Here is a 57,671-nt window from a genome sequence, read left to right on the forward strand (position 1 = left end):
CGGTGGCTGTGTGGCCTCCCAAGAAGGCGATAACATTCAAAAACGCGCGCCTTATGTTGACATGGTATTTGGCCCGCAAACCTTGCATCGCCTGCCAGAGCTGTACGATCAATCAAACGAACAGCGTGAAATCGCGCCTAAGAATCGTATCGGTACGATTGATGTGTCGTTCCCTAGCATTGAGAAGTTTGACTTTTTGCCTGAGCCAAGAGTAGAAGGCTATAAAGCCTTTGTCTCTATCATGGAAGGCTGCTCAAAATATTGCTCATTCTGCGTGGTACCTTATACCCGCGGCGAAGAGTTATCCCGTCCACTTGATGACGTATTGGCAGAGATTGACAGCCTTGCCGCTCAAGGTATCCGTGAAATCAACCTGTTGGGTCAAAACGTCAACGGCTATCGTGGCGAAAAAGACGATGGCAGCATTTGCCGTTTCGCTGAGCTATTGCATTATGTCTCGCATGTCGACGGTGTCGAGCGTATTCGCTATACGACCAGCCATCCGCTAGAGTTCACTGATGACATCATTGATGCCTATGCACAATTGCCAGAGTTGGTTTCACACTTACATTTACCGGTTCAGAGTGGCTCAAACGCTATCTTGGCAGCGATGAAGCGTAACCATACAATTGATGTTTATATCAATCAGATTAATAAGCTAAAAGCCATTCGCCCAGATATTCACTTGTCGAGCGACTTTATCATTGGCTTCCCTGGTGAAACTGATCAAGACTTCCAAGATACCTTGAACTTGGCGAAAGAGTTGAACTTCGATCACTCTTACAGCTTTATCTACTCTAAGCGTCCAGGCACGCCAGCCGCTGAGTTACCAGATGATGTAAGCTTCACCACTAAAAAAGCTCGCTTGGCCGAATTTCAGAAAGTCATCATTGACTCAACACTTGCCAAAACGCATGAGATGGTCGGTACCACGACTCGCGTCTTGGTTGAACAAGTCGCCAATCGTCATCCCGATTGCTTAATTGGTACGGCAGATAATACCCGTACGGTCATGTTCCCTCATGATGTTGAGAAAATGGATGAGATGTTGGGTAAACTCGTGAGCGTACGTATTACTGATTTCGTCAGTCCGCACATGGTGAAAGGTGAGCTAATCGAAGTATTGGCATAGTGGTTAAGGTAACAATGGTTAAGTTATAAGCTTGAATAAAAAAGCCGTTCACTAGGGCGTGTCCTCATTTTAAAAATGGTAATAAAAGTGAGATAAATTGCAGTCAAACAAGGAAAATAGCGCAGATAATATCGAGATATTAGTCAGCTATTTGACACCGTTTGGCAAGATTTAGCCATTTTTAACCCATTTAGATAACTATCGATTGAATTGAGGACGCGCCCTAGTATAGCGAACGGCTTTTTTGTTTTTTAAATTTAAGATTGAGATGAACGGTTGCTACTCCGATAGCCAATCTGTCTTCCGTAGCTGCTGCTTAGTCTCACGGCGGCGTTTTTTTCGGACGATATCAATATCCTCTTTTTCGTGAATACCACCTTTTCTTAACAGTGGATCAAGCGCTAGATAATTACGCGGCTTTACTGTACCTAACGATTGTTGCACACCTGTCTCAGCTTGCTGCTCTAACTGCCGTTCAATTTGTTTGGCCTTTTTTAAGGTTTGTTTTAAGCTCATATTGTTACCTGTTCTTTGATTTTCTTGAGATACCAATGCCGAAAATCATCTTAGTGAAGGAATCGAGCGCAAATAGTACACTTAGTACATTTAGCTCGATTGACACCGTCGTGACTCGCTATGGTTTTACTCATTAGCCTTTAATACACATGACCTGCTTCAGCGTATGCACCACTTCGACCAAATCTGTTTGATTGGCCATCACTTCATCGATGTTTTTATAAGCGCCTGGTATCTCATCGATGACGCCTTTGTCTTTGCGACATTCGACACCATCCGTCTGCGCTTTTAGCTCATCGATAGTGAACGCTCGCATGGCTTTGCCTCGGCTCATCTGTCGCCCTGCCCCATGTGAACATGAGCAAAACGATTCAGCTTCGCCCAGACCACGTACGATAAAGGACTTTGCGCCCATAGAGCCTGGGATAATCCCAAGCTCACCTGCATAAGCACTGATTGCACCTTTACGCGTCACATAAACTTGCTCGCCGAAATGTACCTCTTCATTGACATAGTTATGATGACAATTGATGGCTTCTTTGGTCAGCTGAAATCGTGGCAACCCCGCTTGTGGCGACTGTAATGACTTAATGACGAGACGCATCATCTCGCGGCGGTTCTCAAGCGCGTAATCCTGTGCCCAGCCTACTGCTTCAACATAATCAGCAAAGCTATCAGACCCTTCGGCAAAGTAAGACAAATCACGATCTGGCACATGACCGAAGCGCGATTGACGTTCTTTTTTGGCAAGGTTAATAAAGTACTGGCCGATACAGTTACCAATGCCGCGGCTGCCAGAATGCAGCATGACCCAGACATCATTTTTCTCATCCAAGCACAGCTCAATGAAATGATTGCCACCGCCGAGTGTTCCCAACTGCTTCGCCCAAGTACGCTCAAAACCTTTCAGCATTTTAAGCAAACCCGGATGTTTATCAGTAATCGGTTTTAGGCGTTTGCCTAGTGGATCAAGCGTTGAATTTTTGGCTTGGATTTGCTTATGCATATTGAAGCCGACTGGCACTTGTTGCTCAACGATCGATCGTAACGACCGTAAGCTATCAGGCAAATCACTTGCCGTCAGGGACAAACGTACTGCGTTCATACCGCAGCCAATATCTACCCCAACTGCGGCAGGAATGATGGCGGACTTGGTCGGAATCACGCTGCCGACTGTTGCGCCTTTGCCAACGTGCGCATCGGGCATCACTGCAATGTGTGAATGCACAAACTCTAGCTGAGCTAGATTACGTAACTGCTGCATCGCACCTTGCTCAACATCCGAGGTATAAATCTTGACGGGTACACCGTGTCTTCGATTTTCATTTATTACTAGTTGAATGCTCATAATTTATTATTTCCATTTTATTATTTTAATAACCATACATTTTTTATCATTACCAGTTTTTACAATTTTTAGATATTACTTATCTATCTCAATTAAACGAAACGTTTAATAAGAAATGAAATTAATAAATTATAAAATATAGGCAATGAAAAACCGTATTCTTATTAATTAAAAAATTAATAAGAATTCATGGTTAATTTATTATAGACATTTTAAAGAAAGATAATATAGATCAGAACCGTCGGCCACAGCGTAAATATTATACGCATAGAAAAGCTTTAGCTAAATCATAGCCTGAGTCGCTTTATTAGCAATAACGGTAAAGAAAAATGTTAGGCAAACAGATAACAGCATGCGCAATATGGCTTAGCGCAATCGCAGAGCAAATTTGGCACAGTACACTTAGAAAAGAGATAGCGCAAGTAGATACAGAAAGCTATTCGTTGATATCGATAGATGGGATATCACTCAATAGCTTATATAAAAATTTAGCCAAACCTTTTCGAAGGTGTCATTTCTGTCAGGTGGTTTACACATTTAATCTTTAAAAACGTCTTGGTAGTTATATAGGACACGATGATTCCTCCATAGGTTGTGGCTAATGTCAGGGCGACAATAGCAGATTAATTGAAACGATTTATCGCTTATGAAAAACAAGCCATATAAATCAATGAGCCAATAATAACGATTTAAAAATTAAAGTCAATAATTAATTTGGCCTGTATAGAAAATAATTTAATAAACGTGTGTTTAATTGATCACTTTAATTTTAAATCTTATCGGTAGTTTTTAAGCTATAAAACTATTTAACACTTCAGCCAATAAAGCGGTAGCGATAATTATAAATATTACCCCACATCCACGATTAAGCCAGGCTAAGCGATTACCAACATCAAGCCAGCTTGCTAGCTTTTTGCCACCTAGCGTATATACGATTTGCCAAATCGTTTCACTCAAAAACAAGCCGATGGTCAATAGAACATATTGCGGCCATAGTGGCGCGCTAAAATTGATAAATTTAGGAAAAAATGCCGCAAAGAACAAGATAGCTTTCGGATTAGATAACGATACCCAAACACCAGTACGAAACAAGGTCATGTTGCTCGGCGCTATTTTAGTAGCAGCACTAGAGAGCGAACGCGGCTGCGGTGTACTGGGTACGCCGTCAGTGGCAGCATAGTCTGCTGCTACCTCTGCACTCAACTCTTTAGCATCACTCATCAAGCTACTGTCACCAGCATCGCGCCAAGAGCTGATACCCAAATAGATTAAGTATACTGCACCCACGGCTTTAATGATTGTCAGTAGCCACGGTGACTGGCGACTGATTACGTCTAATCCAAGCAGTGTCGATAGCAGTAATACAAACAAGCCGAGGCTCAGACCTGCCAGCGTCCATAAGGTTCTTTTGACGCCATAGTTCATGCCATACTGAAATGCCAGCAGCATATTAGGACCAGGGGTCGCTGAGATAAAAAACGTACTTGCGAAAAACACTGCAAACAGATGCCAAGACATCAACCCACCCCTACTTTGTCATGTGTAAATGGTTCTAATACGAAAGGCTATACGACTTAAATACGCGACTAAAAAATAAACACCGCCTTTAAGACGGTGTCATTTATACCTATATATCAAAAAGTCTCGCAGAAATTATTAAAGGAACGTCACGCCTTCTACTGAATAATTATGATTGCATAGACGGCTGAGTCGTACAACTATCTAACAACTTCTTTAAGAATGCATCACAGCGTTCAATTTCGCTAAGCTCCACATATTCATCCGCTTTATGCGCCTGTTCAATACTACCAGGGCCACAGATAATCGTTGGAATACCTGCATTGGTAAACTGACCGCCTTCAGTCGCGTAAGCCACTTTATGACGCTCATCATCTCCTGTCAGCGCAGCGATTAACGATTGCAACTCAGCACTATCATTATCAGTCATTGCTGGGACGCTTTCTTCTTGCATCAGCTCAATGCCAGTCTCTGGCGCGCGCGCTTGCATTTGCGCGTTTAGTTCAGCGACTTTTGCCTGAATGGGCGCTAGTATATCGTCTTGCGTCATATGCGGCAGGTTACGATAGTCAAAAGTAAACTCGCATAGGTTGGGCACGATATTGGTCGCTGTACCACCATGTATGGTACCTACTGACAACGTCGAATATGGCACCGTAAACAACGCATCGTTATCATCACGAGCGCTCAGCTCTTCAGCAAGCGTATCTACATAGCCAACCAATCTGCTAGCGTAGCTAATCGCATTGACACCTTGTGCAATCAATGACGAATGCGCCGACTTGCCATGTACACGGCAACGATAAACCGCGATGCCTTTGTGTGCGACTACCATAGCCATGTTAGTTGGCTCACCGACGATACAATAATCAGGCGTGATACCACGTGCTTTTAGGTCTGCCAAAATCAATGGCGCACCCAAACAACCAACCTCTTCATCGAACGACAATGCCAAATGCAACGGACGACGTAGCTGACCGCTATTCGATAACTGCACGGCTTGTGGCAATACCGTTAGTGCACAAGCGATAAAGCCCTTCATATCACATGCACCGCGTCCGTATAGCTTATCACCACGTATCGTCGCGGTAAACGGCTCTGAAGACCACGCTTGTCCATCAACTGGCACAACGTCGGTATGACCTGATAAGACCAGACCGTTATTGATAATATCAGCATTCTCGCCAGCCGGTACAGTCACAAACAAATTGGCTTTGGTTTTAGCCTCGTTAAAGGTCAAATCTACCGTCAAACCCAACTGCTCACAGTACGACTTTACATCGTTAATCAAAGCCAAATTAGAATGGCGACTGACCGTATCAAAGGAGATGAGACGTGTTAGCCAATCGAGACTCTGAGTAGGATGCTCAGCATTTTTCAGCTGGACATCGCTGCTACTATCAACGTTATCGCTATTACTGACATTGTCGCTATTACTACTGTTATTTTGGATCATAAAATATCCTTACTACAATTTTCAGAACTATGATGTGTCAGAGCTGCCTTATGATGGATTGTTATGATTCATCACATCAACCACTGGCGGCATTGGTTTTGGTAACTTACCTTCTGCCTGTAGCTCTTTAGTTGTTTTGGCATCGATAGACAAACCAGCGATGAGCGCGATATCTTTGACAGCCTTACGCTTACGCGTCGCAAAGCTTACGGGTACCATACGAGCAAATTCATAAATATAAAGATAAGACTCTTCCCCACCTTCAAAATCTTCATCATCTTCGAGACGAATTGCGCCAATCTTAGCCAAATCAGATAGCATCTCGTTTTCTTCACTGGTCAAACCACAATCAGTAATACCAAAACCGGTCATAAAACCGTTTGCCCACTGTTTCAACGCCATCACGCGCTCGTATAAATCATGTTCATCATCTGGGATGAGCGGCATATACGCGTAGGCATCATCTTTGTCTTTTAGCTGAAAAACGATGTCTTCCGCTTCTTCTGTCAGCAAGGTCAATGCAGGCTCTGGTAATGGAGCAAAGCTAAGCTCTTCAAACACCTTAGCCCAAGTTGCTTCGTCAGGTGCATTACAAGCCGTCATAAGCCCTGTCATCATGCCATGCACTTCGCTGATAGACACGTCAGTCCAATCATCAAACGCGGTTAGCCAAGTATTCCAGCCAGAGATATTATCATTCATAATAGATGTCCTAGTAATTGATTACTGCTCATAAAATAAAAATAGTCGCGATAAAATGTCATGAACAAATCATCGATAAATAAAAGTGAAAAGACAAAGCCTGATGCTTGTAATTACTTTGTTGATATAGATATTATGCGGTCACCTATGGCATTATTAAATACAGCGAACAAAATTCATTCACGCTTACTTGTTAAGGATAAAAACTGACTATGTATGATCAACTTAGAATATTAGAAAAAATGGTACTCGACATCAAAAAACAGTATCAGCTTGTCAGTGCTGAACTTAGCAGCTTAAAACAACACCCTGTTACTGATTCAAAAGAATTTGCCGCCCTAAAAACCAAATTAGATAACAGTCATAACGAACGTGACGGTGCCAAAAAACAACTGAACGATCTCGATAAACGCTATCAAAGTCTTGCAGAAGCGCACCATATGATCGGTGAAGAACAAGACAAACTGCAAAAACAGATCAGTCAATTACAACAACAAAACAGCGAGCTGCAACAACACAATAACGAGCTAAAGCAGCAGTATAGCGATATCAAACAACAAAACAGTGAGCTGCAAAAGAAGAACCAATTGGCAGCCGAGCGTACGCAAGTCGTATTACAGCGCCTAACTCGTATCGATCAAGCAGAAGGCTAACGTTTACTTGTAACAGATAGCAAAGACGTACTACTTATTAAACTGCCAAATGCTATTTGTAAAATCTGATATCACTCATTTCACTGACCAGACATTGTAGGATTTATCATGACCGATGACCAAAGCAAATCGATAGAAAAACAACTAAAAAATACTCAAGCGCCAAGTGTGCCAGTAACAAGCGCGCCAGTACCAGCGCAAAAAACGACACCAGCAGCATCAAATATATCAAGCGCCATGGCACAATCTAATACCAAAACACCTAAAGCGCCAGAACCACAAATTAAAAAAGTTGATATTGCGATTGCTGGGGTTACTTATCCAATCTTTTGTCCAGTACATGAGCAAGAAGAGCTACTGTCAGCGGTTTCGTATATTAACAACTATGCGCTCGATCTAAAAAGAGATGCGCCAAGCCTTAGTCAAGAAAGCATACTGGTACTGTGCTGCTTAAACCTATATGAGAAAATCCATGCCAATCAAAGAAGTGATGAAGATCGCTTGCAGAAAGACAAGCAGTCTGAGGCATTGCTGAATAAAATCATGAAAGATGCTCATTCTATTCTGTAGATGCATCGTACTGTATTAAACATATAAGCGCCTAGCCAATAAAGTTAGGCGCTTTTTTATGGTCAATCATTTATCTATTTATGCATAAGGCGTGTAGGTCTTGCCTGCATGAAAGTCTGCCTGATGCTCATAATTGCAAAAGAATAACTCTTGGTTCGCTTCAACATTGCCATCGATAGCAGTATTTGATTTGGTTTCAAGTACACCGCGATATTCAGCCAAGCTGTTGCCACAGAAATTACACTGACGCGGTGTGGTCACATCACCTTCTTTTGGCATCATGCTTTTAGGTGCACGCGGGTACATAAACTTATAAAAAGCCCACATTGAAGCCCAAATAATAAGGATGACGATAATAACAGCAAACACGGCAGTGCTCCTTCGATTACGGGTAAACGCAAGAAATAACGAAATCTACTAAATAAGATTATTTAATACGTTTTGATAGCATAAATTTTACCGTCAATAATAGCGATAATACAATGCCTTTACCGTTTAATTACTGATTGCGCTAACTAACTGGTTATATCCACTAGATAAACCTACTAACAAATCAGTCAACTGTACAACAAAAAAACCTGGCCATGATAAGCCAGGTTTTTTATCAAAAGTAACCGTCAAGTTAAAGCAACAATCAGGTTAAAGTAACTATCAGATTTTAGCAGAGTTACAGCTGTAGCTCACTAATATCAGCTACCGTCAAGAACAAGGCGCGAACCTGCTTTAGCAATGCCAAGCGATTGTTTTTAAGCGCAGCATCTTCACTGTTGACCATTACTTGATCAAAGAACTGGGTCAACGGCTCATCTAGGCTAGCCAGCGTTTGCAATACTTGCGTATAGTCCGCTTGCTCTAGCAATGGTTGTACCACTGTCTGTGCTTGCTTCACATTTGCATATAAGTTTTGCTCAGCAGATTCAGACAGTAGCGCTTCGTCGACTGTATCAGCCACGCTTACTTCTGACTTGGCCAATATATTAGCAACACGCTTGTTTGAGTCAGCCAACATCGACGCTTGTGATAGCTCGCTAAATGCTTGAACTGCACGGATACGCTGATCAAAATCAAGCGGCATATGTGGGTTAATCGCTTGCACTGCTTGAATCGTATCGACGCTAACACCCTGCTCTGTATACATCGCACGGTAGCGCGAGTTTAGGAATGCCATGACTTGGGTAAAAGTATCACCCATTTTGGCGATCTTGCTACCTTCAGCATCGCTATAGCCTTTAATCACTTGCTCAACGAGCGCTACCAGGTTAATCGGCAACTGCTTTTCGATCAAAATACGTAGAATACCAATAGCAGAACGACGTAAGCTAAACGGATCCTTTGAACCTGTTGGTGCTTGGTCAATCGCAAAAATACCAACCAATGTATCCAAACGATCAGCTAACGCTAAGCAAATGCCAATCGGTGTTTGTGGTAATACATCGCCACTGAACTTAGGTAGATACTGCTCTTCCAAACTGGCAGCGACCGCTTCTGGCTCGTCATTTAGGCGCGCATAATAAGTACCTGCGATACCTTGCAATTCAGGGTATTCGCCGACAAGCGAGCTGGCCAAATCTGCTTTAGACAAAATGCCCGCACGTACGGTTTCATCGACATTGATATCGTGACCCTGCTGCTGCATCAACGTGGCGATAAACGCAGCAAGCTTAGCAATACGCTCAGACTTCTCCCAAATCGTACCCAATTTATCTTGGAATACGCGATTTTTTAGGCTTTCTGTGAGTGCAAACAACGGCTGCTTTTGATCTTGTAAAAAGAAAAACTCTGCATCAGCCAAACGTGGACGCACGACTTTTTCATTACCTTCAATGATTTGGTTAGGATCTTTTGATTCAATATTGGTAATAAAAATGAAATACGGCTGCAATTTGCCAGTTTTATCAGTTAAGCAGAAATACTTTTGATCCGCTTGCATGGTCGAGATAAGCGCTTCTTGCGGTACTTGTAAAAAGCGCGCTTCAAAGCTTGCTCGTAGCGCAATTGGGAAATCGACCAATGCGGTGACTTCGTCCAACAAATCCTGCGGTACGATGGCATCAGAATTAACTTCATCTGCCAATGCTTTTACTTGGTTTTTGATCAGCATTTGACGCTTATCAAAATCTGCCACCACTTTTAAACCACTTAGTAATTCTTCATAATCATTGGCATGAGCAATATTATGGTAGTCAGGGCTGTGGAAGCGATGACCACGTGTTTGTGTACCAGTCTGATGACCTTGGATAGTGGCATCAATGACAGTATCATCCTGCATCAATACCGCCCACTGTACTGGACGCACAAACTCGTTACGGCTATCGCCTGAACGCATACGTTTGGCTATCGGCAAATTATCTAGCGCGGTCTGAAAAATAGCAGGCAGTAACTCAGTGGTCGCTTGGCCACGGATAGTCTGCTCAAAACCGACATAGTCACCTTTGTCGGTTTTGATGGTCGTTAGCTCGCTAGCTTCAATACCCAAACCTTTGGCAAAACCCATGGCCGCACGTGTTGGATTGCCCTCTGCATCGAACGCTGCTTTAATCGCTGGACCGCGTTTTTGCTCGCTGCGATCTGGCTGCTTATCACCAATACCCTGAATTTGTAGCGCTAAACGGCGCGGTGCAGCAAAAGCTTTGATACTATCGAAGCTGATTTCTGCTTCGTTCAATTGCTCAATAACGCTTGTTTGTAATGCGTCACGTAGTGGTTTTAAGCTTTTTGGAGGTAGTTCTTCACACCCCAGTTCAAATAAAATAGTGGTCATGATGTTCTCTGCTTTTATAAGAGGTTATAAATTTTATCAAATAAATAAATCCACATGGATTTGAATAGATCAAGAAAGTAGAAAAATTATATTCTCAATGCTCTATTACACTGAGATCAATTACCTAATTTAGGGAAGCACAAGTAGAGCTAATATCCGAAAAATCGTCACTATTTATATTTCTTGCATGGAAAGTTGCAACTTTTTTATTATGACTGAAAACATCAATTTTTTTAGCTGCCGATATACCATTAATAAACTTTCTCCAAGAATTTGAACCCTCTCTACTTTTACTTTCAGATGTAGGCATCGCCGAAACCTTATCATCAAACAGAAAACTTAGCTTATCATGTCTCCAGTCGTCCCAAGTGGATAAAATATCTGAATCACTTTCAACCATCTCTGCGTAAGCGACTTTATAAAATTCAACAGAATTGTCACCAGTTAACTCATCCTCTGTCGCACAATTAACTACTAATAAATTATTACTTTCATTTTGTAAGTGGTACTGCCCTGCGCCTAACATAACACTATGATATGACCAATATCCTGGCACTGCGTATGCATTAAAACTTAGTCCTAATAATGGCAGAAGAGCTATTTTTCTAAATATATTTTTTAAGACCATATTTTTATCCCTATATAGCTGCTTTAATCATCTTCTTTTGGCAAGTACTTATCAAGCGCTGCCTGACGATGGGCTTCATCAGCCAATGGGAAGCCCAATTTGGCACGAGCTTCGACATAACCAAAGGCAACCTTACGAGCAAGCGTACGCACACGTAGGATAAAACGCTGACGCTCAGTCACTGAAATAGCGCCGCGTGCATCAAGCAAGTTAAACGCATGAGATGCTTTTAATACCATCTCATAAGCTGGCAATGGCAATCCTGCATCGACCAATTTGTCTGCTTGTTGCTCGTAAAAATCAAACATCTCACCCATCATCGGCACATCAGCGTGCTCAAAGTTATAGGTAGACTGCTCGACCTCGTTTTGATGAAAGACATCGCCATACGTGACGCGACCAAACTCACCGTCTGCCCAGACCAAATCATAAACGCTATCGACGCCCTGTACGTACATGGCCAAACGCTCAAGCCCGTAAGTGATTTCGCCAGTGACTGGGAAACATTCAATACCGCCGACTTGCTGGAAGTACGTGAACTGCGTGACTTCCATACCGTTTAGCCAAATCTCCCAACCAAGTCCCCACGCACCAAGCGTTGGCGACTCCCAGTTGTCTTCTACAAAACGCACATCATGCACCAATGGATCAATACCAATGGCTCGTAGTGAGTCCAAATACAACTCTTGAATGTTCGGTGGGTTCGGCTTTAATACAACTTGGAACTGATAATAATGCTGCAGGCGGTTCGGGTTATCACCATAGCGCCCGTCAGTAGGACGACGTGATGGCTGTACATACGCTGCATTCCAACGCTCAGGACCTAACGAGCGCAAAAACGTCGCGGTATGAAAAGTACCTGCACCGACTTCCATGTCGTAGGGCTGCAATACAACGCAGCCTTTATCGGCCCAATAATTTTGCAAAGTTAAGATTAAATCTTGAAAAGTCATCGGTTGAGAGTCTTTATCTTGTGTCATCGGGGTTATCGCTTGGGATGTCATAGTTTCGGTTTTCATAGTAAAGCCACTGTGAAATGAGTATTATTAAATAAATCTCTGATAGCGCTCGCGCGACCTACTCGGCAACGACTCTATCTGCCTGCTCACCTTACTAAAAATTGACTATTTTATCCATATTTACATCAACTAAATTTGCATAGCGAGCACAAAACCTCAGTTGTATAGCATATTTTCAGGCAAATCATCATAGAAGTCGCACTAATACAATAAATAAAAAAATACCCAAATGCGCTAGCATTCGGGCAGGAGGAAAATTGTATCTTGGGCATCCTGATTGATCAGGCTTTTTATTTTTTGGAGGTCTACTGTTTTTAGCACTACGTCTAACTTAAATCTCGCTCTTTAACTGGTTCAGAAAACCTAATTTTAAAAAAGCTAATTTTAAAAATAACTATCAAGCTCCTATTATTGATAAGACTGACTATTTGCTTTTGGCATAATTATCCATAGGATGATATAAATCAAAATGCCCGGTACAGCTGCGCTCAACGATGAGATAATTACGAATAATACTCTCACCCATGTTGGCGACCAACCAGCATATTCTGCAATGCCACCCATCACACCTGCTATCATGCGATTGTTTGGTGAGCGATGTAATTTTGCTAACTTAGCCAAATCAAATACCTCTCTATTTTCTATTCTTGTTTATTTTTTTATTCTATTTTTCTGATTGTCTTACGTATTTAGCTAAAACATTAGCTTGCTTTGCTAACTTACGAATCAGTATATCAATAATTCAGGATTTATCTGTTGAAGGTATAGCTGTACTTTGTGAGTTTATGCTACTCAAGCTTACCCTAATCTGTCATAGCACCATGCAAGCCCCTGATTTTAAATAGTTATTTCAAAATGTTTCAAAATCATCTTTGTTGCTATAACCTTGCAATCTGGCTTCACATATCTTGTTATTTTTAATTTAATCAAAGAGATAAGCTCACTTGATAACGCCAAAATCGAGTCAAAATTTTGATAGTCCGGATAAATTTTTAGCTAACCAACTTTGCTCTGTTAGAAAATCCTCAATTAAAAAACGTGCGATTCCGTGTACATGCGATATACCGTATTTTTACAATAACCCACCTGCAAATCCTCCAAAAGCTTTATACCATGCTGATAAGCAACTCATATTTCAGATATTCTATGATGAAAGCTAGGACAGTGCTCAACTATTAGATAAGAATACCTTTATGAAGAATAGTAGAAGTAAAGAACATGGTTAGTATTACGATTCTTAATAGATTTCTGATTTGGATCTTGATAGACGTCTAGTTTGGATCATTCAACTTAGACAGCATCGACCGTATTTTTTGGAATAGACATAGAACACTGAGATTAGAATAAAAAAATAAGGGGCTGTAGTAGATAAGGATTAAATATCACACCATTTTCTCAAGGTTTTCAGCTGATTAGATGGTGAGCCATAGTTGAATCTAAACTCGCACTCTTTTAAAAACAAATGGAAGTTCTTCTTATTAATCCCATTATACTTTCTGAGTGTTCGTTTGGACTGATTCCAGAAGTTCTCAATGCCATTGATGTGATTGTTCTTACCGCAAATGAACTCTATAGAGTGATTGACTCTGAAATGTTTAAACTCACTCACATCTAATGCATTGTAACTTCGATAGCTATCCGTATAAACAAAGCTGTCAGGCTTGATTTTACGCTTAATAACAGGCATTAGGGTAGTCTGTTTGGTGTCTGCTACGACAATGGTATAAACCTTACCGTTTCGTTTTAGAATACCAAATACAGCGGTTTTACCAGCTGCCCCGCGACCTCTTTTGCCTTTGCGTACACCGCCAAAGTAACTTTCATCTAATTCGACCTCACCATCAAAAAGCTCATCAGCTTCTAATGAGAGATGGTAATCTATCACAAGTCTTATTTTATGATAAAAAAGTGCAGCAGTATTAGGCTGAATATCAAGCAAATCTGCGGCTGTTCTAGCAGTCACTTCAGCCGTAAAAAACTCTAACAGCCTTCGCTGTGCTTTTTTACTTAGTTTACAACGGGTTATCTTCATAAAAGTAGTCTAGCATAGTGCTTATCTACTACAGCCCCAAAAATAATAAGGATAACTATGTACGACACTGGATTGATGATTGGACATTTCGAGCCGCTGCATTTAGGGCAGATGCGTAGTATATTGGATGCAGCAGGACAAGCCAAAACCTTACATATCGTTATTATGGCGCATCCATCGCCTCATCCAGATTTTACTATCACCTTACAAGACAAAGCGCGTTGGCTACAGATGGCCTGTGCCGACTTGCCATTTATTCATATCCATACTACTCATGAGATCGAGCTACCGCTGCACGAACATCTGTATAACATTAGCGATGATGTCAGTATCGATGTCGCTGCTAGTAATGCCAAATTGCAACGTTTGATAGACGCCTTATCACTATCAGCAGAGACTGTATTGTTTACGGCAGACAACCATCCGCTCACTCGCAATGACATACAAGAGCAGCTGCTTTTGCCAGTCGTTACTACGCCGCTACAGTCTGAGTTTGACTCTTATGCGATTGCGCGTGATCCCGTTGCCCATTGGTCAGCACTTCACCCACAAGCCCGCGTCGACTATACCAAGACTGTCGCTATCGTCGGCGGTGAAAGCTCAGGCAAGACAACGCTGGTACATAAGCTGGCCAATTATTATGGTGCCAGCTTTGCCTTAGAGATGGGTCGTCTGTATGTCGGTACGGATTTGGGCGGTAGCGAGGTTGGATTACAGTACAGTGATTATGGCCCTATTTGTCTTGATCATGCTGAGGCAATCCGAGAAGCCAAAGCCCGTGCGACTGCCCCTATCACCATCGTTGATACTGACTTTGTCACTACGCAAGCATTTTGTGAAGAGTATGAGGGTCGCACGCATCCCTTTGTGGCTGCTTGTATTGATGAGTTTCGTTTAGACCACACCATCATGCTCGATAACAATACGCCATGGGTTGATGACGGCATGCGCTCTTTAGGTACGCCTGAAGCACGTGGACGGTTCGAGCAGCGCTTGCTAGATATTTTTGCTCATCACGATATCGCGCCGCATATGATTGACCAGCCCGATTACGATGCTCGTTATCAGCAAGCACTGCAATTTATCGATCAGCATATCTATGGCAAAACATTATAAGAGGCATCAAAGAGTGCCCTATTTATCATCATTTATTCAGCTAGCGCGTTGCAGTTAACATTATGTTGTCGTTAGCACTATATTGAAATCAGTATCAATTTTAGAGGAAAAATTTATGCGTATTCAGCTACTGGATAACATCACCGGAAAATGGTCGATGCAATGGATCATCGTTTGGTTTATTTGCGGTGTGTTTGCCTTATCCGCAGGTTTTTGGCTCACCACCGACCATACCACGCTCGATTGGTTTTATTTAGCGGTCTCGTTCATTGGTTTGGTTTGCGTGGTCTCGCTGTCATTTCGCAAAAATGTCATGGGCAATGGCTTTGGTATGGGGGCAACCGCAGGGGAGGTTATCGTACAGGCAACGTCTGGTGCAGTAGGCTTAATGCTTGCTCCACTATTTAACTTTTTTACCCATGTTTACGGTATTTTTTATTGGTCGAAGCACACCGACCCTGATGGCGACATGATACCCAAGTCAGCGAGTAAAGCTGTTTGGTTAATCACCGCTGCATTTATCGTCATTGGCCTTGCCCTTTTTCCTACGATAAATGATTTATTAGCGAGCTACGGCTATGCGGTCGTAGAGGATGATAGTAGTCTGTTTTTGGGATTTATCTCTTTCTTTTGGATTAATGTGATTGCCTTTGTGCTGTCTATTACCGCTCAGGCAGCGATGATTCTGCGTTATTCGTTTAACTGGTGGTTATGGATCATCGTCAACTTTGTCTGGCTCATCGTGAACCTCATGTCTGGCAACTATATCTTTGCTATTCAGACTATGGTGTATCAAGTAAACGCCTTTATCGGCCTTTATGAATGGCATCGCAGCGAGCAAGGATAATGTGTTTCTTGTAGAAAAGAACCCTTGGGAGTTTGAATAAAATTTCGCTGATATAGCATCAATAGTACGAGCGAAATTGACTGTGCCGTCTATCAGATAACATGGCAGACACGCGCAATTAGTGCTACAACTGGTACTAATTGCGCATGTTAATATTTAAATTGATAGCGCATGTCAGCGTCTTATTTCATTTACTAACAAGGAGGTTAGTATGTCTCGTCAACCCAAAATGTCCAAACGCACGCTTGAGCAGTGGCTCAGTGAGTATGCGGTCAGTCACCAAAACCTGATTAATAAGAAAATCCATTGGCTATGTGTGCCGACGATTTTTGTGAGTTTGTTGGGGATGGGAATGTCGCTGTCTGTATGGTTTACTCTCGTACTGAGCGCATTAGTCTTATTATTTTATATACGCTTATCGACGCCGCTATTTTTGGCAATGGGGCTGTTTATTCTGATTTGTCTGTCGGTCATGGCGGCAATGCCATGGGGATTCAAAGCGTGGGCGGCAGTATTTGTCGTTGCTTGGATTGGTCAGTTTATTGGTCATAAAATCGAAGGCAAAAAACCCTCGTTTTTTGAAGATTTACAGTTTTTATTAATCGGTCCAGCATGGGTCGCCAACAGTTTGATGCAACGTAAATAATCATTAAATTGTCGCATCAGTTCTGCAAACATCCAGTGTAGCTGTACTGTCTTTAATATTTATTATTCATAAAAAAACGCCACCCGATGATTGGGTGACGTTTTTTACGTGCTCTGTAGTTTATTTAGCAAACTTCCTAAGCAAGGCCATAGGTTGTCTATTCTCAAACAACAACATTAAGCACCAAATACTTTCATACGCTCATCAAGTGGCTTGAATTCTTTGTCGCCTGCTGGCTGCTCAATCTTACCAAATACCATTTGCGCTTTTAGTTCCCAATCTGCATCGATGTTCCAAGTGCTCGCGACTTTCTGGTCGATTACTGGGTTATAGTGCTGCAAGTTCGCACCGACATCAATGCTTGCTAGCGCCGTCCAGATGACGTATTGATGCATTGCGTTGGTCTGAGTTGCCCAAATTGGGAAATTATCAGCATATAAAGGCGCCGCTTCTTGCATGCCTCTCACCACTGCTTTATCTTCAAAGAACAATACCGTACCAGCACCCGCTCTAAAGCCAGCAATTTTGTCTTTAGTAGATTTAAACGCTTCTTCATCACCGACGATTGCACGTAGTACATCTTCAGTCATATCCCATAGTTTGTGATGATCATCGCCGAATAACACAACGACACGCGTTGATTGCGAGTTAAATGATGATGGTGTATGCAAGACAGCATGCTCAACTACTTTTACGACTTCATCGTTAGATACTGGCAACTGGTCGCTGAGTGCATAGATAGAACGGCGCTTTTCTGCTAATTGCTGTAAGTCTTTTAGTTCTGACATCGTACTTCTCCATATTATTGTAGGAATGATTTGCTCTGGGTTGATAGACCTTGTCGATCTTGTGATCAACAAGTCGTTATAAAACAGTTTATTTATGTGGGCTATTATCGGAACAATTTACCTGAAACCCCATGTATTTTTTGTAAAAAAACTTAACGATGATGATTACCTTTGAAAAATAGATTAATAAATTTTTCGTGTTGATAATTAGCCTTTGAAGCCTTTGGGTAGTTCTGGTGCCACCAGACGCTGCATATTAGAATCCACTTCACCAAAACGCTCATGACCATTGTTCCAATCAATGACCGATTGCTTGAGCTCCTCTTTGTTGTCAGCGACAAAATTCCACCACAGTAATACTTGGTTGCTTAGAGGCTCCCCACCAATGAACATCAAACGTGTGCCCTTGTTTGCTACCAGCTTTATAGAAGTCTTGTCGATCATGTCATCATGATCAAAGCGCAATAACTGGTCTTTCTTGTATACTTGACCTTCAGACTCTAGCGTACCGACAACCACTAAAATACCGTACTCAAAGCTCGCCTCCAAATTCAGCGTGACGTCTCCATCTTCTAAAAAATGTACATCGATACCAACTATCTTTGAGTACTGCAACGTTGGCGCTTGATGGTGCTCACCAGATGCTGATTTGTAACTGCCCGTGGTCAGAATCAGCTCGACGTTGCCCTCAGTCCATGCTGGCAGCTCTGGGTAATGATGAAAACTGCGTTCAATCTGCTGGTCAGTGGGTAAAGCAATCCACAGCTGTATCATATTGATACTACGTGCAGTGACGCTTGAGTGAGCAACATCTGAGTCAGCACTGTCCAAAAAAACGCTTTGCTCTGTATGGCTAATACCTTGATTCAATCCTGTACCAGCTGTCATGAGGTTGACTTGGTTTTTGGCAATGACTTGCTCGCTACCTAAGCTGTCTTTGTGTAAAATCTCACCATCAATCATCCAGCTAAACGTCTGTAGATTGGTATGCGGATGGCGCCCAACTTGGACACCTAAATCATCTTGAGCAAACTCAGCTGGCCCTGCATGATCCAAAAAGCACCATGCGCCAATCGGTTGTTTGCCTTTATTGGGTAATAACCGTGCGATAGGAACACCACCAACCTCCGTTGATCGTGGCTCTAGAGTTCTAATCGTCATGTGGCACCTCTTGATCTGTATGCGGTTAGTCGAGCGAACGAACGATGCTACGGTGCTCATCCGTGATCTACATAGAAAGCGGCACTTCCATCAGCAATACTTTTGCCGCCTCTTTCACTTCCATAGTGAAGTGCTTAGTATCCCAAACCCCAAGGCCATCTCGAGTAAACAAAATGTTACCGTCTATCACGACTGTTCCTGCAATCACAAAAATATAAACACCATTATTAGGATTGTTTAGTTGGTAGGTCTGCGTCACGCCTTCATCAAACTCTCCCATACTGAACCAAGCATCTTGATGAATCCAAACCCCTGCATCATCTGCATTTGGTGATAGCACCTGATTGAATTCATTGGGCGTCATGATGGTCCCCATGTGCACTTGCTGATAGCGAGGAGCAACACTCATTTTATTTGGCATGACCCAGATCTGTAAAAATCTCACAGCTTCTTCACGACTGCCATTCATTTCACTATGAGTGATGCCTGTGCCCGCTGACATGACTTGGATCTCACCCGTCTCAATCATGCCCTCATTACCGATGCTATCGCCATGCGCAAGTTTGCCAGCTAGAGGAATGCTGATAATTTCCATATCACGGTGTGAGTGCTTGCCAAACCCTTGACCACCAATGACAAAATCATCATTGATGACACGTAAAACACCAAAGCCCATACGCTCAGGATTATAGTAATTGGCAAAACTAAAGGTATGACGGCTTTTTAGCCAGCCATGATTGGCATTACCGCGTGAGTCTGCTGCATGATAGATCGTTTTCATTATTTATCCTTAACTGTCCATACGTTTATTATCTATATATTTGTTATTAATTCACGTGATTGAACAATGTATCTATTATAATTGTTGACTATATAGAGATAAACAGACATAAATGCAAATAACTATTCTTTTTATTAGAACAATCATGAGGCATCGATAATGGGTCAATTAGAAGACATGGCGATGTTTGTACGCATTGTTGAGGCAGGTAGTATTACCAAAGCGGCTGAGCAGTTAAATATTGCAAAATCAGCCGTCAGTCGCCGACTCAAAGAATTGGAAGAACGTTTAGGCAGTCAATTAATCAGCCGTACTACCCGCCAATCTAAGTTGACGCAAGCTGGTGAGCAATATTATCAGCAAGTGAACAATATCTTGCGTGCAGTTGACGCTGTCAATGAGCATGCTACTGACGCTCCCATGCGTATTGAAGGCACATTGAAGATGACAGCGCCGTTGTCCTTTGGACTCATGCATCTGAACGATGTGATTGATAAATACGCCAATAAACATCCCAATCTGAGATTCGATCTGGATTTTTCTGACCGACGTATCGATTTGATTGAAGAAGGCTATGAGTTGGCCATTCGAATCGGAGAGCTACAAGATTCTAGCTATCAAGCAAAAAAGTTGGCATTGATTCGTTGTGTGATTTGCGCCAGTCCTGATTATTTGGCAAGAATGGGCATGCCTGAGACGCTAGACGATTTAGACAACCATGCGCTGTTGCAATACAGTCTCGGTCAAACCAATAGTATAAACTTGGTGGATACTGAAGGCAGAAGTCATCATCGTACGATAGATGCCAAAATCAAAGCCACCAATGGTGAGTTTTTAGTGGACTTAGCAGTTAAAGGTCATGGGATTACCTTTGTACCGACTTTTATTGCTTATAAACAACTGGCGCTGGGCGAGCTTGTACCTGTCTTCCAACACTATCAATTGCCAACCCTAACGGCTTATGCTGTTTATCCAAAGAATCGTTTTTTGTCGCAGCGTTGTCGTTACTTGATTGATTTTATTGCCGAGCAATTCGGTGATAATCCGTACTGGGATCAGTATTAATCAACACTCTTATTATTCCTAACGATATCAATTGCTATTGATTTTGGGTCACCTTCCCCTCTTTAACCCGACTAATCGTCAGCCCTGTAAACCCGAACAGTAGCGTCAATAGCAGTGACAAATAACAGAAGAACGCATAAGGTAAGTAATCCAATACTGGCACCCCTAATGCCTGACTGATAAACACCCCGCAGACACTCCAAGGCACCAGCGGATTAATCACCGTTCCTGCATCCTCAATCGTCCGAGATAAATTCTTAGGATGTAGGTGCAGACGCTCAAACGTCGAACGAAAGGCCGTACCAGACAATAGAATACTCAAATACTGCTCACCAATCAGCACGTTAATGCTTAGTGCCGACATCGCTGCCGCGAATATCGCTCGTCCTGATGTCGTCAGTGTGTCCTTAATACCAGATAACAGTGCTGGCAGAATACCTAGTGCCGTCAACAGACCACCTAAGCTTAATGCCAGTATCACAATCGCCTGAGTAAAGAACATACTCTGTACACCGCCGCGCGACAGCATACCACCTACCTCACCTAACTCTAATGACTCAGCAGGGGCATAGCCTGCAAACAGATAGCCGCCCAACTGTCCAAAGCTTGGTGAGCTATGTACATAAGTAATGATAAGTGCCGCAGCAATAGTACAGATAATCGTATAAATCGCATTAACCCGAAACAGTGCCAATCCAACCAATATCACAAATGGCAGTACTGAATACCCATGTACCAGACCGCTGTCTATCAATTGTCCTTGTAGCATGGTCACTTGACTCAGATCAGAACTGGTCGTCTGTCCTGAAAACATCCAAAACAATATCACCGTCAGTATCCATGCAGGTACGGTTGTATACATCATATTGCGAATGTGCTCAAACAGATCAATACCAACGACTGAGGACGCAATCGTACAAGTATCCGACAAGGGTGACATCTTATCACCAAAGAACGCACCTGATACTACTGCCCCTGCCGCTATCGCCACATTGGCATCAAAGGCATTACTCATACCAATAAAGGCTACGCCCAAGGTAGCTGCAGTCGTCAAACTACTACCCAATGCAATACCAATAATAGAGGTTAAGATAAAGGCAGAGATATAGTAGTACTCAGGTGAGATCAGCTGAAAGCCTACATACATAAGCGTTGGAATCGCTCCTGACATCATCAGAGCCGCAACCATCAGTCCAATAAAGAAGAACAAATAGATGGCACCGATACCACGCATGACACCTGAGGCCATTTGCGCTTGCATGTCATCAAAGCTCAAACCTTTGTACATACCGATAGCCAGTAGTACACAGATAGCCAAGATAAGAGACAGATGAGGCACCCAGCCAAAGCCGATCATGGTGATACCCATGATACCGATGACGATGGTGGATATGATAAAGGCGAGCTTGGCACTGATTAATGTGAGGGGTTTTGGTGGCATTGGATGCCCTTATGTTGCTATAGGTTTAATTTGCTCAAATATTTAAGTTATGCGTCAATTCTTCAGTATTTATTATGGCTAGACTCTGTCTTGCTGATAATTAGCTCTAGTTTTTGCTTTCTATATTTCCACTATCAGCTGACTTAGGACAGATTTTACACATAAAAAAAAGCCTCACTGTGAAGTGAGGCTTTTTGCGCTTTTTCAAGCCATATTTGGAGCGGGAAAAGAGATTCGAACTCTCGACCCCAACCTTGGCAAGGTTATGCTCTACCACTGAGCTATTCCCGCTTAGTATCAATCCGTAGCGTTGTTAACAACTACTCCGTCTCGATAGGCTGGCTATTCTAGCAAATATTCTGTGGGTGTCAACACCTTTTTTAGAATTTATTTCTAATATTTTTAACTAAACACCCTTTTTACAGGGAAAATCCACATAAGCAATTGATTTAAAAACAGGAATTAATTTTGGTAATATAAAAAATATTTCACATTAATTATAGAGATTTAAGTCTGAGATCTACTTCCCTTAGCTTTATAACGGTCATAAGACAATCGATAAAAGAAAAACGCACTATTTTCACTCTAATAAAAACATATCGCACTTACAATCATACGCTTTATTGTTACTTTTCCTATCTTGGTTTTAAGTGGTTAACATTATTATACTTATGTCCAATGGCAGTTAAGGTAAACTTTTACTGTTTAAGCGGATGAATGAGCACTACTAAAAGATTAATAAACACGGCTCCAATATCTGCTGCACTATTTTTTAACTTGTTTGACTTTACGTTTTTCCATCTTATAGAGAGGATATTTTTATGAAGAAGTTATTAACCACGACGGTGATGGCCGCTTCGTTGTCAGCACTAACTTTAACTGGTTGTACCAGCACTACCAATTCTGGCGCAGTTGGTGTTGATCGTCAGCAGTTGCTATTAGTGTCTAGTGAGCAAGTACTAGCACTATCTGCCCAAAGCTATGCCAAAACAATACAAGACGCAAAATCAAAAGGTGTGCTAGATACCAATACTGCTCAGCTAAACCGCTTAAAAAATATTGCGAATCGCTTGGTTGGTCAAGTTGGCGTCTACCGCGCAGATGCAGCCAAATGGCAATGGGAAGTACACACCATCAAGTCTAACGATCTAAACGCCTTTGTGGTACCGGGTGGTAAGATTATGTTTTATTCAGGCATCATCGATCGTCTGAACCTCACTGATGATGAGATTGCTGCCATTATGGGTCATGAAATATCTCATGCATTACGTGAGCATTCACGTGAGCGTCTATCACGCGAGTATGCAACCCAAACTGGTATCGGTCTGGCTGCTAGTATATTTGGCTTATCACAAGGACAGGCTGAGCTAGCAGGTACTGCGGGTAATTTGGGCTTGAGCCTACCCCACAGTCGCACTCAAGAAAGTGAAGCCGATCAGATTGGTCTTGAGCTGATGGCACGTGCAGGTTATAACCCTCAGGCAGCTATTACCTTGTGGCAAAAAATGCAAAAAGCAAGCCAGGGTGAGCCACCACAATTCCTCAGCACTCACCCAACGAGTAGCAGCCGTATCGCAGAGTTACAGTCATTAATGCCAAAAGTTACGCCTCTATATCAACAGTCGCGCCGCTAATGAGTAGCTAATTAGCTACCTTTATGCTTTAGCAGTGCGAGTTTAGATATCATAGAAGCAAAGTACAGCCAAAGCGTTGTGCTTTGCTTTTTTAGTTATAGCCAGACATTGCAGGTTTTATAATTGACAAGCATTGTAGTTGATAAGCATTTTAATCGGCAGGGTTTGCAATTGGTCAATTTGGCAATCGCATGCTATCCCGCTTATCGTGTCTGTTATAATGCCGATAAATATTATTTGCAGATTGCCCAATCAAATTGCACAAAATACATTGAAGGATTGTTATGAGTACCACACCTACTGCCGACGCACTTCATGCCGAATTACAGGCGCTAGAGCCGCAGCATATCGAACTGATCAATGAGTCGATGTCGCATGCCGGTTACTTTGAAGGTAAAGAAAGCCACTTTAAGCTCACTATCGTTAGCGATGCATTTGAAGGCAAAAGACTGGTCGGGCGTCATCAGCTGATATACGGCTTAGTCACGCCTTTGCTTACTTCACAAGGCGGCCAAGTACATGCCCTCGCTATCCATGCCTATACTCCGACAGAATGGCAAGGTCAAAGCCCTGCGAGTCCATTATGTGCTGGTCAAAACAAATAGATGATTATGTTTGCATCGCAACTAACCATTCTAACTTAGCCTATATACTGCAGTTTTAGAGGGAGCAATATTCAATGAAACATCTACATATGCTGATGGCAGCGCTGACTGTTGCGCTATTTTTATATCAAAGCTACTTGGTACTCAGCGCAGACCGCCGCGCACCACGTGTGGTCAAAATAGCCACTCATATTATCTATGCCCTGCTTATCCTGTCAGGTGCGATGATGCTAATGCAATTGATGGGTGCCAACGCTCCTGTACAGTGGGTGTTTGCCAAAATCATCTTACTTATCGCGGCTATTAGCTCAAGTATTAAAGCGTTTAAAGTTGATGCGACACCAGTGCAAAGAAAAACAGGTATTCTTATCGCTGCCGTTGCTTATATCGGGATCGTGATACTTGCCTTTGCTAAGCCCGCAAACTTATTTTAATAAGCGATTTGCTTTATTAATAAGCAACCGTTTTAGAAAGCTGTCGGTGTGTTGATGATATGATGCGAAAATTTTTCATCATCGATGGATTTTCGGTGGTGTTCTAAAAAGTATGCTGGCATCATACGTAGCCATAATTGACATAAAAGAACACCAGATCAAACACTTTTAAGTGATTATCGAGCTTCTTCGAGAAACAACAGGTTCTTCTAACGGCTCGTTTTAGTCGGTGTCTAAGACGGCAGTTATTGCCTTCTATGCCTACCGTATGCTGTTTGCCAATTCGTTTGTTATCTGGTTTAAATGCCGTTATGAAGCTGTCCCAGTTGTCCATACTAATAGAATCATAGCTGACTGTAAGCTGCTTTAAACGTGCTCTTAACTTCTTAGCCGTTTTTAGGTCACGTTTGCCCCAGACATAAGCGACAATCTCATTAGTAGCACGGTCATAAGCGTAGATGAGCCAGACTTTACGCTTCTTGCGATACACGTAAGTCCAGAACTCATCAACCTCTAAGCGTTCATAATAGCGCTTCTTAGGCGCGATCTTATAAACAGATGAGCCTATGGTGCCAAGTACTTTACCAATACTCACCGAGGTAATGATGGCTATGTCTCTAACACCACAACCTCGGACAGTCATCAGTCGTATGAGATCTTCTATTCTAGAGTGACAGCCGTTATAGGTTACTGCATGATCGCCAATAAACTGACGTTTGCAGTCCTTACATTGGTAGTTCTGCTTGCCATAGCTTTTTATGCCATTTTTCTTTAGACTAAGACTGTGACAGTCGGGGCAATTGATCTGTATTTGTGTCTTCATAACCTCAAATATATCATCTTGCTTTGACTGTCACCCTTCCTTTATTACCCCAGCATACTTTTTGATACACCACCGGATTTTCAATATCTTAATTGCGCTATTTTTGCTATCTTAAATAGATATAAATACAATCACTTAGCCACTGGAGCCATTATGAAAACGTTTACGACAGCGACACTACTAGCTGGCATTTTTGCGCTCTCAGGCTGTGCCTCTACTGGTAACATCACCCCGCAATATGTACCGCCAGGTACTTATCAAAATTATAATTGCCAAGCACTTGGCCAAGAGTACACTCGCGTCAACCGCTATGTCGAAGCGGCTCGCAACGAGCAATCTACCCTATCGGCATCAGGCGTCGGTGTTGGTGTCTCTGCAGGACGCTGGGGTATCTCGCCGAATATCAGTTTTGGTCTAGGCAAGAGCAACAATACCAAAGCACGTGATGCAAAATTATCACGTCTCTACGGTGAGCGTGATGCAATTGTCCAGTCAGCACGCATTCAGCGTTGTAGCTTTGCCAATGGTATCAAGATTTATGGTGAGTAATTTCTTAAACATATTGGATAGTATTAATTTAATAAGATCATATAACTATGAATAGCTTTCCTACCCACTATGATATCTTGATGGTATCTAAGAATGCTTCTCCAGAGGTGATACGAGCCGCTTTTAAATCACTATCTCAAAAATATCATCCAGATAAGAGTAACCATCCAGATGCAGACCGTATCATGCAACAGTTTAATGAATCATATGCTGTATTGTCTGATCCTGTAGAGCGTAGTAAGTATGATGAGTTACTTTGTCGATACGAGCATATGTATAATGATAATATCGAACGAGATTACTCTAACAAAGCAGATAATAATTCAAAAAATCGGGAGAGACGAAATAAAGTAGTTGTAATCAATATTCCAGATTCCTTATCTATTAGTAATGCGAAAATATATCTAAGTAATTTTTTAGCTCAAACTATACCTATAGTTATAAAAATTCTTAAATATTTATTCTATATCGCTATATTACTGTTCTTAATGAGTATGTTATTCACATATATTTATGATTCTGACTCCTATAATGCAGCAGACGATTTAGCTGAAGCACAAAGAGAAATTGGGGACGCTGCAAGAGAGCTAAGTGAGGCTGCTGCGGAATCTGATGATTATGAAAACTATCCTCCCATATCTGATTCTTCAGAAAGTCTTCCTGTTTATAATAATTTGAGCCAAGAACCAAGTACAAGTTACAAAACCCATGCCCCGAATGGTGAACTTTATCCATCTTCAGCTGGCTATGTAGCTGGTTACCCGCAATTGAACAACGATGGTGCATCTGTTCTCACTATCGATAATAGTCAAAATTCTGAGGCTGTCTTTGGCAAACTTTACTATCTAGATAGCTTGTAACCTCAAGCTGTACGTTACTTCTATATTCAGGGAGGTGGTGGACTTAATATTCGTAATATTAGTGCTGGGAATTATGACGTACGTTATAAAGATCTTGAGCAAGGATATATATCTAAATCCGAGCCTATGCTGGTACAAGAATATGATGATGCTTATGGTTCTAGGTTCAGTGAAATAACAATGACTTTGTACAAAGTTTCAAATGGTAATATGCAAACATATTCTATCCCAGAGAGTGAGTTCTAGTTTTATCTATACTTGATAAAGACGTAAATAGCCAATATGCAGATCGCATATTGGCTTTTTTATTGCTACGGTTTTTATAAGAAAACATAATCGCTTGGATAAATAGCTTGGATGATAAGCAATCTATCCTGACTAATACTAAGACTGTAAGCTTTGCACCCATTGGATGATTTGATGACTTGGTAGCGCGCCCGACTGTCGCGCGACTTCCTTACCATTTCTAAAAGCAACCATCGTTGGCAAGCTGCGAATATTGTAAGGAGCGGCTGCCTGTTCGTATTTATCCGTTTGTACCTTAGCAAAGACCACTTGTGGCAATTGACTAGCAGCGCTCTTGAACTCTGGCGCCATCATAATACAAGGCTGACACCAACTCGCCCAAAAATCCACGATAGTCAGTACATCATTTTTTTGGATAACCTTATTGGCTGTTTGCGCATTTAGCTCATGCGGACTGGCAGTCAATAATGGCTGACCACATTTACCGCATTTTGGCGCAGCGCTTAATCGTGCAGCAGGTACACGGTTGGTTGCTTGGCAATGTGGGCATACTAGATGAAAACTTTGCTCACTCATTATTTAATTCCTATTCTAATTATTTTGTTATTTCAAATACTGTTTATGAACGCTTTTATATAAAAGCTAGTTGCGTTGCTTGCTGTAGTTATAGTCATCGTCGCGTTGATTGGTAAATAATTTTAGCATAGTTAATTGGGCTTATCCTTTATGTCAGTTGCTGTGCCACACCGCTATACACATAGCTCATCGGTCGTGGACCGGGCAAATACGCTTCGCTCAACTCATCAATAGCAAAACCACCTTCTCTGATAAGCGCCGGAATATCGCGATCTAAATGACATCCTCCCGCTATAGGTTTCCAAAAAGGCGTCAATCGATGCTGCCAACGTTCAACAGAAGAGTCTGGTGCCAGTCCATGCTCACAAAATAGTAAGCGACCGTTAGGTTTTAGCACGCGCGCCATTTCTCGAAGCGCCGCTACTGGATCATCAATACTACACAAGGTAAAAGTCATCACAATCGTATCAAATTGATCTGTATCGGCATGGATACCTTGTACATCGACGGCTATCACTTCAACCTGAATGCCAATGTCAGCCGCACGCTCACGAGCCAGCGACTGCATCTGAGCCGCTGGATCCACACCGATAATAGAAGAGACTTTGTTAGCATCATAAAACTGCAAATTCAAACCGCTGCCAATGCCAATCTCCAACACCTTACCGAGCGCTTGCGGAACAATTTTGGAACGCGCTTTCATCACGTTGCCCGTACTACAGGCAACATCTATCATCTTTGGCAACACATAGCGCTCGTAAGGGTTCATTGCTCTCTCCAGTTATTGCCGCACTTAGCGCTTGCAGGTGGTCATACATAGCATCTAAAAATGGACAGTCTATAGGTTAGCATTCTTATAGATATCAATCATACGATACTTACGTAGAGCTGCATCGGGTAATGATTTTCATCTATTAAACTGTTTAACTTATCCACCAAGGACGTTGATCGGGACTTTTAGATAACGCGTACCGTTGTCCTCTGGCGCAGGGAAATGTCCGGCATCGATATTGATTTGTACAGCAGGAATGATAAGGCGGGGCATATCTAAAGTCGCATCACGGCGCTCACGCATCTGCACAAACTCTGCTTCGTTTATACTGTCTTTGACGTGGATATTCTCTAGTTTTTGCGCGGCTACTGTCGTCGTTGGGCAGTGCTGACGACCTTTGCTTGGATAATCATGACACAGATACATGACGGTATCTTCAGGAAGTGCTAGCAGCTTCTGAATAGACTGATAAAGCGTTTTGGCATCGCCGCCTGGGAAATCACAACGCGCTGTACCGACATCAGGCGCAAACAACGTATCGCCAACGAATACCACTGTTTTTTCATCATCAGCGGCTAGATAGGCCATATCGGCACGCGTATGACCGGGTACATACATCGCAGTGATAGTAATGTTGCCAAGCTCTAAGGTCTCGCCTTCATCTGTCAAAATATCAAACTGGCTGGCATCAGTGCGGAAACTAGTGTCAAAGTTGAAAATTTGCTTAAAGATTTTTTGTACTTCGGTGATATGCTGACCGATGACTAACTGTCCGCCAAGACTTTCTTTTACATGGATGGCCGCTGATAAATGATCTGCATGCGCATGGGTCTCGATAATATACTTGAGCGCCCAATCTTGCTCACGTATAAACTCAATCACTTCATCGACACTGCTAGTATTGGTTCGGCCTGACTTAGCATCGAAGTTCAATACAGGATCGACAATGGCGCATAGTTTTTGCTCAGTATCAGCAAGGACGTGGGTATAGGTTTCTGTATCGCTATCTAAAAAAGAATGAACTTGCATGGTGGCCTCTTTGATTATTTATACATAAGTTATTTATACATATTTTGGTCATAGGGATTTTTATCTTTAATTAACCCTTAAGTATGATATTCAGTCGTATATAATGCGTTCCTACGACTTATATGATGCCACCAATATAACAACCAACATACAATTTATCAATTTATATAATGTAATTAATGATAACTTGCTATGTGGCGTGATATCATTGATAATCAACTATATATTGCTCAAAAAATCATGGCATTTGTTACCCTCTAATGTAAGGAATTTGTTCTGACTACTTCTATTTCAGCCGAAGGTACACCTACTCGCAGTACTACTGACGATGGGTCATCTGATACTGCAGATTTAGTACCTGCCGATCTTGCCAAGCAAATGCAGCAAGCATCGCTACAAGCCAGCCAACTACTAAAGTCGCTATCGCACCCTGATCGCCTACTTCTTCTCTGTCAATTGACCCAAGGTGAATATTGCGTCGGTGAGCTGGAGGATTTGGTCGGGGTTGGACAGCCGAGCTTATCGCAGCAATTGGGTATATTGCGCAAAGACGAGCTGGTCGCCACACGCCGCGAAGGTAAGCAAATTTACTATAGTATCGCAAGCGAGGATGCGCTAGCTGTACTCGATCTGCTGTATCAACGTTTTTGTGCCAAAGCAGAATAACGCCGCCCTCGCTTAATTATTTGTACTATCTACTGTGGTGATTGATATGTCCTCTATCGTCGCTCGTCTGATTCCAGCTTGGCTGCGTCAATACCAGCTCTCAGCGTTGCCGACTGATCTCGTCGCAGGCATAGTGGTGGGCGTGTTGGTCATACCGCAGAGCCTAGGTTACGCGGTGCTTGCAGGACTGCCGCCTGTCTATGGCCTATATGCAGCGATCGTACCTGTCCTCGTTTATGCGTGGCTCGGCTCTAGCAACGTGCAAGCCGTAGGACCTGTTGCCATTACCGCCATCATGACAGCCAGTGGCTTACTGCCTTATGCTGAGCAAGGCACTGAACAGTACGCACTGATGGCTAGCCTATTGGCACTGATGGTAGGTGCACTGCTGTGGATAGCAGGACGGTTAAAACTTGGCTGGATAATGCAGTTTATCAGTCGCGGCGTGTCCGCAGGGTTTGTAAGCGGTGCAGCGGTCCTTATATTTGTCAGTCAGCTCAAATATCTGACCGACATTCCAGTCACTGGCAATAGTCTGATTGGGTATCTATCTACCATGCAACGCTATGCCAGCCAGCTGCATCCATTAACCTTAGCTATCGGTATTACCGCATTTGCGCTATTGGTTGCCAATCGCTATGCAAGTGAGTGGATATGGCAGACGTGGCTATCATCGTCGTATGCCAAATGGGCAGAGCGCTTATTTCCGCTTATACTACTCGGTATCGCTATCGTACTCAGTATGGCACTGCATTGGAGCACACATGGTGTCGCGACCATCGGTCGTATTCCACAGGGGCTGCCGAGCTTTACGTTACCGCATATCTCAGACCTACAAGAGGCGCTAAAGCTATTGCCAACAGCAGGACTGATGGCACTGATCGTATTTGTGTCGAGCAGCTCAGTTGCCAGCACCTATGCTCGCTTGCGTGGTGAGAGTTTTGATGCCAATCGTGAACTGACTGGACTTGGGCTGGCCAACCTGTCTGGTGGACTGTTCCAAAGTTTTGCGGTTGCTGGTGGTTTTTCGCGTACGGCTATCAATGCCGACTCCGGCGCGAAGACTCCACTAGCCAGTCTCGTCACCGTACTGGTGATGATTGCCGCGCTTATAGCCTTCAGCAATGCGCTTGCTCCACTACCCTATGCACTACTGGGCGCAACTATCATGGCCTCCATCATTGGCCTGATAGATATTGCGACGTTGAAATCTGCATGGCAGCGCGATCGCTTAGATGGTGCTAGCTTTTTGGCAGCGTTCGTCGGTGTCCTGATATTTGGTCTAAACACGGGACTGGTCATTGGTCTAATGGTGTCATTCGCCAGTCTCATCTGGCAGTCGAGTAAGCCACATGTGGCTGTCGTTGGACAGTTGGGCGGTACAGGACATTTTCGTAATATCAACCGCCATGACGTCGTAACTTTTAGCAATTTATTGATGTTGCGTATCGATGAGAGTTTGTTCTTTGGTAATAGTGAATCTGTACATCGACGCATCCTCAATGCCATGCAGCAATATCCCGATGCCAATGAAATCATCTTGATTATGGCCGCCGTCAATCATATAGATCTGACTGCTCAAGAAATGCTTTGCACTTTAAATTACGAGTTAGCGCTACAGAACAAGCGCTTACATTTTAGCTTTATCAAGGGTCCTGTGATGGACATCATCGGTCATACACCATTGATTAGCGAGCTATCAGGGCAGGTCTATCTAAGTACCTTAGATGCTGTTGATGCGTTAAAATAATCTATAGTGTAACCACAATAAAATAGCTGCGACATTAATTTCACTCAACCTCAATTACTATTCTCGCCTACAACATAATATCGCTATGATAGCGCCTGTGTTATGCTAGACGCACTAAATAGGGAATCAATTAACCTAGAAATCAGCCTAAAGAATGCTGGTTTATAGCCCTTTGATATTCTTAGCCCAACCCTCAATAATAAATATACTTTAACAAATATAACTGAACCTACTTTATGACCGATGATTTAACGATTTATAAGCAAATATACCCAAGCCAATGCGTTAAGATTGCTGAGCTTGGTTATCGCTCAGTGCTTAATATTCGCCCAGATGCCGAGATTGAGACACAGCCTAATAGCTGCGATTTGGCAACGGCTACCGAACAGGCAAACCTAGCGTATCAGCATCTGCCGTTTGATGATGAGCGCTTAAGTATGCTGACGGTCGAGCAGTTTGCCGATTTCTATCACTCAATGCCCAAACCTATATTAATGTTTTGCGGTACTGGGGCACGCGCCAAGCTACTGTACCAAAGCGCGTTGATGCAAGGTCTGTTATAACAACAACCGTCGCTCGAACTCACACGTTTTATAAACCCAACAACACCAATAAAAAAAAGGAGCTCTTATGAGCCATGAAGTTAGCTTTACCGGACAAATCACGCCTGACCAAGTGCCTATGATTGCCGAAAATGGTTTCAAAACCATTATCAATAACCGTCCTGATGGTGAAGAGCCAAATCAGCCAACCAGTGCCGAAATCGAAGCAGCAGCCAAAGAAGCTGGTCTTGCTTATAAAGAGATTTCTTTTGCAGGTAATGAGCTGAACCAAACTCATGTCGAAACGTTTGCAGATTTCTTTAATCAAGCTGAGCAGCCAATGCTGATTTTTTGCCGCACGGGTAACCGCTCAAACGGTATCTATGAAGCCGCTAAGCAAATGGATTTACTAGACGACTAGTGCAGCATGAACAGACTAGAAAGTTAGCGTATTTAGCCCACAGAATCTTGTGGGCTTTTTACTACGATTATCATTATGCTCAAAGCGTCATTAGCCACAAACAACCCAATCACTACCTAGTCACTGCCTAATCATTTCCCGATAGCTACCAACAACCTCGACCAACCTCAATAGTCACGACAAGTGGGTTACTATACGAGCGTAATACCGCTATTATCATTTGATAGGCTTGATCTAGCTTGGTGGTTGAGACACCTAAATAGCTAGACGATTAAATACCTAAACACATGGAATGTGAGCAGCTGTATGGTGACAAGGTCACCTCGCTGCTATTTACTTTCAAAACGCCATCTTGATATGGCATTTTAGTTTTACAAGGAATGTTTGATGAATAATACCGCGCTAGCATTACTGCCACTAGCACTTGCCTACATTATGTTCACTCTAGGAGCAGGGCTAAAACTGAGTGATTTTAAGGTCATTGCCAAATATCCAAAAGCGTTCTTTGTCGGCTTAATCAATCAAGTTGTGTTGGTACCGTTGGTTGCGCTAGCAGTCGTGTTAGTAACGGCTCCGCCACCAGCGATTGCTTTTGGGATTATGCTGATTAGTTTTTGTCCCGGCGGCGTCACTAGCAACATGCTGACCTACTATGCCAAAGGAAATGTCGCGCTCTCTATCGCGTTGACTGGTGTGGTCAGTATACTATCGGTCATTACATTGCCCATTTTAATCACCCTGGCTTTTGATCACTTTATGAAAGATCAGGCAAACTCTATTAGCGCGATAAAGATTGGCCTAGTCATGTTCTTATTGACCACATTGCCCGTATCTCTTGGTATGCTTGCTCGCCACAAATTTACGGACTTTATGGTACGTCGTAGCAGCCTTCTAAACGGCTTGGCCAGCGTATTTTTTGTACTAATTGTCTTCGCTGCTATTGCCTCTAACTGGCAACTACTACAAACACAGTTCACTCAAATTGGTTTAGAGCTGGTCTTTATCATTGCTATTTTATTTGCTATTAGCATCTCAATCTCTAGAGTCCTAAAGCTTAGCTGGTTTGATACCAAAACCATCTCGATAGAAACCAGTATTCAAAATAGTACGACGGCTATCACCTTAGCCCCTATCATCATGGGCGTGAGCACACTACCCGTCATCGCGCTGCCTGCTGCTTTGTACGGTGTGCTGATGTATGTCGTTGCGCTGCCTATCATCTTTCTAATCAAAAATAAAAACTGATGATAGCGAATGTAAGAAATAAAAAGCGCCCTTCTAAGTAAGTGCCCGTCTAAATATTAGATGGGCATTTATTTCGGAATAGGATTTACATGATAGAGACATGGCTCGGTTTATAGACTGGTCAATACTCAAGATTGAGTACATAATAAAATGCTACTGTTATCGCTTAATAGGACTCTATGATGGAAAAACCGTTATTAATTATTGGGAATAGAAACTACTCATCTTGGTCGCTACGAGCATGGCTATTGCTCAAAGCGTTCAATGTTGATTTTGATGAGCAGCTTGTTGAGTTGTTTCATCCATCAGCACGTCCAACGCTCGAAACGCATTCACCAACGGGTAAAGTGCCTATTTTAGTCTATGGTGAAGAAAATAATAAAGTAACCGTTTGGGACACCTTAGCGATTGCTATGCATGTCAATGAGTACTTTACGGATATTGATATTTGGACAGGCATTGATAAATCTAACGCTGAAAAACGAAATAATAATCAAAGTAGAATAAATAGCGCCTATTGCCAAAGTATCGTGGCTGAGATGCATTCGGGATTGACAGGCATTCGTAATGAGATGCCGATGAATATACGAGCAACGGCTAAGATACAACCAAGTAATGCTTGCTTAGTAGATATCGCTCGTATTGAGAGTATTTTCGCTAATTGTTTAAAAGATCGCTCAGCAGACAGTTTCTTATTCGGAGATTTCACAGCAGCTGATGTGTTTTTTGCTCCAGTGGTGCTGCGATTACAGACTTATGCTGATGCATCTAATATTACTTTGCAGCCAATGACCAAGCAGTATTGCCAAACTATGCTAAATCATCCGCACATACAGGCGTGGCAACAATCAGCACTGACAGAGACTCGAATTATTGAAGAAGATGAAGCAGGAGAGATACTGTCTGTCGTTGGCGTATTGGCGAATAACCATTCATTTTAGGCATAAATAATATCTTGCATAAAAAAACCACTTCAACTCAGTTAAAGTGGTTTTTTCTTTCATGAGAAATAAAGCGTACGGTTACTACTGTTTTTGGTCTAACGCTTCTTTTACCGCTTTTTTACCCCATGCGCTCAAATCGAGATCCAACTTTTCATACTCTTGTGCGTCAAATAACGGCTCTTTAACCCCTGATTTTAACTGACTTGCAAAGTCGTCAAGTAGACGCTTAGCTCGTGGAAATAACATTATCAAGGCCAATAAATTTGCTAGCGCTAACACACCCATCAACGGATCAGCGAAGAAGAACACTGCGGTTGCTGCAGGAGCCACTGCGCCCAAGAATAACACCGCAATCACAACAATTCGCAAAATCAGAGTCGCCATTTTGATATTCTTTTTAATCAAGAAATTAATGGCATTTTCACCCATATAATAGTTATACATGATAGAGCTTAGGGCAAATAGCAATATCGATATGGTGAGAATATACTGTGCCCAATCCCCAAGCTGGGTCGTTAGCGCCTGCTGTGCCAATACAATACCATCGACTTCCGCACCTGGTTGATACACGCCGCTCAGTAAAATCATGAATGCGGTGGCACTACATACGATTATCGTATCAATAAACACAGACAGTGACTGCGAGATACCCTGACTAACAGGATGAGTAGCGTAAGCGGTGGCGGCAATATTAGGCGCAGAACCTAGACCTGCCTCATTAGAGAATAAACCACGCTTCATACCTTGCTCAATTGCCACACCAATACCACCGCCCACGACAGATTCAATGCCAAAAGCATTTTTGACAATCATTACCATCAGTGCAGGCAGTTCTGTAAAGTTAAACGCAATAATAATAAGTGCCATACTGATATAGATTAATGCCATAACAGGAATGACAACGTCGGCTACTTTTGCAATGCGCTGAATACCGCCAAAGACAATAAATCCACCTGCAATCACCAGAACCAGACCCGTTATCCAGCGGTCAATCCCAAAGCTTTCAAGCGCTGAGCCTGCTACCGTATTGCCTTGGAACGCTACAAACCCGATAGAAAAAGACAGTAGTAGCGAGATCGCATAAATAACAGCAAGCCAGCGATAGTCTTTACCTAACCCATGTAAGATATAGGTCGCAGGGCCACCACGAAAGTTACCATCATTGTCTCTACGCTTGTAAAGCTGGGCTAAGCTACATTCCACAATGCTGGTCATCATGCCAATTAAGGCCACAACCCACATCCAGAATACCGCTCCCGGTCCTCCTAAGGAGATTGCAACCGCAACACCAGCAATGTTACCGCCGCCCACACGTCCACCGATAGAAACGAGCAACGCCTGACGGGCAGAAATCCCGTCGTCTCCTACTTCATCCGTTTTGAACACACGGAACATACGTTTAAAATATTTAAACTGAGCGAACCTACCTACGATGGTAAATAATAAACCAAAAATAATTAGCATAGGCACGAGCGCCCAGCCCCACGTTAGATCCCCGACTAGGGCAAAAAAAGCTTCAATGTATTCCATGCCTATTTTCCTTATAGTTCATGACGCTATGATAGGTTTTATTGCATACATTATTGCATCAACAACACGAGTTTGTAATGCAAATGTCGAATTTGTAACGTAAATACTGATATTTTCTGAATGAAATCGCGTTATTTGTTTACTTAAGAGTCCATTTTCTAATTATCAGGATTTTTTTATATAGACGTATTTATGCGATAGCATAAAAAAACCACCTCAACCGAGGTGGCCTTTTATACTGAAACTAAACCGAATAACTTACTGCATGACCAAGTATTCAAACGCTGACAATGCCGCTTTACTACCTTCACCCATTGCAATATTAATCTGCTTAAATGGTACGGTGGTTACATCACCACAAGCGAAGATACCTTTACGATCTGTACGGCAGCGCTCATCGATTTCGATCTCACCAAAGCGGTTTAGATCAACGAAGCCTTTGATAAACCCAGTGTTTGGCACTAAACCAATCTGTACAAACACCCCTGATAAATCACGCTCATGAGTCTCACCTGTGCTGCGATCTTGGTAGACGATAGACGATACTTTGCCATCAGTCGCTTTGATCTCTTGCGTCGCTGCACCGGTGATGAACTCAATGTTGGTTTTCTCTTTGGCTTTATTGATCAGTACTTGGTCAGCTTTTAACTCATCAGCGAACTCGAGTACAGTAACGTGATTAACGATACCTGCCAAATCTAGTGCTGCCTCAACACCTGAGTTACCACCGCCGATCACTGAGATATCTTTACCTTTAAAGAATGGGCCATCGCAATGTGCACAGAAAGCCACACCTTTACCGATATTTTCTTCTTCACCCGGTACACCAAGCTTTCTCCACTGAGCACCTGTCGCCAAGATAATACTACGAGTATTAAAAGTCTCACCAGTATTTAGGTGGATACTGTAGTTCTCTTCTTCAGTCTCGCCAATTTCTTTAACGCTCACATGCTCTTTTAATGTGATGTTATATTCGGCCAAGTGCTTGACAAAGTTGATCGATAAATCTGTACCATTGGTTAGCGGTACTGAAATCAAGTTCTCGATATCTTGCGTGTCTTTTACCTGTCCACCGATACGATCAGCGACCATTGTAACTTTTAAACCTTTACGCGCTGTATAAATGGCTGCAGCCACACCTGCAGGGCCAGCACCGATGATAGTGACGTCTTGCTGCTCTAATTGCTCAGCATCGTCTTCTACTTCTGACAGTAAATCAGGGAACTGCTCTTGCAATTTTCCAATCAATTTAGCAGTGTCGATTAGGCCGTTAGCAAATGGCTTACCGTTCAAAAACACAGCTGGTACGCCTTGGATTTTATTTGCTTCTACTTGCTCTTGAAACAATGCACCATCGATCATCTCGTTGCTGATACCATCGTTTAATAGCGCAAACTGGTTCAATGCCTGAACGACTTCTGGGCAGCTATGGCATGACAATGACACGTAGGTCTGGAACTGTAATGGCTTATTAAAGCGCTTAACTAACTTTTGGATACCTTCATCCAACTTTAGCGTATGACCACCCGCTTGCAAAATTGCCAAAATCAATGACGTAAACTCATGACCACCTGGGATACCGCTGAATACGATACCAGTATCGTTTGATTCGCCATCAATGTGACTGACTACTTTAAAACTAATCGCACTAGGCAAACTATCGTCAGTTGCTTCTGCATCGAAATTGATTTTGTCTGTCGTTCCAGCAATCTTGGTCAAAAAATCTACCAATTCTGCACGTTTTGCATGCGTACCATTACCTAATACAAAAGTAATTGGGCGTGTCATGTTTTCGCTATAGCTCTTAACGGCATCTAATAAATTCTGATCTATCATGTTTGTTCCTCATTATGACTGAATATGTAACGGCAGCTATCATGCCACGCGTCTAAATATGAAATAGTTGGTGTTAATAATTTTGTATAAAAGGTTATATATAGTGGGCTCATGCCCTTTGATGTGTCTATTATCAAGCGTTTAGCGAGTTTCGGCAAGCTGAGAAACTCAAACTTTATGTTTTATAAAACCAATCGTTTATTGCTTTAAATAATTAAATATAAATATATAAGCAAATGATAGTGATGGTACATGGTCTATTTTTTCGCTACAATCGAATGGTATTGATAGCAATATGCATTATCAATATCGTGAAGTAATTACCTTTATTACCATTAAACGTTCACCCCTTCCAAACAAAGTCTCACCATCATAAGCGTCTTAACCATAACGTGCTTACGCTTATTCTAAGCTTGCACTAAATAACAAGGATGACAACATGACAATGACAGACACATGGCAAGATCACAGTGATATTATCGATGAGCTCAAGCAAAAGGACACGCATTTTGCGAGTATCTTCGATGAGCATACGACTCTAGATAGGCAAATTAATAAGCTTGAAAACGATGTGGTCAAGCATGCCAGTCGCGACGAAGAAATCGAACAGATGAAACGACGAAAGCTACAACTCAAAGACGAGATTTATAAAACTATTGATAAAAATAAAGCACAATCTCGCGCTTAATATTGCGTCTATACTTAGAGATATGCTGAAAAAATAATACTAACAATACCTATGCTTAAGACGTAAAAAGACCCCATCAACTTATGTTAATGGGGTCTTTATTTATAGTACTGACTTAAATCAGATATTTAAGGTACAGCACTACTTTTATCTAAATATGAAATATCTACTTAGATTTTACCAACTAGGTCAAGACTTGGCTTTAATGTGTCGCCGCCTTGTTCCCAAGCTGCTGGGCAAACTTCGCCGTCGTTTTCACGAACATACTGTGCTGCTTTCACTTTACGTAGCATATCTTTCGCACTACGGCCGATACCGCCAGCATGGATTTCAGCGACTTGGATCAAGCCATCAGGATCTACTAAGAACGTACCGCGCTCAGCCAAACCTGCTTCTTCAATCATGACGTTAAAGCCACGAGTGATTTTACCAGTAGGATCGCCGATCATTGGGTATTGTACTTTACCGATAGCTTCTGAAGAATCATGCCATGCTTTGTGCGTGAAATGCGTGTCAGTAGATACTGAGTACACTTCAACACCAAGACCTTTTAGCTCGTCATAATGAGCGGCCATGTCTTCTAGCTCAGTTGGGCAAACGAACGTGAAATCAGCTGGGTAAAATAGGAAAATCGCCCAGTTGCCTTTTACGTCTTCTGAAGTGATGGTTTTGAACTCACCGTTTACGTATGCATCTGCTGAAAATTCTGGGATTTCTTGATTGATGATAGACGCCATGGTTGGCTCCTCTATAGTTAAGTAAATTGGAAATTATTTATATGGTTTTTTCAATTAGCCCTCTAGCTCTCTGGGCTACCTGACAAACTATACGCGAATTCTACGGTTAATCCAGTTAAAAGTTTTTAATGTGATGTTTTGTTTTATTAAACTTGTTAAACTATTATCTCTACATTTTATCATTGGTGCTTAATTGGTAATTTGCTACCTTATAAAGGTTGACCAAACATAATAAATTGCATTAAAAACCCACTAACAGAGAGGTTTTATGATTACTTTACGACAACTTGAGTTTGCCCTAGCCGTCGCCAAACATCGTCATTTTAAACGTGCGGCTGAAGATTGCAATATCTCGCAATCTGCACTAAGTTTGGGTATCGCAGAATTAGAAAAACAGCTAGATACTCAGATTTTTGAGCGCAACAATAAACAGGTATTGATTACCCCTATCGGTCAAGACATTCTCACACGGGCGCAGCGAGTGTTTTCTGAGGTCAGCGATTTGACTACGCGTGCTCATAGCCATCAGACGCCGCTTGCCTATCCCATGACTGTCGGTATCATTCCGACGATTGCGCCTTATTTGCTGCCAAAAGTACTGCCTGCGCTGCGTGCTCAGTATCCAGAGTTCCGTATGACCATCGTCGAACAACAGACAGAGCGTCTGCTTGAGCAAGTACGCTACGGTCATATCGATACGGCTATCATTGCACTACCGTACGCGGTAGATGGGCTACACAGTTTTGAGTTCTGGAGTGAAGACTTCTTTGCTGTATTTCCAAAAGACGACATACATGCCAAGCTTGATACCATCAATGCTGATGAACTGGCGACTGCCAACCTGATGTTACTTGGCGAAGGTCATTGCTTAACTGACCAGACGCTGTCTGTCTGTCATTTTGACCGTGCCCAGATGAAGTCAAGCTTCTCAGATGCCAGTTTAAATACTTTGATTCAAATGGCACTTGCCAATATGGGCACAACCCTCGTGCCTGAAATGGCGCTCGATCAGCTACACCTGCAAAACCAAAATGCCGTCGCCATACCATTGGCTGAAGACGGGCCGCATCGCCATATTGCCTTTGTCACCCGTCTGAACTATGCGCGTGTCGATGATGTTAGCTTGCTCGGTGATGTATTCAACAAAGCATTTAAAGACGCAGTAGCTAATAAAGAATAACCAAACCATTTTTACCACGGTCATAGTGAAAAAATGACATATGAAAATTGCCTCAAATAAGCATGGTGAGCTTGGCAAGTGCTTTGCACAGCATTTGTCAGCTATGACCAACGATATCTCGCCAAAGCAAATAGATAGACTTTGGCAATATATCGTGACGCGCTATGGCGAACCACAACGTGCTTATCATACACTCAATCACATTGAGCAGTTATTGGTACAGTTTGAGAATATTAAGCAGGTTCTGTCTGAGCCGCATATCATTGCATTGGCACTGTACTATCATGATGTAATATACGACCCAGCACGCTCCGACAACGAGCTAAAAAGTGCTGAGTTTGCGACAGATGTTTTGAGCCCTTATCTAAGCACAGAGCAATGCCAGCAGATCTACGCTCTCATTATGATGACGGCTAATCATCAGATAGATGTATTGATAGACAGTGAAAAATACAGTGATGCGGCATATCTGTTAGATATGGATTTGAGTATCTTGGGTACGCCTTGGCCTGCATATGAGCAATATGCAAAGGCGATACGTCAAGAATATAAGCATGTTGCCGCTGACAACTACCGTGATGGGCGCACTGCAGTGTTGCAAGGATTACTAGCACATCCCAAGCTTTATCTAACTGACCATTACTACAATCAGTTGGAAACACAAGCTCGAGATAATATCAAGCGCGAGCTTACTTCGCTCGCAGCTTTATAAATAGCTCACTACCCTGCCGTGCTGGATGTGAATTATAGCTGGGCTCCATAATATCGATATCAAAATGACTTTGAAAACGCTGCTGGTACTCTTCCTTGCTGCCGCCGAATGGTGGCTCTTTGCGTCCAAAATCCGTGTCAAACAACAACCCAACCAGTTTACCTTGTGGCTTTAACAGCATTGCCATCTGTTGCACGTATTCATCACGTCGCGATGGATTGATCGCACAAAAAAACGTCTGCTCAAGTATCCAATCAAATTGACACTGCTCAGCTGACAAACTAAAAAAATCCGCACAGATCAGATGCTCAGAAGGGAAAGTAGGATAACGCTCTACAAACGTCTCAATCGGTGCAGGGGCAAAGTCAACCAGCGTAATATTGGTAAAACCTTGCTCATATAAATAGCCTACTTCATAAGCATTACCCGCACCTGGCACTAGTATCGCTTGATCTTTCGCGCTCTCAGGTAGCTGGTCGATATAAGCTTTTAGCGGTGGTGACACCTGCCCCATGTCCCAACCGATGCTGTTCTTCTCATAACGCTGCTGCCAAAACTCCGCTTGGTTGACGTTTTCCATATGACATCCCTGTATATAAACCTATTGTTTAAACGAAACGATTTGTACCGTTATTCCTTATCATATCAGGCTTATTCAGACGTGTCCCTATTTTAAAGGCGTGTCCCTATTTTAAAAAATGATGATGAAAATAGGAGTTATTGCTCAGCATAATGAAAGTGACGCAGATGATATTGAGCTATTTACGAGGGCTAGTTAGATAGTTAGATGATACGTTTAATCCAGCTGCCCTGTCTTGCCCGCTAGGATATTATGCCATTGCAAATAATCTGGCATCGCTGTCGCAACCGTTTGCCAAAACGCTCGGCTATGGTTGGCATGATGCAAGTGGCACAGCTCATGAACGATTACGTATTCGGTGCATTCGATAGGATAGGCAGGAAGATAAACCGAGAGCCAAATTCGTTTTGCGCGCGTGTTGCAGCTGCCCCAACGCGTGTGCATTTTTTTCAAACGTATTTCATTGGCATAAGCGCCAACGATTGGCTGCCACTTTTCAAATAGTGCAGGTGCGACTTCGGAGAGTTGTTGCCGATAGTAGGTGATTTTTTGATCGGGACTGAGCGTAAATGATTGCGCTGCACCCCATAATAAAACTGAATTATTAGCAGTTGAAAAGTTTGACGACGTATTCTGTCTACGTTTGTATTGCTCTAATACTTGCGGGTGATTTGCAATCGCCCAAGGCACCCGCTTAGCAACAGCATGCAACATTTGTGATGCGCTGACATGCATCGGTGCAGATACCATCAACATATAAGGCTTTAAGCGAAAATTGATATTTTTAACACGCTTTTGACTGATATGTAGCTCGATGCCTGCTTGTGCAAGCTGATGTCTGACAGTATCTAAATTGGTGTCTAAGCTAATGCTTTATCTCCTTGGCTGACTATTACTACTGTTCTAGTAATAGTCATTATTAATCGCCATACCTATTCATCTGCCGTTCTTATTGAAAGTCATGTATTATCGTGCTTGCAAATGGTTGTCAAACGACATCATATGCAGTTGACTGTCTTTGATAATCCGCTCATGAGGTTCAACATCGTCTACGTTCAATTTTACTTCTAGTAAAACAGTTACTTTTAGCGCTGTTAACTGCCCTTGACCATCACTGACGATAAATCCTGTTGACTCGGCATGTTTATCAATTTTACTCATTGAAGCACTAGAATTAACTAACACCGAAGCCCCTGCACAATCTGGCAGACTCACGTCATCAATCAGCTCGCGAGTATGCAAATCATAAATCGCCGCACAGCCACCAATCGGTGTGGTCACACACAGTAAGTTACGCTCACTATCCACCGCCACGCTAGCGATATATTGGTGAAAACGTTGCCATTGATTATTTGGCATAGTGAGTGGTGTAAAGCTGGCATCACCACGTTTATGAGTCAGCACTAACGGTACATTGATATGTTTTTCACCTTGGAACTGAATACCAATCATCACTGTGCCGTCATCGTGCATGGCTAAGTGGCGCACACTCATCTGATTATGCTCGGGAGTCACTTGCTCAAGCAGTGTGCCATCATGACGATTCAGATAAACTAGTGACGGTCGCATGGTATCTAGATTTAGCTCTTCGCGTGAGGCCTGCTCGGTTTTGATACCACCATTTGCAATGACGAGCGTTTCGCTATCAGGATGCATAATTAGCTCATGCGGGCCGATACCATATGAGTCAAACTCTGCTACTTTTTTATAAGCATTATTAGCATCATAGATACCAATTTTACCTGCCAAACTCACCGTGTCGTTCTCAGTTACATAGAGCAAGCTGCCATCTAAGCTATAGCAAGCATGACCATAAAAGTGACGGTTTACATCAGCTGTAATCGCATGTTGAACTTGCCCATTTGATGTATTAAGCACCCAGAATCTTTCGCTTGGACGACGACCCATGACGACGACATCACGTCTTTGATCGACACTACTATGCTGAGTTTGAGCTTCAGATACATTGACAGATACAGGCTGAACAACGATGTCGTGGACACGCTCAGGCATAGTTGTCTGCCAAACGATTTGTCTGTCAGCATCAATACCTACCACGCCAAAGTCATGCTCATTTTGGCTTGATGTAGCCTGACCTTTTGGCATGGATGCGACGCCACTGACCCAGCTGACTGGTCGTGCCAGCATCGTTGTCGTATGCATGACAGCAAAGTCAGGCGTTTTACTTTTATCATCACTTACAGCATGATAAGCCTGCTTCCAGGTTGCTGCTGCTTGCTCACAAGCATAGCGCAAGCGCGAAAGTTTCGGCGTTAAATCAGGACTAGCTCGTAATACCTGCAACTGCGTACGAATACCATTTACATAATCTTGTAGACTGGCATCTGGATGCTGCTGCTTACGATAACGATGGTGAATACCGACCAGCGCTGCCGTACCAACTGCTGTCAGCACTGAAGTCGTCAAAAGCTCATGAGCTGACGAAGTTCTCCCAGACCGATTAGATCTGTTCATCTGATCATGAGTCTGGACTGCTGACACTGCTGTACTCGCTTCGATAGTAGACATTGTCTAATCGCCATCAGTGCTGTTAAAGCCCACACGGATACCAAGTGCTGGGATTAACTGGCGTTTAATCAGACGAGTGACATCAGTCAAATGATCGTACAACGCTTGTTGATCATCCTTATTCGCTTTTGATAAATCTTCTGGCATTTGCGCTAATAATGCAGTCGTGTCAGCCAATGCAGTCGATAGATTATCCGAAACTTTGTTTTCATCATTGCTGCCAAGAATAGCCGTCAGTACTGGGTCAGTCATGGCTTTATTAATCGTATCTAACTTAGCATTGATGATAGCGCGGCTTTGACCAGCAGTAGCAGCAGGCAAATGGCCTTTTGCTCTACCTGTTAGACCGAGTGGCTGATCAATGGCATTAGACTTCATGGTCTCAATCAATGACAGTAGAGAGTTAATCCATTGATTTAAGCCTCTATCGCTTTCTGCTGTTTTGTCTATCGCCAATAAATCAGTCGCGTTTTGCTGCCAGTTTTTCTCGATGTCTTTTAGACGCGTGCTCAACGCACTACTAGCACTAAGCACGTAAGCACACTGACCAGCGTCTAAACTTTCATTGGCAAACAAAGCTTCTTCTAACCCTGGCACACCCTGTACGATAGCACTCTCGCCAGCAAGTTGCTCTGGCGTTAGTTTTGGATTGGCTGCGATTAAGTCAGCCACACCACTATGTACGAGTCCGCGCTCGTCAGGATAGTAGTTAATGTATAGATTACTCATGCTAGCAGTCGCAGGACCAAAGTTGACCATCTCAGCACTTGACCATGCTTGTGCCAATACTAGCCACTGTGCACGTAATGCTTGTAGCTCATCGCCACTTACGGGTGCTTGGGTACAATGTTTCTGCGCCAGTTCGTTCAACAGATCGCTTTGCTTTGCTGCATCAGCATACGCAGGAATCACGATATCGTCTGCCACATGCGTCAAATACGTTTTTGCAGTCTCAGGGCTGATATCTACTGCAACGATTTGCTCAGTACTTTCTTTGCTGTTTTCTACTGAGCTGTCAGTAGATGCATTGTCTTGCACAACTTTTTGGCTGTCTACATCTGCAGTTTTGTTGTCATCGGCAGGTTTGACACAACTGATCAACAGTCCAGCACTTAATGCAGATAGCGCCATTGCCAAAGCGTGGTTTATTTTCATAGGTTTCTCGGTAATGTTATAGGTAGTAATTTATAGCGTTTTTATACTGATTTTATAATAGCGACTTTATTACAGTGATTTTATTACAGCGACTTTAGGAACGCATTAAGCTCTGCGCGACCTTGTTTGTCTAACTTTAATACTTGTTGCTTTTGCTTTTCGGCTTCTCCGCCATGCCATAAAACCGCTTCCATCAATGTACGTGCACGGCCATCATGCAAAAACGTTGCTTGAGGATCAACTGTCTGCGCAAGCCCTACGCCCCAAAGTGCTGGCGTACGCCATTCATAAGAGTTGGCTAAAAACTCAACTTGGGCACTTTTCGGTGGTAGTTTGCCAGCAATCGTACGATCAGCGAGATCATCGCCCATATCATGCAATAGCAAATCTGTGTAAGGATAAATCACTTGACCATGCTGCTCAAGATGATCATCGTCGGTTTTTGGCAACTGATATCTTGGCGTATGACAGCTTTGACAACCCATGTCATAAAAACGCTTTTTGCCAGCTAGCACAAGCTTATCATCTGCATTACGGCGATGCGGCACTGCTAGATTTCGAGTATAAAATTCTACAAATTTAGCGACCTCATCATTTACTTCCACAGGTGATTTACCATTGCCCTGCTCATCAGCACCTGTCGCTGCATTTAGGCAAGCGGTCTGCGTTGGCATACAGGATTCGTGAGGACGGATGTTTGATGTCAAACCCATATCTTCGTTAAAGGCACTTTGGTTTTGGGTGATAAGTTTGGTTTGACCCGCTTTCCACCCAAATCGTCCAAGCGCACGCTTGCCCGTTTGTGGATCCATGACCCAGTTAAACTTACCACTGATATCGCTATCATTACTGTCGCTGGCTTGTTTTTTAATGTCATCGTCAGGTATTTGCTCTAGTAGCCCAAGCCCAATCATCGGTAGCGCCACACGCGGTGATACCATCATGTCATCGTCAAAAGCACCGTAACCAGGTTTGGTCAAATTAAACATTGGCGCACGCAGCGTCTCGACGTATCCGTCAGCAAAGGTAACTGGTTTGTCTGTCCATTGCACCGCAATTCTCGCTTCAGCAGGCACGCCCTGAATACCGCGATCTTGTAGCTGCCCACCATACATAGGATGAGCTACCTTTTCAATTAGCGAATCCTGTAGCTGCTGACGTTGCTCATCGGTCGTCGCTGGCATAGACAAACGAATCAATAAACTATCAGCATCGTCATCGGCAGTCATCGGCGCATGACCTCGCCCATCTTTGACATGACAGGACTGGCAAGCGGCCACATTGAATAATGCACCCAGTCCATCACGACTATCAGTACTAGCAGGAGCGACCACCCATGGCTGCTTAAAGAACGCATTACCGATAAAGAACGACCCTTTACGAGAAGCTGCTAGATTCGATGAAGGCTTTGAGTAGCTTTCAGCACTGCTAATGCTAATACCAGAGTCGCCGCCCTGCTTGATCTCTTGAGGGTCAAAACTCACCAGTTGCTGCATTGAAACGCCTGCCAGTGTTTCTATATTTTTGGCGTGTTCAGATGACAGCGCTTGGCTGTTTTCACTGCTGCTTTCATTATTTGAGGCCTGCTCTGAAGCATCACTAGAAGTATCGTCAGAAACGCTATCAGATGATTGACACGCACTGATAGCCATTGCACTGGCGATAATTAGCGCAAGCTTAGAAGGTATATGTCGTAGGATTTGAGCAGCAAGAGGAGAATCAGAAGGGTTAACATAATTGGCGTTCATAGAAATTAATTGCCTTAGCGCTAGAGTAGAACCATTAAAATTCTGTCATACCATCTCATTATATGTCGTCACAATCATTGCCTATCGACATATAATAAGGTGGTACACCGGTCAATCGGCTTATTTAATGCTCGTAAAAATGCGTTGCCAACGGTGGCTGACAACGCACGTATTATATCTAATCTAAGTATCTAATAAACAGCGGTTACTGACCTATAACGACTAATAAAACGTCGCAAAGCCAATGAAAGGCTTTTAAATAAGAGCCGCTAGCTTAAATTTTTGCTTAAAATTGTGACCCTGCATCTGCGTCTAGATTATCGATTCCAACTGCTTTTGCAGCGTTTTCGATACTGGCGGTCAGCTCTTGTAAGCTAGTGATACCCGCTTCAACCCATCCACGACGGACGTTTTGTTCTTCAGCAGAGATACCTTCTTGGCTGGCTTGACCGACAGTTGCAATCATCTGGTCAATCTTGATGCCGTCTTTTTCGCCTTTTTCAACGATAACGTTAAACGCGCCTTCTACTTTGTTGAACTCAGCAGCCAATTTATCAGCAGCTTCTGTGTGGCCGTTATCCGTTAGATAATCTTTGATACCGTAGCCGCCCACTGTCTTACCAGCGACTGTTGTATAGCTACCATTAAAGACGTTTTGGATACCGCGCGCATTATTGGCATAGCTCAAATGAGTCAAATCACTAAAGCATTCGTGCTCATCTTCAGTAGAGCCAGTAACAAAAGCGACCTGCATACGCTCAGAAGCAAGCTCACCTAATGCTAGGCTACCCATTTGATACATAATTTGGCGCAGACCATTGTCATATTTGCGCGCTATCAAATCACTACGTAAGGTATTTTCAGTATCAGGCTGCCACTGAGCTTCCATCGCGGTCAAATCATCAACCAATAGTTGAGTTGCAGCAGTTAAGAATTCACCACGGCGCTCACAGATACTGGCATCTTCATTGGCGGTCTCACCACTAGTACACTGTCCAGCTTCAGTCGCATAGTCAGTGACTGGGCGATTACCTGCACCTTCTTTTACGCCATTGTTGTCTTGACCCCACAGCATAAATTCAATCGCATGATAGCCAGTCGTTACGTTGGCTTCACTACCACCGATTTCATTCATTTCTGCAAGTAGCTCAGGTGTAATCGTACTGGTATCTTGCTTGATACTACCGACAGTAATGCTGTCGCTATTGATGATGTTCTCTTGGCTGTTATATTCGCCTTCATAGTCATCACCAACATAATCAATCAGCGCTTCATCAAGTGGCCAAGCATTGATCTGCCCTTCCCAGCTATCGATGCTGTTGATAGTACGTTTGTCATTAGCAGTCACAAAGCCTTCATCAAAACGGAAAATCTCAGTTTGTGAATATGGCTGACGTGCTGCTTTATAGGCAGCCTTTGCAGCATCAAGGTTTTCTTGTGTTGGAGTGGCCACGTAAGTTTCTACCGCAGTTTGTAGCGCTTTGGCCGTGTCCAACGAATCTTTATAAGCGGCGTGTGCCATATTTGCATAACTGATAATCAATCTATCAATATGTGCTTTTTCGGCAGCAGTCATCTCTGAATTATCAGCTGTCTCTGTGTTTGCTACTTCTGTTTGCGTTTCTGTCGCAGCATTGGTGTCTTCATCGGCTTGCTTTGTACAGCCCGACACCATTAACAATCCTGCAAGTGCAACAGCTAAAGTAGTTGGTAAAAGCTTACGGCTCGTTACTGTGGTAATTGTCATACATATCCTCAAGAAATATAGCAAAAAATTCGTTTTGGTTAAGTAGCCTCAATTATTTTGATAATCAAGCCATGTTACAGCAGGCTATCTTAGCCATGCACATTGACTCTCAGTGCGCACGATAAGACGTTTAATATTGCATTAATAGCAAACACTGACAAATTATAGTGTTATTGATAATCATTATCAATATTTAATTTAATATTAACTTTATCTATCAATACTCAATGTTTTATTCAGACTGAAAACATAAAAAAAGAGCCAGCATATCGCTGACTCTTTTTAAAATATATGTGCTCAAATATCTAGCACATTATTAGTTATAGCTATTGATTAGTTTACGCTCTGTGGTGCATTAACTGTTAGCTCAACACGGCGATTTTGACCACGGCCATATTCAGTATTGTTGTCTGCGATTGGACGTGACTCACCGTAAGCAACAACGTTTACACGGTTTGAAGCAACACCGCGAGCTGTTAAGTAGTTAGCAACTGAGTAAGCACGATCACGTGACAGACCCATGTTATAAGATGCTGAACCTTTGCTATCAGTGTGACCAGCGATAGTAATTGTGTTTTGGTTGTACTGGTTCATCGTTGAAGCAAGCTTATCAAGCGTTGGCTTGAATGATGAGCTAAGGGTTGCATCATCAAATGAGAACGTGATGCTACCTGGCATAACCAAATCAATGTTACCAGTGGTTGGGTTCTGCTCAACAGTTACGCCTGTGCCAGCCATTTGCTGCTCAAGCTGACGAGCTTGACGCTCCATGTAGTAACCAACACCTGCACCTAGTGCTGCGCCGATAGCTGCATCACGACCAGTCTTGTCGCCGCCTGTTGCTTTTGAAATAGTTGCACCACCTGCTGCACCAACTAAACCACCTAGAGCAGCTTTATTTAGACGCTGTTGTCCAGTGTTTGGATCTGTTGTACAACCACTAAGTGCTAGACCTGATGCTACTGCTGCAATCATTAAAGTATTACGCATAATATTTCCTCTTAAGTTTAAAAAATCGTGCTTTTTATAAAGATTGTCCGTTAATCTTTTTTAAGTACTTATCTACATTCCCCATTATTATGGCAACTACAACCTATCTCTGTGTAATATTTTGTCATACCTATGTATGAGAAGTGCAGGTTATATTTCAATGATTTTATAGGTCAAATTTTCGCGCCTTGCTACCACTAGTCACGTTTACAACCGTACACTACAACATGTTTCTGCTAAAATTATATCGCTGAATTTGTCGGCTTTGAATAGTCATGATTTAAAGCTTTACGTTCATAATGTTACTGACTTGACTAGGACAGATTCAGCGACATACTGCTTATTATTAATCAGATAGACTGAAAAGGATTGAGCATGCGATTGACATCTACCATTCGAAAAATGCATAAACGTTCACCTAAACTGGGTAAAGCTGTGTCGCTTGCAACAGCTACTGGTGTGATCGCCGCCAACAGCTTCGGTGGTAGTATTCCTTTATGGCTAATGGGCGTCGGTAAAGTCATTACTGGCGCCTCTATTGCAGACAAAGCCATCATCAAAATTGCTACTCACTGGATAAGCAGCAACAGTGCCTTGATCGATAACATGTTGCCTCGCAAAGATTGGCGTATCAATCTACCGGACGATATTCATACTGATGGTAAATACCTACTGGTGAGCAACCACCAATCATGGGTCGATACCAGCATCGTGCAGTATATTGGCGAAAAACGTTTGCCACTTACGCGATTTTTTACCAAGTTTGAGCTGATTTACATCCCTATCGTTGGTCAAGCTTTTTACTTTTTAGATTTTCCAATGATGCGCCGACACTCAAAAGAAGCCATCGCCAAAAACCCTGCGCTAAAAGGCAAAGACATCGAAGAAGCCAAACGTGCCTGCGCCCTACTAAAAGACAAACCTTTTACCTTATTAAATTATTTGGAAGGTACTCGTTTTACCAAAGCCAAACAAGCTCAGCAAAAATCGCCTTATACGCACTTATTAAAACCTCGTGCAGGCGGATTATCATTGGCTATCAGCGCGCTAGGTGAAGATATCGATGGCATATTAGACATGACCATCGTATACCCTGATGGTGTGCCAAGCTATGGGGATCTTTGGAAAGGTAATATCAAACGCTTGGGCGTTGATTTGCGCTACATCGACATACCAGATGCGTTGTTCGAAAGTATCAAACAAGGTGGCTACGAAAATGATGAAGACACAAAAGCTCAAATGTTCGACTGGGTTGAACAAGTGTGGCGTCAAAAAGATGAACGCATTAGCACTATGTTGGCAGATTTTGAAACCAATCCTAAAACGCAAGATGCCTAACAATCATGAGCAGCCATATTAAACTGGCTGTCCGTTAAATTTTATCAAATACCAAGCACAGTCTATGCAAGCGCACTAAGTACTAAATATCGATGTAACAAACGTTAATGTAATAAGTATCGAGCACGAGATAAAAAGTTATTGGACAACAAAATTACGGGTACAAATGTCACAATAGTCATATCTTACTTATGATGTTTACTGTTAAAACAGCCATGCATCATAAGTAAATTTTAATCAAGGATGGGTTGTTTTTTAGCCTTATTCATTGATAATGTGACTAATCATGAACTCATAGATTTTCGACGTCTACTTTAATAGTAAATGGTAGTAAATATCGATTTCTGACCCATTCTTTGTGCCATTTATTACTTATAAGGTATGACTGTGCCCACCTCTACTACTAGCTCGCCGTTTGCTACCGAATCTGTTTTGAGTCAGCCTCCTTATCCAATAAGTGATGAGCCGCCAAAACCGAACCATCCAAAGCCGAGTCGCTTTAAGCTCACTTACGATATCGTCATGATTATTGCCATCAGTATTGATCTGCTATTGATCAGTATCGATGCTATTTTGATGAGCAATTTTAGTAGTAATGCTGCAGAATGGCTAACCATCAGTGAAGCGCTCAATTGGTATCAGAGCACTCTACATGATCCTCTACGCACTGCTGGAGGTTTTTTTACTATCTTTTTAGTCGTTGAGTTGTTATTGCGCTGGGCGATTGCTATTAAACAAAAAGTCTATTATCGCTGGTTCTTTTTCCCCTTTGTTCATTGGTACGAAGTATTAGGCTGTTTTCCGCAGCTACGTGCTTTACGACTGCTCCGAGCGGTCGTTATTGGACGACGTCTATATCAGCTTGGCTATCAAGTACTGCCGCAGACGTGGATCAACCGAATCAAGTTCTACATTGACCTACTGTTAGAAGAGCTCTCCGATCGCGTTATTTTGACAGCGATACAAAACTTTCGACAAGAGCTAACCAGTTCAGACACGCATAAATCATTCATCGAGTCGACGATTGCAAAAAATCGAAATGAGATTGAAGCAGCCGTATTATCCGTGCTGCGTACAGAGCTTGCACCAAAGCTGCAGGAACTGACTGCCTCATCAGGTGGCGGCAGTATATTGGCAAGCGAGATGGGCAATGCTATTGAAGAAGGATTGGCCAACACACCTGAGTTGCGCCGCTATCTACGCATGATACCTATCGCGGGCAGCCTGATTGAATCACAGCTGCATCACGTCGGGCACAATATCGGTGAGAACGTCGTAAATGCATTAAACAAGCGACTTTTAGACCCTAAGCGCTTGGATATATTAATGATGGAAATTGCTAGCGGTATTGCGCAAATAGATACCAATAATACAGCGCTAGATACTTTGATTTCTAGTATCATTGATGACAGTTTGACTGCGTTTGAAGCGCAAGTAAAAGTGCAGCAATGGAAGCACCAAGATATACTAAATCTATAGTTTAGCTATCTAATAGCATGACGTAATAAGAGACATAATACCGTGACAGAATTATTTTTAAGGGTTTGTATATGACAGTTTCAGCTAACGATAACCAGACTGCACCAGCGCTAGCTTTCTATGGCAAGATGCTGACGTTTTCACGCGTACAGTTTAGTACAAACGATCTAGCAGCTATAGAAGCTCAGCTAACTGAAACGCTCAGCAATAAATCGAGCAATATTCCTATCCTTATTGATAGTGACGTTGAGCAGGATTTATCAGCATTGGTAGAGCTGTTATGGGCATGGGGATTGCAGCCTATTGGCGTGGTGACAGGAGTGCTGGATGCGCAAGCACGTGAGCAACGCTTAGCGATATTTCCAGCAGATGGTAAGCGTATTGAACGTATATTACCAAGTAAAAAAGCCCCCATCCCTACTCAAAAGGCAGTAGAGAACAACAACGCCGAAGTAGTTAATGCTAATAGCGTCGATGATACTTCTACCACGAGCGAACCTGCTACTGAAACGACACTATCTAATATGCCAACCGAGACATTGGTAAGTACCCAGCATATTACTAGCTTAATCTATGATCAAATGCTGCGTTCAGGACAAAGCCTCAATCACGTTGGTGGCGACTTGATTTTGACCAGTAGTATCAATAGCGGCGCTGAAGCGATTACTGACAATAGCTTACATGTATATGGCCGTGCACAAGGACGTTTGGTGGCAGGTGCAACAGGGGATAAAGATGCCCGTATATTTTGCCAAGTCTTTAATCCGTCATTGGTGTCAGTAGCAGGAACTTACTGCTTACGAGACAACTTACCTGAGCATGTCATCGACAAGTCGGTACAAGTAAAATTTGTAGAAGGCGAAGGCTTAGTGTTTACCGTGATGGATGAAGCTTAAGACGCCATTAAAAATAATACACGGTGAAGTGACTTTATAGAAAACTAAGGTAGTTAAGCTGCTCTATTCAACAAGCCAAAAAGCATGACTATGACCCTACCAATACCACGCAGAGAGGCTAATTGAGCGATACATAGGTTGTTTTTCTGCTTTAGTATCGAGCTGCTATAAATTTTTGTTTATTTATGCTAGGCTAGCTTCGAAGATAGTGTATATATGTTAGGTGAATAACATGTAATTTTGCTATTTATATAAAAGATATCCCATTGATTCATAGGAGTGTGCCATTGTGGCGAAGATAGTTGTAATCACTTCAGGTAAAGGCGGTGTGGGTAAAACCACGACAAGTGCTTCTTTTGCCGCTGGTTTGGCGTTACGTGGCTATAAAACAGTTGTTATCGACTTTGATGTAGGTCTACGTAATCTAGACTTAATCATGGGTTGCGAAAACAGAATTGTTTATGACTTCGTTGATGTCATCACTGGAAACGCGCGTTTGTCGCAAGCACTTGTCAAAGACAAACAGCTTGAAAACTTATATATCCTGCCAGCCAGTCAGACGCGTGATAAAGACGCATTGACAGACGAAGGGGTATCAGAGGTAATGGCTGAGCTCTCTAAACAGTTTGACTATATTATTTGTGACTCGCCTGCTGGTATTGAGCGCGGTGCACAGCTAGCGATGTATCATGCGGATGAAGCTATTATTGTCACCAACCCTGAAATCTCTTCAGTGCGTGACTCAGATAGAATCATCGGTATTCTACAAAGTCAGACGAAAAAAGTAGAAGAGAACCAAGGGACTGTTCGCGAGCATTTGATTATCACTCGTTATAATCCTGAACGTGCGGCTGCCAATGAGATGATGGATATTGATACTATCTCAAATGATATCCTAAAAGTTCCACTACTTGGGGTTGTTCCTGAGAGCCATTCAGTGCTTGAAGCGTCCAACCATGGCGAACCAGTTATCCATTATACCGACTCTGTGGCTGGTCAATGTTATGAAGACATTGTCGCCCGTTTCTTGGGTGAAGAGCGTCCATTACGTCATATTGACGTGAAGAAAAAGAGTCTATTACAGCGCTGGTTTGGGGGATAATGATGACTAAGAAAAAAGGATTTTGGAGTAGCCTATTTGGTACTGACGACAACAGTAACGCAGGTAGCGCAAATTTAGCAACTGAGCGTTTAAAAGTTATCGTTGCTAGCGAAAACAGATTGAACAATCGCTTAACGGTTGATCGCATCGAAAAAATGAAACGTGAAATCTTAGAAGTTGTGAACAAATACGTTAACGGTGTGCAGATTGATGATGTCAATATTAACCATCGTTCTGAAGACAGCTTAGATGTGTTAGAGATGAATATCAATTTACCTGAGCATAAGAAATAGCATTCTAACAGTACGTATTTCTACAATGAATAAAAAAAGCCCCAAGTTTGATACTTGGGGCTTTTTGATGTTTATCGATTATAGATTATTTCATACGGGCAATGAGATTGTCTTTTTTGACAAACTGATGGTATAGCGCGGCGGCTATATGCAAGACCGTAAAACCAATAATCATTGGCCAGATAATCTCAGTATGCAAGTTATTGTAAAAACGAGCCAAACTTCTATCTGGGGTCACGAATACAGGTATCTGAAAAATACCAAAAATATCGACTGGTCGACCGCCATATACTGCCATCAATAAGCCAACCATTGGCATAGCAATCAGTATGGCATAGAGAGCAAAATGTGACAGCTGAGATACGAGCATTTGCCATTTTGGCATAGCTAACGGTGGTGGCGCCTTAGTAAAAACGCGGTTGATGACTCGAGCAATCATCCAGAATAATAAGCTCACGCCGAACGCTTTATGGTATCCAATAAACATATTGCTATCTAAATTCTCATATAGCAGTATCATTATCCATGTGGCTAACAGTAAGGCTGCACTAATCCAATGAAAAATACGGCTACTAACCGACCACTTTGATACATTCGAGTTGGCATTATTCATGAGTGACTCTACTACCTTTATCAGGAATTATCTCTAATCAGTTTTATAAGCCAGCTAATGCTCTTCAACAGATGAAGTCATTAACATTACTGGCTTACTATTTATAGAACGGAGAATACCTTAAATAGCGATAAGAATCTAGCTATCCGAATCAATCAGGTGATAGGCAATTTTATCCAAATCTGGCACTAAGTAGATTTCGTCATCAATCATCACTGTTTGATATAGGTAGGATGAGACGTCATTTTTATTAAAGTACTCTTCCCTATCTTCGCCATTGGCAGTACTAAACTGTTCATGTGTCTCTACATCTTTGACTTCAGAAATTCGTGCTTGCAGCTGACGCAAATCACCTGCTGTCTGTAAGGCAAAACGGTGATCAGTCGTATTACCTTCCAAAACAACCATTTTGTCTGGGATTTGATCTTGCAGTAGCAAATGAAATACAGCCAAATCTTGCTGTTGCCAGTCGTACCTAGAAACCTGCTGCTGGGACTCATCCACACTCAAAATTAGGCTACTTGGAATGATCCAGTCCGGCTGGTTAACTGCTGGAACAATAGTGACGTCAAGCATACCGTTGTTGGTAGTCAACAGACTCACAGCCTCAAACGAATGTTTTAAAATTTGTGTCATACGTCACTCGCAATAAGTTAATGTGAATGGCTATCTGCCCTTTCACCAATGTAATCGGTTAGTTTTTTTGCCAAATCGGTAGGACTACCAACAAAATTGCAATGCCCTGAGTCAATGATAGCCTGAGGTTGACTTGGACATGCGCTTAATCTCGGATCTTGTGCCCATAATTGACTGTTATTATCTTGGATTAAATCTAGATACTGAGAGCCATCATTACCCATACCTGAAAATATAATATTAATAAGCTCGCTACCATGAACATCGCTAGTATTTTTGAGCAGCTGTCCGATTGCAGGCTTATATTCACCATGCCAATCTTGATCCAATAGTATCACGCGACCTGTTGAATCGCAGACAACCTGCTTATCAATAGGGACTATCAGACACTCTCCTGCTCGTAGCCGCTGTGAAGAAGCGATAATCTTACAGCGCCAGTCATTGTGACGGTTAAGTATGCGGGGCAACGTACCAATCATGGCCTGATTGAAATGATGCGCCAATAAAATACAAATTGGCAGTGTGGCTGGCACATTATCTAAGAATTCTTTAACCGCACTAGGGCCACCCATAGAAGCACCCAAAAATACGACATAATGCCAGTCA

The 57,671-nt window shown here is 42.6% G+C and carries 58 protein-coding genes and 1 tRNA gene (2 of these 59 only partly in view); 26 read left to right on the plus strand and 33 right to left on the minus strand.

The genetic code is table 11. The annotated features are described in order from the left end of the window. On the plus strand, positions 1 to 1,132 hold the 3' portion of the coding sequence (gene miaB, locus ACS8FA_RS26320) for a tRNA (N6-isopentenyl adenosine(37)-C2)-methylthiotransferase MiaB (RefSeq protein ID WP_439266818.1). Its footprint begins 362 nt before the window's first position; the window shows 1,132 of its 1,494 coding nt (coding positions 363–1,494); its start codon lies beyond the left edge, outside the window; the stop codon is at positions 1,130 to 1,132. A 279-nt stretch (positions 1,133 to 1,411) separates the two neighbouring features. Here the strand turns inward: miaB and ACS8FA_RS26325 are convergent, their stop codons facing one another. From ACS8FA_RS26325 to ACS8FA_RS26345, 5 genes are all read right to left on the minus strand, one after another. Next, positions 1,412 to 1,648, minus strand: a complete 237-nt coding sequence (locus tag ACS8FA_RS26325; RefSeq protein WP_439266816.1) for a hypothetical protein — start codon at positions 1,646 to 1,648, stop codon at positions 1,412 to 1,414. A gap of 133 nt (positions 1,649 to 1,781) precedes the next feature. After that, positions 1,782 to 2,996 carry an RtcB family protein gene (locus ACS8FA_RS26330; RefSeq protein ID WP_439266814.1) on the minus strand — a complete coding sequence of 405 codons (1,215 nt, stop codon included), beginning with the start codon at positions 2,994 to 2,996 and terminating at the stop codon, positions 1,782 to 1,784. Between the two features lie 789 nt (positions 2,997 to 3,785). Next, on the minus strand, positions 3,786 to 4,514 hold the full coding sequence (locus ACS8FA_RS26335) for a LysE family translocator (protein ID WP_439266812.1): 729 nt from the start codon (positions 4,512 to 4,514) through the stop codon (positions 3,786 to 3,788). A 169-nt stretch (positions 4,515 to 4,683) separates the two neighbouring features. Beyond that, the gene (gene argE, locus ACS8FA_RS26340) at positions 4,684 to 5,970 is read right to left on the minus strand and encodes an acetylornithine deacetylase (RefSeq protein WP_439266810.1); all 1,287 of its coding nucleotides are present in this window, start codon (positions 5,968 to 5,970) and stop codon (positions 4,684 to 4,686) included. A gap of 48 nt (positions 5,971 to 6,018) precedes the next feature. After that, the gene (locus ACS8FA_RS26345; protein ID WP_057761477.1) at positions 6,019 to 6,672 is read right to left on the minus strand and encodes a UPF0149 family protein; all 654 of its coding nucleotides are present in this window, start codon (positions 6,670 to 6,672) and stop codon (positions 6,019 to 6,021) included. A 212-nt stretch (positions 6,673 to 6,884) separates the two neighbouring features. Here ACS8FA_RS26345 and ACS8FA_RS26350 point away from each other — a divergent pair, with 212 nt between their 5' ends. Together ACS8FA_RS26350 and ACS8FA_RS26355 are read left to right on the plus strand one after the other, a co-directional pair. After that, a complete protein-coding gene (locus ACS8FA_RS26350) occupies positions 6,885 to 7,325 on the plus strand; it encodes a hypothetical protein (protein ID WP_057761479.1) in 441 nt (146 codons plus the stop codon). Positions 7,326 to 7,433: 108 nt separating this feature from the next. Further along, positions 7,434 to 7,895 carry a cell division protein ZapA gene (locus tag ACS8FA_RS26355; RefSeq protein ID WP_102091863.1) on the plus strand — a complete coding sequence of 154 codons (462 nt, stop codon included), beginning with the start codon at positions 7,434 to 7,436 and terminating at the stop codon, positions 7,893 to 7,895. A gap of 78 nt (positions 7,896 to 7,973) precedes the next feature. On the opposite strand, the gene ACS8FA_RS26360 is transcribed toward ACS8FA_RS26355, so the two are convergent. From ACS8FA_RS26360 to ACS8FA_RS26385, 6 genes are all read right to left on the minus strand, one after another. After that, a complete protein-coding gene (locus ACS8FA_RS26360) occupies positions 7,974 to 8,264 on the minus strand; it encodes a hypothetical protein (RefSeq protein ID WP_427612256.1) in 291 nt (96 codons plus the stop codon). A gap of 298 nt (positions 8,265 to 8,562) precedes the next feature. Next, positions 8,563 to 10,656, minus strand: a complete 2,094-nt coding sequence (gene glyS, locus ACS8FA_RS26365) for a glycine--tRNA ligase subunit beta (protein ID WP_439266807.1) — start codon at positions 10,654 to 10,656, stop codon at positions 8,563 to 8,565. Positions 10,657 to 10,780: 124 nt separating this feature from the next. Beyond that, on the minus strand, positions 10,781 to 11,284 hold the full coding sequence (locus ACS8FA_RS26370) for a YfjT/YkfB family phage-associated protein (RefSeq protein ID WP_439266805.1): 504 nt from the start codon (positions 11,282 to 11,284) through the stop codon (positions 10,781 to 10,783). Between the two features lie 23 nt (positions 11,285 to 11,307). Continuing rightward, the gene (gene glyQ, locus ACS8FA_RS26375; RefSeq protein WP_439266866.1) at positions 11,308 to 12,288 is read right to left on the minus strand and encodes a glycine--tRNA ligase subunit alpha; all 981 of its coding nucleotides are present in this window, start codon (positions 12,286 to 12,288) and stop codon (positions 11,308 to 11,310) included. A 423-nt stretch (positions 12,289 to 12,711) separates the two neighbouring features. Beyond that, positions 12,712 to 12,924, minus strand: coding sequence for a PspC domain-containing protein (locus tag ACS8FA_RS26380; RefSeq protein ID WP_057761485.1), 213 nt, complete (start codon positions 12,922 to 12,924; stop codon positions 12,712 to 12,714). Positions 12,925 to 13,678: 754 nt separating this feature from the next. Then, on the minus strand, positions 13,679 to 14,335 hold the full coding sequence (locus ACS8FA_RS26385; RefSeq protein ID WP_045455674.1) for an IS1595 family transposase: 657 nt from the start codon (positions 14,333 to 14,335) through the stop codon (positions 13,679 to 13,681). Between the two features lie 57 nt (positions 14,336 to 14,392). On the opposite strand from ACS8FA_RS26385, the gene nadR reads away from it, so the two are divergent. The 3 genes from nadR to ACS8FA_RS26400 all read left to right on the plus strand — a co-directional run bounded on the left by nadR (position 14,393) and on the right by ACS8FA_RS26400 (position 16,944). Continuing rightward, entirely contained in the window at positions 14,393 to 15,451 is a 1,059-nt protein-coding gene (gene nadR / locus ACS8FA_RS26390; protein WP_439267405.1) for a multifunctional transcriptional regulator/nicotinamide-nucleotide adenylyltransferase/ribosylnicotinamide kinase NadR, read from the plus strand. A gap of 115 nt (positions 15,452 to 15,566) precedes the next feature. Further along, a complete protein-coding gene (gene pnuC, locus ACS8FA_RS26395; RefSeq protein ID WP_439267407.1) occupies positions 15,567 to 16,298 on the plus strand; it encodes a nicotinamide riboside transporter PnuC in 732 nt (243 codons plus the stop codon). A 211-nt stretch (positions 16,299 to 16,509) separates the two neighbouring features. Then, entirely contained in the window at positions 16,510 to 16,944 is a 435-nt protein-coding gene (locus ACS8FA_RS26400; RefSeq protein ID WP_071003023.1) for an Mpo1 family 2-hydroxy fatty acid dioxygenase, read from the plus strand. Between the two features lie 176 nt (positions 16,945 to 17,120). Here ACS8FA_RS26400 and ACS8FA_RS26405 read toward each other — a convergent pair whose 3' ends face one another. The 3 genes from ACS8FA_RS26405 to ACS8FA_RS26415 form a co-directional block, all read right to left on the minus strand. Beyond that, positions 17,121 to 17,732, minus strand: coding sequence for a nitroreductase family protein (locus ACS8FA_RS26405; RefSeq protein ID WP_058025043.1), 612 nt, complete (start codon positions 17,730 to 17,732; stop codon positions 17,121 to 17,123). A gap of 207 nt (positions 17,733 to 17,939) precedes the next feature. Beyond that, entirely contained in the window at positions 17,940 to 18,893 is a 954-nt protein-coding gene (locus tag ACS8FA_RS26410; protein WP_439267410.1) for a pirin family protein, read from the minus strand. Between the two features lie 67 nt (positions 18,894 to 18,960). Continuing rightward, a complete protein-coding gene (locus tag ACS8FA_RS26415) occupies positions 18,961 to 19,674 on the minus strand; it encodes a pirin family protein (RefSeq protein ID WP_238069864.1) in 714 nt (237 codons plus the stop codon). A gap of 159 nt (positions 19,675 to 19,833) precedes the next feature. Between ACS8FA_RS26415 and ACS8FA_RS26420 the strand changes: the two genes are divergently transcribed. Then, positions 19,834 to 20,739, plus strand: a complete 906-nt coding sequence (locus tag ACS8FA_RS26420) for a LysR family transcriptional regulator (RefSeq protein ID WP_101205745.1) — start codon at positions 19,834 to 19,836, stop codon at positions 20,737 to 20,739. 34 nt (positions 20,740 to 20,773) lie between these two features. Here the strand turns inward: ACS8FA_RS26420 and ACS8FA_RS26425 are convergent, their stop codons facing one another. Together ACS8FA_RS26425 and ACS8FA_RS26430 are read right to left on the minus strand one after the other, a co-directional pair. Beyond that, entirely contained in the window at positions 20,774 to 22,180 is a 1,407-nt protein-coding gene (locus tag ACS8FA_RS26425; RefSeq protein ID WP_439267413.1) for a Na+/H+ antiporter NhaC family protein, read from the minus strand. 216 nt (positions 22,181 to 22,396) lie between these two features. Then, positions 22,397 to 22,471, minus strand: a tRNA-Gly gene (locus ACS8FA_RS26430). 530 nt (positions 22,472 to 23,001) lie between these two features. Here ACS8FA_RS26430 and ACS8FA_RS26435 point away from each other — a divergent pair. From ACS8FA_RS26435 to ACS8FA_RS26445, 3 genes are all read left to right on the plus strand, one after another. Beyond that, complete coding sequence (locus tag ACS8FA_RS26435; protein ID WP_341610406.1) at positions 23,002 to 23,814, plus strand: M48 family metallopeptidase; 813 nt, start codon at positions 23,002 to 23,004, stop codon at positions 23,812 to 23,814. Positions 23,815 to 24,098: 284 nt separating this feature from the next. After that, a complete protein-coding gene (locus ACS8FA_RS26440) occupies positions 24,099 to 24,419 on the plus strand; it encodes a BolA family protein (RefSeq protein ID WP_439267415.1) in 321 nt (106 codons plus the stop codon). 74 nt (positions 24,420 to 24,493) lie between these two features. Continuing rightward, positions 24,494 to 24,853, plus strand: a complete 360-nt coding sequence (locus tag ACS8FA_RS26445) for a SirB2 family protein (protein WP_102094089.1) — start codon at positions 24,494 to 24,496, stop codon at positions 24,851 to 24,853. 121 nt (positions 24,854 to 24,974) lie between these two features. Here the strand turns inward: ACS8FA_RS26445 and ACS8FA_RS26450 are convergent, their stop codons facing one another. Continuing rightward, complete coding sequence (locus ACS8FA_RS26450; RefSeq protein WP_520758224.1) at positions 24,975 to 25,676, minus strand: IS1 family transposase; 702 nt, start codon at positions 25,674 to 25,676, stop codon at positions 24,975 to 24,977. 153 nt (positions 25,677 to 25,829) lie between these two features. Between ACS8FA_RS26450 and ACS8FA_RS26455 the strand changes: the two genes are divergently transcribed. Both ACS8FA_RS26455 and ACS8FA_RS26460 read left to right on the plus strand, forming a co-directional pair. After that, positions 25,830 to 26,225 (plus strand): hypothetical protein, encoded by a 396-nt coding sequence (locus tag ACS8FA_RS26455; RefSeq protein ID WP_439267499.1) that lies wholly within the window; start codon positions 25,830 to 25,832, stop codon positions 26,223 to 26,225. Positions 26,226 to 26,272: 47 nt separating this feature from the next. Next, entirely contained in the window at positions 26,273 to 27,085 is an 813-nt protein-coding gene (locus ACS8FA_RS26460) for a J domain-containing protein (protein WP_439267497.1), read from the plus strand. A 384-nt stretch (positions 27,086 to 27,469) separates the two neighbouring features. Here the strand turns inward: ACS8FA_RS26460 and trxC are convergent, their stop codons facing one another. The 3 genes from trxC to ACS8FA_RS26475 form a co-directional block, all read right to left on the minus strand. After that, positions 27,470 to 27,907 carry a thioredoxin TrxC gene (trxC, locus tag ACS8FA_RS26465; protein WP_102091852.1) on the minus strand — a complete coding sequence of 146 codons (438 nt, stop codon included), beginning with the start codon at positions 27,905 to 27,907 and terminating at the stop codon, positions 27,470 to 27,472. Positions 27,908 to 28,055: 148 nt separating this feature from the next. After that, on the minus strand, positions 28,056 to 28,676 hold the full coding sequence (locus tag ACS8FA_RS26470) for a class I SAM-dependent methyltransferase (protein ID WP_439266366.1): 621 nt from the start codon (positions 28,674 to 28,676) through the stop codon (positions 28,056 to 28,058). A 159-nt stretch (positions 28,677 to 28,835) separates the two neighbouring features. After that, positions 28,836 to 29,708 carry an MBL fold metallo-hydrolase gene (locus tag ACS8FA_RS26475; protein ID WP_439266364.1) on the minus strand — a complete coding sequence of 291 codons (873 nt, stop codon included), beginning with the start codon at positions 29,706 to 29,708 and terminating at the stop codon, positions 28,836 to 28,838. Positions 29,709 to 30,086: 378 nt separating this feature from the next. Between ACS8FA_RS26475 and ACS8FA_RS26480 the strand changes: the two genes are divergently transcribed. From ACS8FA_RS26480 to ACS8FA_RS26505, 6 genes are all read left to right on the plus strand, one after another. After that, positions 30,087 to 30,374 carry an ArsR/SmtB family transcription factor gene (locus ACS8FA_RS26480; protein WP_057761516.1) on the plus strand — a complete coding sequence of 96 codons (288 nt, stop codon included), beginning with the start codon at positions 30,087 to 30,089 and terminating at the stop codon, positions 30,372 to 30,374. Positions 30,375 to 30,420: 46 nt separating this feature from the next. Beyond that, positions 30,421 to 32,124 (plus strand): SulP family inorganic anion transporter, encoded by a 1,704-nt coding sequence (locus ACS8FA_RS26485; RefSeq protein WP_439266362.1) that lies wholly within the window; start codon positions 30,421 to 30,423, stop codon positions 32,122 to 32,124. A 236-nt stretch (positions 32,125 to 32,360) separates the two neighbouring features. Further along, positions 32,361 to 32,687 carry a protein tyrosine phosphatase family protein gene (locus ACS8FA_RS26490; protein ID WP_057761519.1) on the plus strand — a complete coding sequence of 109 codons (327 nt, stop codon included), beginning with the start codon at positions 32,361 to 32,363 and terminating at the stop codon, positions 32,685 to 32,687. A gap of 67 nt (positions 32,688 to 32,754) precedes the next feature. Next, the gene (locus ACS8FA_RS26495) at positions 32,755 to 33,087 is read left to right on the plus strand and encodes a protein tyrosine phosphatase family protein (RefSeq protein ID WP_057761521.1); all 333 of its coding nucleotides are present in this window, start codon (positions 32,755 to 32,757) and stop codon (positions 33,085 to 33,087) included. A gap of 387 nt (positions 33,088 to 33,474) precedes the next feature. Then, positions 33,475 to 34,332 carry a bile acid:sodium symporter family protein gene (locus ACS8FA_RS26500; RefSeq protein WP_439266359.1) on the plus strand — a complete coding sequence of 286 codons (858 nt, stop codon included), beginning with the start codon at positions 33,475 to 33,477 and terminating at the stop codon, positions 34,330 to 34,332. Positions 34,333 to 34,514: 182 nt separating this feature from the next. Then, positions 34,515 to 35,273 carry a glutathione S-transferase family protein gene (locus tag ACS8FA_RS26505; protein WP_439266357.1) on the plus strand — a complete coding sequence of 253 codons (759 nt, stop codon included), beginning with the start codon at positions 34,515 to 34,517 and terminating at the stop codon, positions 35,271 to 35,273. Positions 35,274 to 35,357: 84 nt separating this feature from the next. On the opposite strand, the gene ACS8FA_RS26510 is transcribed toward ACS8FA_RS26505, so the two are convergent. Both ACS8FA_RS26510 and ahpF read right to left on the minus strand, forming a co-directional pair. Then, a complete protein-coding gene (locus tag ACS8FA_RS26510) occupies positions 35,358 to 36,806 on the minus strand; it encodes an alanine/glycine:cation symporter family protein (protein ID WP_439266355.1) in 1,449 nt (482 codons plus the stop codon). 258 nt (positions 36,807 to 37,064) lie between these two features. Then, positions 37,065 to 38,642, minus strand: coding sequence for an alkyl hydroperoxide reductase subunit F (ahpF, locus tag ACS8FA_RS26515; RefSeq protein WP_439266353.1), 1,578 nt, complete (start codon positions 38,640 to 38,642; stop codon positions 37,065 to 37,067). Between the two features lie 439 nt (positions 38,643 to 39,081). Here ahpF and ACS8FA_RS26520 point away from each other — a divergent pair, with 439 nt between their 5' ends. Continuing rightward, entirely contained in the window at positions 39,082 to 39,330 is a 249-nt protein-coding gene (locus ACS8FA_RS26520) for an HP1242/YdcH family protein (protein WP_057761532.1), read from the plus strand. A 170-nt stretch (positions 39,331 to 39,500) separates the two neighbouring features. Here the strand turns inward: ACS8FA_RS26520 and ahpC are convergent, their stop codons facing one another. After that, positions 39,501 to 40,067, minus strand: a complete 567-nt coding sequence (gene ahpC, locus ACS8FA_RS26525) for an alkyl hydroperoxide reductase subunit C (protein ID WP_057761534.1) — start codon at positions 40,065 to 40,067, stop codon at positions 39,501 to 39,503. Between the two features lie 268 nt (positions 40,068 to 40,335). Between ahpC and ACS8FA_RS26530 the strand changes: the two genes are divergently transcribed. Together ACS8FA_RS26530 and ACS8FA_RS26535 are read left to right on the plus strand one after the other, a co-directional pair. Continuing rightward, positions 40,336 to 41,247: a hydrogen peroxide-inducible genes activator gene (locus tag ACS8FA_RS26530; RefSeq protein WP_057761536.1), complete on the plus strand. Its 912-nt coding sequence runs from the start codon at positions 40,336 to 40,338 to the stop codon at positions 41,245 to 41,247. Positions 41,248 to 41,287: 40 nt separating this feature from the next. Then, a complete protein-coding gene (locus tag ACS8FA_RS26535; RefSeq protein ID WP_439266350.1) occupies positions 41,288 to 41,959 on the plus strand; it encodes an HD domain-containing protein in 672 nt (223 codons plus the stop codon). Here ACS8FA_RS26535 and ACS8FA_RS26540 read toward each other — a convergent pair. From ACS8FA_RS26540 to ACS8FA_RS26570, 7 genes are all read right to left on the minus strand, one after another. After that, entirely contained in the window at positions 41,937 to 42,539 is a 603-nt protein-coding gene (locus tag ACS8FA_RS26540; protein ID WP_439266348.1) for a methyltransferase domain-containing protein, read from the minus strand. The genes ACS8FA_RS26535 and ACS8FA_RS26540 overlap by 23 nt on opposite strands. 216 nt (positions 42,540 to 42,755) lie before the next feature. After that, on the minus strand, positions 42,756 to 43,295 hold the full coding sequence (locus ACS8FA_RS26545) for a M48 family metallopeptidase (protein ID WP_439266346.1): 540 nt from the start codon (positions 43,293 to 43,295) through the stop codon (positions 42,756 to 42,758). A gap of 210 nt (positions 43,296 to 43,505) precedes the next feature. Continuing rightward, positions 43,506 to 45,068: a DUF1513 domain-containing protein gene (locus ACS8FA_RS26550; RefSeq protein WP_439266344.1), complete on the minus strand. Its 1,563-nt coding sequence runs from the start codon at positions 45,066 to 45,068 to the stop codon at positions 43,506 to 43,508. A gap of 3 nt (positions 45,069 to 45,071) precedes the next feature. Next, complete coding sequence (locus ACS8FA_RS26555) at positions 45,072 to 46,223, minus strand: imelysin family protein (RefSeq protein WP_439266342.1); 1,152 nt, start codon at positions 46,221 to 46,223, stop codon at positions 45,072 to 45,074. Between the two features lie 83 nt (positions 46,224 to 46,306). Next, positions 46,307 to 47,875: a di-heme oxidoreductase family protein gene (locus ACS8FA_RS26560; protein ID WP_439266370.1), complete on the minus strand. Its 1,569-nt coding sequence runs from the start codon at positions 47,873 to 47,875 to the stop codon at positions 46,307 to 46,309. 382 nt (positions 47,876 to 48,257) lie between these two features. Next, positions 48,258 to 49,718 (minus strand): imelysin family protein, encoded by a 1,461-nt coding sequence (locus ACS8FA_RS26565; protein WP_439266340.1) that lies wholly within the window; start codon positions 49,716 to 49,718, stop codon positions 48,258 to 48,260. A 333-nt stretch (positions 49,719 to 50,051) separates the two neighbouring features. After that, entirely contained in the window at positions 50,052 to 50,708 is a 657-nt protein-coding gene (locus ACS8FA_RS26570; RefSeq protein WP_057761553.1) for a YiaD family glycine zipper/OmpA-like lipoprotein, read from the minus strand. Between the two features lie 375 nt (positions 50,709 to 51,083). Between ACS8FA_RS26570 and yihG the strand changes: the two genes are divergently transcribed. From yihG to minE, 5 genes are all read left to right on the plus strand, one after another. Then, on the plus strand, positions 51,084 to 52,046 hold the full coding sequence (yihG, locus tag ACS8FA_RS26575) for a 1-acylglycerol-3-phosphate O-acyltransferase, YihG family (RefSeq protein ID WP_238052816.1): 963 nt from the start codon (positions 51,084 to 51,086) through the stop codon (positions 52,044 to 52,046). A gap of 381 nt (positions 52,047 to 52,427) precedes the next feature. Continuing rightward, a complete protein-coding gene (locus tag ACS8FA_RS26580) occupies positions 52,428 to 53,525 on the plus strand; it encodes a hypothetical protein (protein WP_439266338.1) in 1,098 nt (365 codons plus the stop codon). A gap of 71 nt (positions 53,526 to 53,596) precedes the next feature. Next, positions 53,597 to 54,421, plus strand: coding sequence for a septum site-determining protein MinC (gene minC / locus ACS8FA_RS26585; protein WP_165597116.1), 825 nt, complete (start codon positions 53,597 to 53,599; stop codon positions 54,419 to 54,421). A gap of 289 nt (positions 54,422 to 54,710) precedes the next feature. Beyond that, a complete protein-coding gene (gene minD, locus ACS8FA_RS26590; protein ID WP_057761560.1) occupies positions 54,711 to 55,523 on the plus strand; it encodes a septum site-determining protein MinD in 813 nt (270 codons plus the stop codon). A gap of 2 nt (positions 55,524 to 55,525) precedes the next feature. Next, positions 55,526 to 55,816: a cell division topological specificity factor MinE gene (gene minE / locus ACS8FA_RS26595; protein ID WP_057762631.1), complete on the plus strand. Its 291-nt coding sequence runs from the start codon at positions 55,526 to 55,528 to the stop codon at positions 55,814 to 55,816. Between the two features lie 85 nt (positions 55,817 to 55,901). On the opposite strand, the gene ACS8FA_RS26600 is transcribed toward minE, so the two are convergent. The 3 genes from ACS8FA_RS26600 to ACS8FA_RS26610 form a co-directional block, all read right to left on the minus strand. Next, a complete protein-coding gene (locus tag ACS8FA_RS26600) occupies positions 55,902 to 56,429 on the minus strand; it encodes a cytochrome b (RefSeq protein WP_101206018.1) in 528 nt (175 codons plus the stop codon). A gap of 138 nt (positions 56,430 to 56,567) precedes the next feature. Continuing rightward, positions 56,568 to 57,065 carry a hypothetical protein gene (locus ACS8FA_RS26605; protein ID WP_439266334.1) on the minus strand — a complete coding sequence of 166 codons (498 nt, stop codon included), beginning with the start codon at positions 57,063 to 57,065 and terminating at the stop codon, positions 56,568 to 56,570. A 17-nt stretch (positions 57,066 to 57,082) separates the two neighbouring features. Continuing rightward, positions 57,083 to 57,671, minus strand: the 3' portion of a protein-coding gene (locus ACS8FA_RS26610; protein ID WP_439266332.1) for a chemotaxis protein CheB. The gene runs 407 nt beyond the window's last position; 589 of the gene's 996 nt are visible here — the last part of the coding sequence; its start codon lies off the right edge, out of view — the gene reads right to left on this strand; it ends in the stop codon at positions 57,083 to 57,085.

The organism is Psychrobacter sp. 1Y1, assembly GCF_051847395.2.
Taxonomy (GTDB): domain Bacteria; phylum Pseudomonadota; class Gammaproteobacteria; order Pseudomonadales; family Moraxellaceae; genus Psychrobacter.

What these genes read in the sequence shown, in the direction of transcription:
- trxC (WP_102091852.1), bottom strand. Translation starts at nt 27,907, where the DNA reads ATGAGTGAGCAAAGTTTTCATCTAGTATGCCCACATTGCCAAGCAACC.
- ACS8FA_RS26415 (WP_238069864.1), bottom strand. Translation starts at nt 19,674, where the DNA reads ATGAAAACGATCTATCATGCAGCAGACTCACGCGGTAATGCCAATCAT.
- glyS (WP_439266807.1), bottom strand. Translation starts at nt 10,656, where the DNA reads ATGACCACTATTTTATTTGAACTGGGGTGTGAAGAACTACCTCCAAAA.
- ACS8FA_RS26345 (WP_057761477.1), bottom strand. Translation starts at nt 6,672, where the DNA reads ATGAATGATAATATCTCTGGCTGGAATACTTGGCTAACCGCGTTTGAT.
- ACS8FA_RS26450 (WP_520758224.1), bottom strand. Translation starts at nt 25,676, where the DNA reads ATGAAGACACAAATACAGATCAATTGCCCCGACTGTCACAGTCTTAGT.
- ACS8FA_RS26500 (WP_439266359.1), top strand. Translation starts at nt 33,475, where the DNA reads ATGAATAATACCGCGCTAGCATTACTGCCACTAGCACTTGCCTACATT.
- ACS8FA_RS26455 (WP_439267499.1), top strand. Translation starts at nt 25,830, where the DNA reads ATGAAAACGTTTACGACAGCGACACTACTAGCTGGCATTTTTGCGCTC.
- ACS8FA_RS26545 (WP_439266346.1), bottom strand. Translation starts at nt 43,295, where the DNA reads ATGTTGATGGTATCTGCACCGATGCATGTCAGCGCATCACAAATGTTG.
- ACS8FA_RS26580 (WP_439266338.1), top strand. Translation starts at nt 52,428, where the DNA reads ATGACTGTGCCCACCTCTACTACTAGCTCGCCGTTTGCTACCGAATCT.
- ACS8FA_RS26470 (WP_439266366.1), bottom strand. Translation starts at nt 28,676, where the DNA reads ATGAACCCTTACGAGCGCTATGTGTTGCCAAAGATGATAGATGTTGCC.
- ACS8FA_RS26370 (WP_439266805.1), bottom strand. Translation starts at nt 11,284, where the DNA reads ATGGTCTTAAAAAATATATTTAGAAAAATAGCTCTTCTGCCATTATTA.
- ACS8FA_RS26350 (WP_057761479.1), top strand. Translation starts at nt 6,885, where the DNA reads ATGTATGATCAACTTAGAATATTAGAAAAAATGGTACTCGACATCAAA.
- ACS8FA_RS26325 (WP_439266816.1), bottom strand. Translation starts at nt 1,648, where the DNA reads ATGAGCTTAAAACAAACCTTAAAAAAGGCCAAACAAATTGAACGGCAG.
- argE (WP_439266810.1), bottom strand. Translation starts at nt 5,970, where the DNA reads ATGATCCAAAATAACAGTAGTAATAGCGACAATGTCAGTAATAGCGAT.
- ACS8FA_RS26555 (WP_439266342.1), bottom strand. Translation starts at nt 46,223, where the DNA reads ATGAAAATAAACCACGCTTTGGCAATGGCGCTATCTGCATTAAGTGCT.
- nadR (WP_439267405.1), top strand. Translation starts at nt 14,393, where the DNA reads ATGTACGACACTGGATTGATGATTGGACATTTCGAGCCGCTGCATTTA.
- ACS8FA_RS26425 (WP_439267413.1), bottom strand. Translation starts at nt 22,180, where the DNA reads ATGCCACCAAAACCCCTCACATTAATCAGTGCCAAGCTCGCCTTTATC.
- ACS8FA_RS26600 (WP_101206018.1), bottom strand. Translation starts at nt 56,429, where the DNA reads ATGAATAATGCCAACTCGAATGTATCAAAGTGGTCGGTTAGTAGCCGT.
- ACS8FA_RS26420 (WP_101205745.1), top strand. Translation starts at nt 19,834, where the DNA reads ATGGGTCAATTAGAAGACATGGCGATGTTTGTACGCATTGTTGAGGCA.
- ACS8FA_RS26535 (WP_439266350.1), top strand. Translation starts at nt 41,288, where the DNA reads ATGAAAATTGCCTCAAATAAGCATGGTGAGCTTGGCAAGTGCTTTGCA.
- ACS8FA_RS26355 (WP_102091863.1), top strand. Translation starts at nt 7,434, where the DNA reads ATGACCGATGACCAAAGCAAATCGATAGAAAAACAACTAAAAAATACT.
- ACS8FA_RS26335 (WP_439266812.1), bottom strand. Translation starts at nt 4,514, where the DNA reads ATGTCTTGGCATCTGTTTGCAGTGTTTTTCGCAAGTACGTTTTTTATC.
- ACS8FA_RS26540 (WP_439266348.1), bottom strand. Translation starts at nt 42,539, where the DNA reads ATGGAAAACGTCAACCAAGCGGAGTTTTGGCAGCAGCGTTATGAGAAG.
- minE (WP_057762631.1), top strand. Translation starts at nt 55,526, where the DNA reads ATGACTAAGAAAAAAGGATTTTGGAGTAGCCTATTTGGTACTGACGAC.
- ACS8FA_RS26405 (WP_058025043.1), bottom strand. Translation starts at nt 17,732, where the DNA reads ATGTCAGAACTAAAAGACTTACAGCAATTAGCAGAAAAGCGCCGTTCT.
- ACS8FA_RS26485 (WP_439266362.1), top strand. Translation starts at nt 30,421, where the DNA reads ATGTCCTCTATCGTCGCTCGTCTGATTCCAGCTTGGCTGCGTCAATAC.
- ACS8FA_RS26475 (WP_439266364.1), bottom strand. Translation starts at nt 29,708, where the DNA reads ATGCAAGTTCATTCTTTTTTAGATAGCGATACAGAAACCTATACCCAC.
- ACS8FA_RS26550 (WP_439266344.1), bottom strand. Translation starts at nt 45,068, where the DNA reads ATGTCTACTATCGAAGCGAGTACAGCAGTGTCAGCAGTCCAGACTCAT.
- ACS8FA_RS26435 (WP_341610406.1), top strand. Translation starts at nt 23,002, where the DNA reads ATGAAGAAGTTATTAACCACGACGGTGATGGCCGCTTCGTTGTCAGCA.
- minC (WP_165597116.1), top strand. Translation starts at nt 53,597, where the DNA reads ATGACAGTTTCAGCTAACGATAACCAGACTGCACCAGCGCTAGCTTTC.
- ACS8FA_RS26505 (WP_439266357.1), top strand. Translation starts at nt 34,515, where the DNA reads ATGGAAAAACCGTTATTAATTATTGGGAATAGAAACTACTCATCTTGG.
- ACS8FA_RS26510 (WP_439266355.1), bottom strand. Translation starts at nt 36,806, where the DNA reads ATGGAATACATTGAAGCTTTTTTTGCCCTAGTCGGGGATCTAACGTGG.
- ACS8FA_RS26445 (WP_102094089.1), top strand. Translation starts at nt 24,494, where the DNA reads ATGAAACATCTACATATGCTGATGGCAGCGCTGACTGTTGCGCTATTT.
- ACS8FA_RS26330 (WP_439266814.1), bottom strand. Translation starts at nt 2,996, where the DNA reads ATGAGCATTCAACTAGTAATAAATGAAAATCGAAGACACGGTGTACCC.
- ACS8FA_RS26520 (WP_057761532.1), top strand. Translation starts at nt 39,082, where the DNA reads ATGACAATGACAGACACATGGCAAGATCACAGTGATATTATCGATGAG.
- ACS8FA_RS26495 (WP_057761521.1), top strand. Translation starts at nt 32,755, where the DNA reads ATGAGCCATGAAGTTAGCTTTACCGGACAAATCACGCCTGACCAAGTG.
- ACS8FA_RS26570 (WP_057761553.1), bottom strand. Translation starts at nt 50,708, where the DNA reads ATGCGTAATACTTTAATGATTGCAGCAGTAGCATCAGGTCTAGCACTT.
- ACS8FA_RS26605 (WP_439266334.1), bottom strand. Translation starts at nt 57,065, where the DNA reads ATGACACAAATTTTAAAACATTCGTTTGAGGCTGTGAGTCTGTTGACT.
- ACS8FA_RS26490 (WP_057761519.1), top strand. Translation starts at nt 32,361, where the DNA reads ATGACCGATGATTTAACGATTTATAAGCAAATATACCCAAGCCAATGC.
- ACS8FA_RS26385 (WP_045455674.1), bottom strand. Translation starts at nt 14,335, where the DNA reads ATGAAGATAACCCGTTGTAAACTAAGTAAAAAAGCACAGCGAAGGCTG.
- ACS8FA_RS26460 (WP_439267497.1), top strand. Translation starts at nt 26,273, where the DNA reads ATGAATAGCTTTCCTACCCACTATGATATCTTGATGGTATCTAAGAAT.
- ahpC (WP_057761534.1), bottom strand. Translation starts at nt 40,067, where the DNA reads ATGGCGTCTATCATCAATCAAGAAATCCCAGAATTTTCAGCAGATGCA.
- ACS8FA_RS26565 (WP_439266340.1), bottom strand. Translation starts at nt 49,718, where the DNA reads ATGACAATTACCACAGTAACGAGCCGTAAGCTTTTACCAACTACTTTA.
- ACS8FA_RS26410 (WP_439267410.1), bottom strand. Translation starts at nt 18,893, where the DNA reads ATGACGATTAGAACTCTAGAGCCACGATCAACGGAGGTTGGTGGTGTT.
- ACS8FA_RS26480 (WP_057761516.1), top strand. Translation starts at nt 30,087, where the DNA reads ATGCAGCAAGCATCGCTACAAGCCAGCCAACTACTAAAGTCGCTATCG.
- ACS8FA_RS26440 (WP_439267415.1), top strand. Translation starts at nt 24,099, where the DNA reads ATGAGTACCACACCTACTGCCGACGCACTTCATGCCGAATTACAGGCG.
- glyQ (WP_439266866.1), bottom strand. Translation starts at nt 12,288, where the DNA reads ATGACATCCCAAGCGATAACCCCGATGACACAAGATAAAGACTCTCAA.
- pnuC (WP_439267407.1), top strand. Translation starts at nt 15,567, where the DNA reads ATGCGTATTCAGCTACTGGATAACATCACCGGAAAATGGTCGATGCAA.
- ahpF (WP_439266353.1), bottom strand. Translation starts at nt 38,642, where the DNA reads ATGATAGATCAGAATTTATTAGATGCCGTTAAGAGCTATAGCGAAAAC.
- yihG (WP_238052816.1), top strand. Translation starts at nt 51,084, where the DNA reads ATGCGATTGACATCTACCATTCGAAAAATGCATAAACGTTCACCTAAA.
- ACS8FA_RS26560 (WP_439266370.1), bottom strand. Translation starts at nt 47,875, where the DNA reads ATGGCTATCAGTGCGTGTCAATCATCTGATAGCGTTTCTGACGATACT.
- ACS8FA_RS26400 (WP_071003023.1), top strand. Translation starts at nt 16,510, where the DNA reads ATGTCTCGTCAACCCAAAATGTCCAAACGCACGCTTGAGCAGTGGCTC.
- ACS8FA_RS26530 (WP_057761536.1), top strand. Translation starts at nt 40,336, where the DNA reads ATGATTACTTTACGACAACTTGAGTTTGCCCTAGCCGTCGCCAAACAT.